This window comes from Dactylosporangium siamense (assembly GCF_016862795.1).
Classification (GTDB): Bacteria; Actinomycetota; Actinomycetes; order Mycobacteriales; family Micromonosporaceae; genus Dactylosporangium; species Dactylosporangium siamense.
On the sequence record NZ_BONQ01000103.1, the window covers coordinates 1 to 51,116 of the forward strand.

Annotated in this window: 43 protein-coding genes; 31 read left to right on the forward strand and 12 right to left on the reverse strand. The window is 73.1% G+C overall.

Translation table 11 applies throughout. The features are described 5' to 3' along the window. The 3 genes from Dsi01nite_RS32140 to Dsi01nite_RS32150 all read left to right on the forward strand — a co-directional run. Window positions 1-879, forward strand: an 879-nt coding sequence (locus tag Dsi01nite_RS32140) for a sugar phosphate isomerase/epimerase family protein (protein WP_239136326.1), incomplete at its 5' end; no start/stop codon positions are given. A 19-nt stretch (window positions 880-898) separates the two neighbouring features. Next, on the forward strand, window positions 899-2,836 hold the full coding sequence (locus Dsi01nite_RS32145; protein WP_203850072.1) for an ABC1 kinase family protein: 1,938 nt from the start codon (window positions 899-901) through the stop codon (window positions 2,834-2,836). 52 nt (window positions 2,837-2,888) lie between these two features. Further along, entirely contained in the window at window positions 2,889-4,280 is a 1,392-nt protein-coding gene (locus tag Dsi01nite_RS32150) for an outer membrane protein assembly factor BamB family protein (RefSeq protein WP_203850073.1), read from the forward strand. Here Dsi01nite_RS32150 and Dsi01nite_RS32155 read toward each other — a convergent pair. From Dsi01nite_RS32155 to Dsi01nite_RS32165, 3 genes are all read right to left on the reverse strand, one after another. After that, the gene (locus tag Dsi01nite_RS32155; RefSeq protein WP_203850074.1) at window positions 4,268-5,596 is read right to left on the reverse strand and encodes a gluzincin family metallopeptidase; all 1,329 of its coding nucleotides are present in this window, start codon (window positions 5,594-5,596) and stop codon (window positions 4,268-4,270) included. The genes Dsi01nite_RS32150 and Dsi01nite_RS32155 overlap by 13 nt on opposite strands. 73 nt (window positions 5,597-5,669) lie before the next feature. After that, window positions 5,670-6,119 carry a GNAT family N-acetyltransferase gene (locus tag Dsi01nite_RS32160; RefSeq protein WP_203850075.1) on the reverse strand — a complete coding sequence of 150 codons (450 nt, stop codon included), beginning with the start codon at window positions 6,117-6,119 and terminating at the stop codon, window positions 5,670-5,672. Between the two features lie 83 nt (window positions 6,120-6,202). Then, a complete protein-coding gene (locus Dsi01nite_RS32165; protein WP_203850076.1) occupies window positions 6,203-6,631 on the reverse strand; it encodes an SRPBCC family protein in 429 nt (142 codons plus the stop codon). Between the two features lie 106 nt (window positions 6,632-6,737). On the opposite strand from Dsi01nite_RS32165, the gene Dsi01nite_RS32170 reads away from it, so the two are divergent. Both Dsi01nite_RS32170 and Dsi01nite_RS32175 read left to right on the forward strand, forming a co-directional pair. Further along, on the forward strand, window positions 6,738-7,202 hold the full coding sequence (locus tag Dsi01nite_RS32170; RefSeq protein WP_203850077.1) for a peroxiredoxin: 465 nt from the start codon (window positions 6,738-6,740) through the stop codon (window positions 7,200-7,202). 42 nt (window positions 7,203-7,244) lie between these two features. After that, window positions 7,245-7,610 (forward strand): hypothetical protein, encoded by a 366-nt coding sequence (locus Dsi01nite_RS32175; RefSeq protein WP_203850078.1) that lies wholly within the window; start codon window positions 7,245-7,247, stop codon window positions 7,608-7,610. Here the strand turns inward: Dsi01nite_RS32175 and Dsi01nite_RS32180 are convergent. The 3 genes from Dsi01nite_RS32180 to Dsi01nite_RS32190 all read right to left on the reverse strand — a co-directional run bounded on the left by Dsi01nite_RS32180 (window position 7,564) and on the right by Dsi01nite_RS32190 (window position 12,187). After that, window positions 7,564-8,355, reverse strand: a complete 792-nt coding sequence (locus Dsi01nite_RS32180) for a TIM barrel protein (protein ID WP_203850079.1) — start codon at window positions 8,353-8,355, stop codon at window positions 7,564-7,566. The two genes, Dsi01nite_RS32175 and Dsi01nite_RS32180, sit on opposite strands and share 47 nt — an antisense overlap. A gap of 64 nt (window positions 8,356-8,419) precedes the next feature. After that, a complete protein-coding gene (locus Dsi01nite_RS32185) occupies window positions 8,420-9,850 on the reverse strand; it encodes a cellulose binding domain-containing protein (protein ID WP_203850080.1) in 1,431 nt (476 codons plus the stop codon). A 9-nt stretch (window positions 9,851-9,859) separates the two neighbouring features. Beyond that, window positions 9,860-12,187 carry a cellulose binding domain-containing protein gene (locus tag Dsi01nite_RS32190; protein WP_239136327.1) on the reverse strand — a complete coding sequence of 776 codons (2,328 nt, stop codon included), beginning with the start codon at window positions 12,185-12,187 and terminating at the stop codon, window positions 9,860-9,862. A 118-nt stretch (window positions 12,188-12,305) separates the two neighbouring features. Here Dsi01nite_RS32190 and Dsi01nite_RS32195 point away from each other — a divergent pair, with 118 nt between their 5' ends. Continuing rightward, window positions 12,306-13,112: an NAD-dependent epimerase/dehydratase family protein gene (locus Dsi01nite_RS32195; RefSeq protein WP_203850081.1), complete on the forward strand. Its 807-nt coding sequence runs from the start codon at window positions 12,306-12,308 to the stop codon at window positions 13,110-13,112. A gap of 52 nt (window positions 13,113-13,164) precedes the next feature. Here Dsi01nite_RS32195 and Dsi01nite_RS32200 read toward each other — a convergent pair whose 3' ends face one another. Further along, entirely contained in the window at window positions 13,165-13,971 is an 807-nt protein-coding gene (locus Dsi01nite_RS32200; protein ID WP_203850082.1) for an IclR family transcriptional regulator, read from the reverse strand. Window positions 13,972-14,089: 118 nt separating this feature from the next. Here Dsi01nite_RS32200 and Dsi01nite_RS32205 point away from each other — a divergent pair, with 118 nt between their 5' ends. The 7 genes from Dsi01nite_RS32205 to Dsi01nite_RS32235 are packed head-to-tail and all read left to right on the forward strand — an operon-like array spanning window position 14,090 to window position 21,984. Beyond that, window positions 14,090-15,433 carry a sugar ABC transporter substrate-binding protein gene (locus Dsi01nite_RS32205; protein WP_239136328.1) on the forward strand — a complete coding sequence of 448 codons (1,344 nt, stop codon included), beginning with the start codon at window positions 14,090-14,092 and terminating at the stop codon, window positions 15,431-15,433. Next, window positions 15,433-16,371 carry a carbohydrate ABC transporter permease gene (locus Dsi01nite_RS32210; RefSeq protein ID WP_203850083.1) on the forward strand — a complete coding sequence of 313 codons (939 nt, stop codon included), beginning with the start codon at window positions 15,433-15,435 and terminating at the stop codon, window positions 16,369-16,371. The genes Dsi01nite_RS32205 and Dsi01nite_RS32210 overlap by 1 nt, the downstream gene beginning before the upstream one ends. Continuing rightward, a complete protein-coding gene (locus Dsi01nite_RS32215) occupies window positions 16,368-17,228 on the forward strand; it encodes a carbohydrate ABC transporter permease (RefSeq protein WP_203850084.1) in 861 nt (286 codons plus the stop codon). Before Dsi01nite_RS32210 ends, Dsi01nite_RS32215 begins: the two co-directional genes overlap by 4 nt. Before the next feature lie 7 nt (window positions 17,229-17,235). Beyond that, the gene (locus Dsi01nite_RS32220; RefSeq protein WP_239136329.1) at window positions 17,236-18,186 is read left to right on the forward strand and encodes a 5-dehydro-4-deoxyglucarate dehydratase; all 951 of its coding nucleotides are present in this window, start codon (window positions 17,236-17,238) and stop codon (window positions 18,184-18,186) included. After that, on the forward strand, window positions 18,183-19,406 hold the full coding sequence (locus tag Dsi01nite_RS32225) for an enolase C-terminal domain-like protein (protein WP_239136330.1): 1,224 nt from the start codon (window positions 18,183-18,185) through the stop codon (window positions 19,404-19,406). Before Dsi01nite_RS32220 ends, Dsi01nite_RS32225 begins: the two co-directional genes overlap by 4 nt. Next, on the forward strand, window positions 19,400-20,701 hold the full coding sequence (locus Dsi01nite_RS32230; protein WP_203850085.1) for a hypothetical protein: 1,302 nt from the start codon (window positions 19,400-19,402) through the stop codon (window positions 20,699-20,701). The genes Dsi01nite_RS32225 and Dsi01nite_RS32230 overlap by 7 nt, the downstream gene beginning before the upstream one ends. Then, window positions 20,698-21,984: an aldehyde dehydrogenase family protein gene (locus tag Dsi01nite_RS32235; protein WP_203850086.1), complete on the forward strand. Its 1,287-nt coding sequence runs from the start codon at window positions 20,698-20,700 to the stop codon at window positions 21,982-21,984. The genes Dsi01nite_RS32230 and Dsi01nite_RS32235 overlap by 4 nt, the downstream gene beginning before the upstream one ends. An 84-nt stretch (window positions 21,985-22,068) precedes the next feature. Here Dsi01nite_RS32235 and Dsi01nite_RS32240 read toward each other — a convergent pair whose 3' ends face one another. Continuing rightward, window positions 22,069-23,046: an ankyrin repeat domain-containing protein gene (locus Dsi01nite_RS32240; RefSeq protein ID WP_203850087.1), complete on the reverse strand. Its 978-nt coding sequence runs from the start codon at window positions 23,044-23,046 to the stop codon at window positions 22,069-22,071. Between the two features lie 223 nt (window positions 23,047-23,269). Here Dsi01nite_RS32240 and Dsi01nite_RS32245 point away from each other — a divergent pair, with 223 nt between their 5' ends. Beyond that, window positions 23,270-24,094, forward strand: coding sequence for an RNA polymerase sigma factor (locus tag Dsi01nite_RS32245; protein WP_203850088.1), 825 nt, complete (start codon window positions 23,270-23,272; stop codon window positions 24,092-24,094). A gap of 2 nt (window positions 24,095-24,096) precedes the next feature. Here Dsi01nite_RS32245 and Dsi01nite_RS32250 read toward each other — a convergent pair whose 3' ends face one another. Further along, complete coding sequence (locus Dsi01nite_RS32250) at window positions 24,097-25,146, reverse strand: LacI family DNA-binding transcriptional regulator (protein ID WP_203850089.1); 1,050 nt, start codon at window positions 25,144-25,146, stop codon at window positions 24,097-24,099. A 143-nt stretch (window positions 25,147-25,289) separates the two neighbouring features. On the opposite strand from Dsi01nite_RS32250, the gene Dsi01nite_RS32255 reads away from it, so the two are divergent. The 4 genes from Dsi01nite_RS32255 to Dsi01nite_RS32270 are packed head-to-tail and all read left to right on the forward strand — an operon-like array spanning window position 25,290 to window position 30,086. After that, entirely contained in the window at window positions 25,290-26,201 is a 912-nt protein-coding gene (locus tag Dsi01nite_RS32255; protein ID WP_203850090.1) for a carbohydrate ABC transporter permease, read from the forward strand. 2 nt (window positions 26,202-26,203) lie between these two features. Next, window positions 26,204-27,103: a carbohydrate ABC transporter permease gene (locus Dsi01nite_RS32260; RefSeq protein ID WP_203850091.1), complete on the forward strand. Its 900-nt coding sequence runs from the start codon at window positions 26,204-26,206 to the stop codon at window positions 27,101-27,103. A gap of 37 nt (window positions 27,104-27,140) precedes the next feature. Further along, window positions 27,141-28,433 carry an ABC transporter substrate-binding protein gene (locus Dsi01nite_RS32265; RefSeq protein WP_203850092.1) on the forward strand — a complete coding sequence of 431 codons (1,293 nt, stop codon included), beginning with the start codon at window positions 27,141-27,143 and terminating at the stop codon, window positions 28,431-28,433. A 24-nt stretch (window positions 28,434-28,457) separates the two neighbouring features. Further along, window positions 28,458-30,086, forward strand: a complete 1,629-nt coding sequence (locus Dsi01nite_RS32270; protein ID WP_203850093.1) for an alpha-amylase family protein — start codon at window positions 28,458-28,460, stop codon at window positions 30,084-30,086. Here the strand turns inward: Dsi01nite_RS32270 and Dsi01nite_RS32275 are convergent. Continuing rightward, window positions 30,079-32,451, reverse strand: coding sequence for a transglutaminase TgpA family protein (locus tag Dsi01nite_RS32275; RefSeq protein WP_203850094.1), 2,373 nt, complete (start codon window positions 32,449-32,451; stop codon window positions 30,079-30,081). The two genes, Dsi01nite_RS32270 and Dsi01nite_RS32275, sit on opposite strands and share 8 nt — an antisense overlap. Before the next feature lie 140 nt (window positions 32,452-32,591). Between Dsi01nite_RS32275 and Dsi01nite_RS58445 the strand changes: the two genes are divergently transcribed. Genes Dsi01nite_RS58445 through Dsi01nite_RS32285 form a run of 3 tightly spaced genes read left to right on the forward strand, consistent with a single transcriptional unit; the run spans window position 32,592 to window position 34,286 of the window. Beyond that, window positions 32,592-32,723, forward strand: a complete 132-nt coding sequence (locus tag Dsi01nite_RS58445; RefSeq protein WP_275423433.1) for a hypothetical protein — start codon at window positions 32,592-32,594, stop codon at window positions 32,721-32,723. Then, complete coding sequence (locus tag Dsi01nite_RS32280; RefSeq protein WP_203850095.1) at window positions 32,720-33,046, forward strand: winged helix-turn-helix domain-containing protein; 327 nt, start codon at window positions 32,720-32,722, stop codon at window positions 33,044-33,046. The genes Dsi01nite_RS58445 and Dsi01nite_RS32280 overlap by 4 nt, the downstream gene beginning before the upstream one ends. Window positions 33,047-33,089: 43 nt before the next feature. Continuing rightward, a complete protein-coding gene (locus Dsi01nite_RS32285) occupies window positions 33,090-34,286 on the forward strand; it encodes an alpha/beta hydrolase family protein (protein WP_203850096.1) in 1,197 nt (398 codons plus the stop codon). A gap of 56 nt (window positions 34,287-34,342) precedes the next feature. Here the strand turns inward: Dsi01nite_RS32285 and Dsi01nite_RS32290 are convergent, their stop codons facing one another. Then, window positions 34,343-36,973 carry a winged helix-turn-helix domain-containing protein gene (locus tag Dsi01nite_RS32290; protein WP_203850097.1) on the reverse strand — a complete coding sequence of 877 codons (2,631 nt, stop codon included), beginning with the start codon at window positions 36,971-36,973 and terminating at the stop codon, window positions 34,343-34,345. A gap of 135 nt (window positions 36,974-37,108) precedes the next feature. Here Dsi01nite_RS32290 and Dsi01nite_RS32295 point away from each other — a divergent pair, with 135 nt between their 5' ends. Genes Dsi01nite_RS32295 through Dsi01nite_RS32315 form a run of 5 tightly spaced genes read left to right on the forward strand, consistent with a single transcriptional unit; the run spans window position 37,109 to window position 42,150 of the window. Continuing rightward, window positions 37,109-39,295 carry an MMPL family transporter gene (locus Dsi01nite_RS32295; RefSeq protein ID WP_203850098.1) on the forward strand — a complete coding sequence of 729 codons (2,187 nt, stop codon included), beginning with the start codon at window positions 37,109-37,111 and terminating at the stop codon, window positions 39,293-39,295. 40 nt (window positions 39,296-39,335) lie between these two features. Beyond that, the gene (locus tag Dsi01nite_RS32300; RefSeq protein WP_203850099.1) at window positions 39,336-40,154 is read left to right on the forward strand and encodes a MerR family transcriptional regulator; all 819 of its coding nucleotides are present in this window, start codon (window positions 39,336-39,338) and stop codon (window positions 40,152-40,154) included. Then, on the forward strand, window positions 40,151-40,504 hold the full coding sequence (locus Dsi01nite_RS32305; protein ID WP_203850100.1) for a VOC family protein: 354 nt from the start codon (window positions 40,151-40,153) through the stop codon (window positions 40,502-40,504). The genes Dsi01nite_RS32300 and Dsi01nite_RS32305 overlap by 4 nt, the downstream gene beginning before the upstream one ends. Before the next feature lie 21 nt (window positions 40,505-40,525). Continuing rightward, the gene (locus Dsi01nite_RS32310; RefSeq protein WP_203850101.1) at window positions 40,526-41,380 is read left to right on the forward strand and encodes an isocitrate lyase/PEP mutase family protein; all 855 of its coding nucleotides are present in this window, start codon (window positions 40,526-40,528) and stop codon (window positions 41,378-41,380) included. Window positions 41,381-41,397: 17 nt separating this feature from the next. Continuing rightward, complete coding sequence (locus Dsi01nite_RS32315) at window positions 41,398-42,150, forward strand: aminoglycoside phosphotransferase family protein (protein ID WP_203850102.1); 753 nt, start codon at window positions 41,398-41,400, stop codon at window positions 42,148-42,150. Here the strand turns inward: Dsi01nite_RS32315 and Dsi01nite_RS32320 are convergent. Continuing rightward, window positions 42,137-44,059, reverse strand: a complete 1,923-nt coding sequence (locus tag Dsi01nite_RS32320; protein ID WP_203850103.1) for a PAS domain S-box protein — start codon at window positions 44,057-44,059, stop codon at window positions 42,137-42,139. The two genes, Dsi01nite_RS32315 and Dsi01nite_RS32320, sit on opposite strands and share 14 nt — an antisense overlap. 238 nt (window positions 44,060-44,297) lie before the next feature. On the opposite strand from Dsi01nite_RS32320, the gene helR reads away from it, so the two are divergent. From helR to Dsi01nite_RS32345, 5 genes are all read left to right on the forward strand, one after another. After that, window positions 44,298-46,421 carry an RNA polymerase recycling motor ATPase HelR gene (helR, locus tag Dsi01nite_RS32325; RefSeq protein WP_203850112.1) on the forward strand — a complete coding sequence of 708 codons (2,124 nt, stop codon included), beginning with the start codon at window positions 44,298-44,300 and terminating at the stop codon, window positions 46,419-46,421. A 41-nt stretch (window positions 46,422-46,462) separates the two neighbouring features. Further along, complete coding sequence (locus Dsi01nite_RS32330; RefSeq protein ID WP_203850113.1) at window positions 46,463-48,340, forward strand: ABC transporter ATP-binding protein; 1,878 nt, start codon at window positions 46,463-46,465, stop codon at window positions 48,338-48,340. Window positions 48,341-48,389: 49 nt separating this feature from the next. Further along, the gene (locus Dsi01nite_RS32335; RefSeq protein WP_203850104.1) at window positions 48,390-49,874 is read left to right on the forward strand and encodes a TerD family protein; all 1,485 of its coding nucleotides are present in this window, start codon (window positions 48,390-48,392) and stop codon (window positions 49,872-49,874) included. Window positions 49,875-49,983: 109 nt separating this feature from the next. Beyond that, window positions 49,984-50,559 (forward strand): TerD family protein, encoded by a 576-nt coding sequence (locus Dsi01nite_RS32340; RefSeq protein ID WP_203850105.1) that lies wholly within the window; start codon window positions 49,984-49,986, stop codon window positions 50,557-50,559. A 134-nt stretch (window positions 50,560-50,693) separates the two neighbouring features. Next, window positions 50,694-51,065 carry a cupin domain-containing protein gene (locus Dsi01nite_RS32345; protein WP_203850106.1) on the forward strand — a complete coding sequence of 124 codons (372 nt, stop codon included), beginning with the start codon at window positions 50,694-50,696 and terminating at the stop codon, window positions 51,063-51,065. The last annotated feature ends 51 nt before the right edge of the window (window positions 51,066-51,116 follow it).

Below are 51,116 nucleotides of genomic sequence, written 5' to 3' on the forward strand. Positions count from 1 at the left end.
AGCGCTGGAAGTAGGTCACACGTGCACGCACTGGGTGCCAATCCCTGGATCTGGTCCTCGCCGGTCGACGACGCCGTGCTCGCCTGGCTCGTGCCGCGCCTCGCGGCCTGGGGCTTCGACGCGGTCGAGCTGCCGGTCGAACAGGTCGGTGACTGGGACCCGGTGCGCACGGCCGACCTCCTGGCCGGGCACGGCATCCAGGCGGCCGGGGTCTGCGCGGTCACCCCGCCGGGCCGCGACCTGGTGTGCACCGACGCGTCGACCGTCGCGTCGACCCAGGCCTATCTACGGGCCTGTGTCGACGCGGCGGCCGCCGTCGGCGCGCCGTGCGTCGGCGGCCCGGTCTACGCCGCCGTCGGACGGACCTGGCGGATGACCCCCGCCGAGCGGCTGGCCTGCTACGCGGACTTCCGGGCCGGGCTCGCCCCGGTCGCCGACTACGCGGGCGAGCGGGGCGTCAGCATCGGCGTCGAGGCGCTCAACCGGTATGAGACCAGCGTGGTGAACACGATGGCGCAGACCGTCGAGCTCATCGAGGGCCTGCCCGCGAACGTGGGGATCATGCTCGACACGTACCACATGAACATCGAGGAAAAAGATCCCTACGCGGCAGTGGCGGTGGCCGGCCCGCACATCAAGCATGTCCAGGTCAGCGGCACCGATCGCGGCGCGCCCGGCGCCGACCACCTGGACTGGCCGCGGTTCCTCGAGGCCGTCGGGAAGGCCGGGTACACGGGCGCGCTGTGCATCGAGTCGTTCACCGCGGAGAACGCGACGATCGCGACGGCCGCGTCGATCTGGCGGCCCCTGGCCGAGTCCCAGGACCGCCTGGCCCTGGACGGCCTCGCCCACCTGCGGGGGCTCCTAGCCGGGACGTGATCGACTACGGTCGTTGCCCATGGGGAACCTGTCGGTCTGGGCCGCGGTCGTCGTCACGGTGCTGGGGCTGGTGGCCGTCATTGCCGCCGCCGCGCGCCGCCTGCTGGGCGTGCGCTTCGGCCGGATCCGGCTCCTGCTCGCCGGCGTGCTCGCGCTGCTCGTGTCGGGTCCGATCTCGCGCGGCATGGCCGGCTCGGTGCCGCGCGACACCACGTCGACGGCGCCCGTGTGGCTGCTGATCCTGGCCGTCATCGCCTCGCTCCTCGTCGCCATGGTGTTCCTCGTCGTCGCCGAGGCGCTGGTGCCGACCGGCCGGTTCACGCCGCTGCTGTGGCTGCGCGGCCTGCGCGCCAGGTCGCGGCGGACCCGTCGGTACGCGCAGATCGTCGCCATCGCCGTGCGCCACGGCCTCGGCCCGCACCTGCGGGGACGCCGCAGCGCCGCGCCGGCCGCCCGGTCCCTGCGGCTGGCGCTCGAAGAGGGCGGGCTGACGTTCGTGAAGCTCGGCCAGGTCCTGTCCACCCGCCGCGACCTGGTGCCCGGCGAGTTCGTCGAGGAGCTCAGCACCCTGCGGGACCGCGCCACCCCCGTCGCCTGGACCGACGTGCAGGCGGTCCTCGAAGCGGAGTTCGGGGTGCCGCCGGGCGAGCTGTTCGCCTCGATCGAGCCGGAGCCCCTCGCCGCGGCCTCTGTCGCCCAGGTGCACGCCGCCACGCTGCGCTCCGGCGCCGCCGTGGTGGTGAAGGTGCAGCGCCCCGGCATCCGCTCCATTGTGGACCGTGACCTGGACATCGTCGGCCGGCTCGCGGAGACGCTCGAGACACGGACCCGCTGGGGGCGCACCGCCGGCGCGGTCGGTCTCGCCGACGGCTTCGCCCAGGCGGTGCGCGAGGAGCTGGACTTCCGGATCGAGGCGCGCAACCTGGCGGCGGTCGCCGCCGCCGACCCGGACGGCCCGGTGACGTTCCCGGTGCCGGTCCCGGCCCTGTGCACGCAGATGGTCCTGGTGATGAGCCGGCTGGACGGCGTGCCGCTCAGCGGCGCGGCGCCGGTCGTCGCGGCCCGCGGCCTGGACGCCGCCGACCTCGCCCGGACCCTGCTGTTCTGCGTGCTGCGGCAGATCCTGGTCGCCGGGGTCTTCCACGCCGACCCGCACCCCGGCAACGTCCTGCTGCTCACCGACGGCCGGCTCGGGCTGCTCGACTTCGGCTCCGTCGGCCGGCTCGACGGCGGCGTCCGCGAGGCGCTGCAACGGCTGCTGCTGGCCCTGGACCGCGGCGACCCGGCCGGCGCCACCGACGCGCTGCTCGGCGTCGTCGCCCGGCCCGACGAGGTCGACGAGGAACGCCTGGAGCGCTCGCTCGGGCAGTTCATGGCGCGGCACCTCAGCACCGGCGGCGGCACCGACCCGGCGCTGTTCCGCTCGCTGCTGCGCCTCATCGCCGACTACGAGCTGACCGTGCCGCCCGAGGTCGCCGCGGTGTTCCGGGCGCTCACCACGATCGAAGGCGGCCTGGCCGAGCTGGCGCCGGGCTTCGACGTGATGACCGAGGCGCGCGGGTTCGCCAACCGGTACTTCGCCGAACTGTGGCGGCCGGAGACGGTCCGCGAGGCGCTCACCGCGGAGCTCACCACGCTGGTGCCGGTGCTGCGCCGGCTGCCGCGCCGGGTCGACCGGATCGCCTCGGCGCTGGAGCGCGGCCGGCTCGGCGTCAACGTGCGGCTGTTCGCCGACGAACGCGACCGGCGGCACGTCAGCGGGCTGGTGCATCAGGTGCTGCTGACGGTGCTCGGCGGGGTGGCCGGCATCATGGCCGTGATGCTGCTCGGCACCGACGGCGGGCCGCAGGTCACCGCGAACCTGTCGCTGTTCGCGCTGTTCGGCTACAACCTGCTCGCGGTCGCGGCGATCCTCGCGCTGCGGGTCCTCGTCGTCATCTTCCGCACCGACCGCTGAGGCTTGCATAGGGTGGCTAGGGTCGATGGTTCGATCCGGTTTGGGGGAAACCATGGTTCGTCTCGCGCGTTTCCTGCTGTTCGTGGCGCTCATCGTGCCGCTGGTGGGCATCGGCCTGGTGTGGTGGGTCTTGCGCCCGGAGCGGCACGCGCCGTCCGAGCCCGAGGGTGCCAAGCGCGCGCCGAACTGGTCGCAGATGGTGACCGGGACCGGGCCGATCCGGGACGCGATGGCCGTCGGCGACGTGGTGTTGGTGCAGGGTGAGAACACGCTCGTCGCGCTGGACAAGGCGAACGGCCATGAGCGCTGGCAGCGGCCGCTGACCTCCCAGCGGCAGGTGACGGTGCTGGCCGGTGCCGGTGGCGTCGCCGCCTACCTGCGGGAGTCGGTCAAGCTGTATGACCTCGCCACCGGCGAGGAGCGCTTCTCGCAGTCCTTCAACGGCGGCGTGGCCGTCAGCACCTCGACGATGGTGGTCAACGACTGCCCCGCCACGACCACCCAGTGCACGATCACCGCCCGGGACATGACCACCGGCGGCCAGCGGTGGCAGCGCACGTATCCCCGGCCGGCCGGCTGGGGCCTGCCGATGGCCACCGTGGAGCTGCTCGGCACCCCGACGGACCTGGGCGGCAACCGGCGGGCCGAGTCGATGGCGACCAGGGCGGCGGACGTGGTGCTGGTGCGGGAGAGCCACGCCCAGGACGGCACCTGGAAGGTGACGGTCCGCGACATCACCACCGGCGAGCCCATCGGCGGCTTTGCCGTCCCGGACCTCACGACGAGGGTCGTCACCGCCCGCACGATGCTGGCCTGGGACCTGGACGCGGCCGGGTGCGAGGTGACCGTCACGGCATACGACGTGCGGGCCGGCAAGGTCGCCTGGACCGCCACCGCCGGGCAGTGGGACCTTCCGGAACGGCAATGGGGTGACCAGCTGCGGTGCGGGAAGACCGTGTGGACGCCGCCGGTGACGGGCACGACGATGGCGGTGACGACAGCCGGCGGACGACCTCAACTGGTGGATCTCGCCGACGGCGGCGTGCGATGGACCGGCGAGCCGGCCACCCACGTGCTCACCCTCACGGACCGGTGCGTCGTGGCCCGCGACCTCAGCGGCGACTTCGTCGGTCTCGACCCGGCCGACGGGCACCGCCGCTGGGTGTCGCCCGTGCCCACACTCGGTGCCGCCGGTCGGGCGGACGTGGACCGGGTCACCGCGACCGGCGACCGCATGCTGTATCAGTACTACTTCGTGCCCAGCGGCATCGGCGGCAAGGCCCGCAACGTGCTGCGGGCGGTCGACCTCGTCTCCGGCCGGCTGGACTGGATCGCCGACGACGCCGGATGGCTGCTCGGCGCCGGCCCCGGCTGGACGGTGACCGGCTCCGACTCGATCGAGGAACTCGACGGCCCGCGCGAGATCCGGCTCTACGCCGGCTGACCGGTCGCGGCGGCGCGGACCGAGGCGGCGGCGTCCTTCGCGACCGCCGGCCAGTCCGTGCCGAACACCGACCGCGCGGCGGCGTCCAGGGGCCGGTGCCGGCGGACCACCTCGGTGAAGAACGCGAGCAGCTTCGCCTCGCCGTAGCGCTGGACCAGGTAACGCACGGCGAGCAGCGAGATGCCGTAGCGGGCGATCGCGTCGTCGAGGGTGCCGTCCTTGGCCGGCCGGGCCTGGTTGACCGTGCCGTCCCAGCGGCCGCTCGCCACGTAGGTGCGCACCGACGGCAGGTCCTGGCGCAGGATCGCGCCGTCGCCGTCGGCGATGTACTCGGCGATGCCCTCGGTCAGCCAGAAGGTGCCGGCCGGCGGGGCGACGCCGTTGAGGGTCACCACGTGGGCGAACTCGTGGGTCAGCAGCAGCGTCGCGCCGCTGGCGGACCGGACGTCGTGGACGTCGAGGATCACGTCGGTCGCGCCCGGCTGCAGCGGCATGGCGTAGGCGGCGGCGTTGGTGGTGCCGGCGTGGTCGTACCAGCGCTGCCACTGCGCGTCGCCGGCGACGTAGACGAAGTACCGCTGCGGCGGGCCGTCGAACGAGGTGGCGAACCGGTCGTCGGTCGGGGCGGCCGCCTCCGCCGCGCCCAGCACCAGGTCCAGGGTCGCGGGGGAGACCTGGGTGTCGTCGGCCGGTCCGGCGACCGTGACCCGGGCGCCCCGCTTGGCCGTCAGCGTCGCGGTGTCCCAGGGTCGGGTCGTCTGCTCGTACCCGATGAGCTGCAGCCGGCCACGCGCCACCGACCATCGCGTGTCGATGCGCAACTCCACCGGCAGGCAGTCGGCCGCGGCGAAGCAGTAGCCGACGCCGACCACCTGCCGCCACCCGTCGCCGTCGGGTTCGGGGCTGGTGGTCGCGGTCAGGTCCCACCGCCGCACGTCCAGCGCGGTGAGCGAGTCGAACCGCCGGCCGGCCTCGCCCCGCAGGTCCTGCCGGTCCACGGGGATCGCCTGCAGGTAGCCGGCGCGGTCGCCGCGCAGCAGCGCCTCGGACTGCCGGCTGAGGACGGCCCGGATCGCCTCGAGCGGGTCATCGCCCGGCCGGACGAGTGGCCCGGTGAGCGCGATCTCCACCCCGGCGTACGCCGGGGTGGAGAGGAGGACCAGCTGCGACACGAGCACGGCGAAGGCCGTGACGGCGGTCAGCGCCAGCACCACCAGGGCGCCGAGGCGGGGATCGACCCGCCGCCGGCCCGGCGGCACCGGTCGCGACGGCCAGATCGGCGCGGCCGGAGGCGCCGGCAGCTGGGTTGCGGTCATGTCCGGGACGGTAGGCGCGAACCCGTCGCCGTTCCTTGCGGCGGCGGGCATCTGGCGCACTTCCGGGAGGCGGTCAGACCCGCAGCTCGTAGCGACTGACCAGGGTCCGGGTGGCGCCGGTGCGCTGGCCGGGCGCGCCACCGATCTCGACGTCGCCGCGGTGGTGGAAGCCGGCGGCCTCGTAGTAGGCCCGGAGCCGGGGGTTGCCGGCCACGCAGTCGAGCCGCAGCGCCGCGGCGTCCCGGGTCCGGGCCTGTCCGGCGGCCCAGGCCAGGATGGCGTGGCCGGTGCCGGCGGCCCACCGCCGCACCGCCATCCGGTGCACGTAACCCGCCCGGCCCGGCAGGTCGCTCCACAGCGGATCGGACCAGTCCAGGGTCACGGTGCCCGCCGTCCGCCCGCCGGAGCGGACCAGCCAGGTCTCGCCGCGCTCGACGGACGGGGTGACCCAGTCCGCGGCGAAGCGCTGCGGCCACTGCCGGACGCCGGCGGCGGTGAGCCAGGCCGCGGTCTCGTCGAGCACGGTCAGGACGTCCCCGACGTCGGCGGCCGTCGCCCGGACGAACTCGACGCCGCTCGACCTGTCCCGGTGATCCCGGACGGTGCTCAGGACGGGCGCCCCGAGACGCGGCGGTCGAGCTCGGCGAGGACGTCGGGCCAGGCGCCGGCGAACACGTCGCGGGTCTCCGGCGCCGGGAAGCCCTGCTGGGCCAGGCGGACGCGTCCGCCGTCGATCGTGACCTGCACCGTGGTGTCGAATGTGGGCACGCCGCCATACACCGCGGTCACGGCGTATTCGAGGAGGTGCGGGCGGTCCAGTGCCGTGATCGTGCGCTCCTCGCGGAACGCGGGGCCGTCCGGCACCTGGAACGCCACCGACCAGCGGCCACCGACCCGCAGGTCCAGCGAGGAGTCGACGACCCAGTCCGGCCGGTCGCTGTCGTACAGGGCGATGAACGCGTCGAAGACCGCCTCCGGCGCGGCGTCGATGGTCCGTTCGACGCTCAGCGCGTGCACCTCGTCATCATTCGGCATGCCCCCGATGATGGCAGATGTCGGAGTTGCGCTCGTCCCGCGCAGCGAACAGGATGGACCGGCCGGCCGCGGATCTTGGCCCGCGGCGACGGAAAGGGTGGTTGGCATGGACGTCGGCGACATCGTCGAGGACTTCGAGCTGGTGGACGACCAGGGCGTGACCCGGTCGCTGAGCGGGCTGCTCGCGGACGGGCCGGTGGTCCTGTTCTTCTACCCGGCGGCCCTCACCGCCGGCTGCACCGCCGAGGCCTGCCATTTCCGCGACGTGACCACCGAGCTCCGGGCGGTCGGCGGGCACCCGGTGGGCATCAGCGGCGACACCGTCGAGCGGCAGGCCGAGTTCGCCACCAAGCACCGGCTCGGCTACCCGCTGCTGTCCGACCCGGACGGTGTCGTGAAGGCCAAGTTCGGGGTCAAGCGGGGGCCGCTCGGGCTCACCCCGACGGCCCGGGTCACGTTTGTCATCGACACCGATCGCCGGATCCTGGCGGTTGTCAAGAGCGAGATCCGGATGGACGTGCACGCCGACAAGGCCGTCGAGGCGCTGCGAAAGCGGCAGGCCGCCGCCTGACGGACCATTGCGGTTCGCGGAGCGTCGCGCCAGGATCACCGCGTGACGCTGAACTGTTGGCGGTGCCACCGGGGCTCGGCCGCTGACGAGCCGGCGTGCGCGTGGTGCGGCGTCTGGCTCGTCGCCCTCGATCCCGCGCGGGTCCCGGCGCCGGTGCGGTCCCTCCTGGCACCGGCCCGGCGGTGGGGCATCTCCGACGACGTGGTCCGGGTGGACGCGGTCGACGACGCGTCGCCGTTCGAGCTCGACGGGCTCGTCGAGGCGGTCGACGGTGTCGACGTCGACCAGGTCGACGCCTGGCTGTGCGGCCCCGAGGGCGACGCGGCGGATCCGACCAACGAATACGTGGCGGTGAGCGCCCTCATGATGGCGGCGGAACTCGCCCGGTTGCGCCTCGATCCGTGCTGAACCCGGGCTGTGCATGCCCCAGGATCTGCCGCAGCGTGGCGGCCTCCGGCGCGATGAGTGCCGGGTCGTCGCCCGGGACGAACTCGAGCAGCACGTCGATGCCGCCGGGCAGCAGCGCCGCCGCGGCCCGCCAGAGGTCTCCCCGCTCGGCCAGCCGCAGGCGCCGCGTGCCCGGCCACCACGAGAACGCGTGCACCGCCACCACGTGCGGCAGCAGCGTCCCGAGCGTGGCGAGGGCCGCCGCGTCGGGCAGGTCGTTCGGGGGCTGCCAGTACATGGCGGCGTTGGGCCGGTCGACGGCGGCGAGCAGGGCCAGGGCCGACGCCGGGGTGTCGGTGAGGGTGTCGCGGTGGCACTCGAAGGCGACGGTGAGGCCGGGCCCGGCGGCCTCGTCGCAGATCCGCCGGGCCGCGGCGGCGACGGCGGCGCGCTGCCGCGGTGACGCGTCCGCGGAGCCGGTGGTGCCCGCCCAGACGCGGATGCGCGGCGCGCCGAGCGCCACGGCGGCCGCGACGGTGCCCGCCGCGTCCGCTGGGTCGGTGCAGCGGTAGTAGCTGCCGTACGCGGCGACCGCCAGCCCGGCGTCGCGGGTCCGGACCCCGACGGCCGCGGCGACGGCGGGTGCCGAGGGCGGGACGTGATGGTCGCCGGCCCACTCGATCGCGGTGAGGCCCGCCGCGGCGGCGACCGCGACGACGTCCGCCGCCGGGTGCCGGCGCATCGTCACCGAACACAGGCCGATCATGTTGGCTCCTCGTCATTCTGTGTGGAGGTGCCGGCCGGCCCGGCCGGCACCTCCTGACCGGCTGTTATGGGGTCACGGCGATGTTCGTCAGACCCCGCACGGCGTTGCTCACCGTGTTGGACGCGTAGACCACGTTCGGGTCGGCGGCGCACTTCGACGTCGACGTCACGTTGATCGCGTAGTCACCGGCGCCGCCGAGGTCGGAGCGGTTGCCGCGCCAGATGTTGCCGCAGCCGTTGGCGAACGACGGTGTGGTGCTCGGGTTGTGGGTCTCGTAGCCGTTGGCGAACGTGCCCGGCGAGCGGAACGTGCCGGTGTTGTTCTCGATGACGTAGCCGATGCCCTTCGCGTCGATCCACGAGTCGGCGGAGTTCTGGCCGGAGACGCCCTGCCCGTCGAAGGTGTTGCCGCGGATCACGCCGTTGAACGTGCCCTCCTTGACGTCGATGGCCTCCGCGGCGACGTTCGGGCCGATCCGGTTGTTCAGCACCTGGACCCGGTCGGACCGGTCGGCGCCGCCGCTGTTGCCGTGGCAGCCCCAGTTCGAGTTGGCCGAGCCGATGTACACACCCTCGCCGTATCCGGGCTGCACGAGGCCGGTCCGCTCGATGCGCGAGTTCTGGATGACGCTGTCGGCCGACGACCGGCGGAAGTGCACCGCCTCGTCCTCGACGTCGTGCACCCACACGCCGTCGATGGTGGTGTGGTGCGAGTTGTCGGCGACGATGCCCTTCTTGGACTCCGCGACGGTGAACCCGACGAGGTTCCAGTACGGGGCGTCGGCCAGCCACAGGCCGTAGCCGGAGTCCCAGCCCGGGGTCGGTGCCGGGCAGCTCGGCGCGGTCCCGGACGGTCCGTCGTTGATGAGGACGGCGCCGGCCGGGCCGGTGAGCGTGATGCGCTGGGCCGCGGTGCCGTCGGCGGTGGCGACGAACGACCCACGGTAGGTCCCGGCCGCCAGCCGGATCGTCTGCCCGGGCCGGGCGGCGGCGAGGGCCTGCTGCAGTTGCGCGGCGGTGGCGACGTCGACGACCGGCCCGGTGGGCGGCGGGGACGACGGTGGCGGCGAGGACGGTGGCGTCGACGAGGGCGGGGGCGAGGACGGCGGGATGCCGCCTCCACACGGCCGGCCGCCGATGGTGCAGTTGGTGGGGACACCGAGGCCGGACACGTTGAACCCGAACGTCTCCGTGGCGCCCGGCGCGATGTCGCCGTTGTAGCCGGCGTTGGTGAACCTGTGGTGCTGCCCGGTGCTGGTGCGCACCGAGCTCCACGAGCTGCTCACGGTCGAGCCGGCCGGCAGGTCGAACTCGACGGTCCACGCCGTGGACGCGGCGTCGCCGGTGTTGCGGATGGCGTACTGGGCGCCGTACCCGGAGCTCCAGGTCGACGTCTGGCTGAACGTGGCGGTGAGTTGTGGTGCGGCGGCGTAGGCGACACCGCCGAGGGCCACCACGGTGGCGGCGCTCAGGGCCGCGATGACGAGTCTTCGCATGGGGGCCTCCTAGCAGGTCGAGCCGTTGACGCGGCAGTTGATGGGCAGCCCCGTGCCGGCCGCGTTGAAGCCGAACGTGGCGGACTTGCCGGGTTTGATCGCGCCGTTGTAGGTGGCGTTGGTGAACGTGTGGTGCTGGCCGCTGCTGGTGCGCACGGAGCTCCACGAGTTCGACACGGTCGTGCCCGACGGCAGGTCGAACTCGACCTTCCAGCCGGTGGTGGCGGTCGTGCAGCGGTTGGTGAGGGTGTACTCGGCGCCGTAGCCGCTCGACCAGGTCGACGTCCGCGCGAACGTGACCGCCAGACAGCCGGCGGCCGGCGCGCTGGACGACGTGGACGGCGACACCGACGTGGAAGGCGACGCCGATGCGGAGGTTGACGGCGACGCGGACCTCGACGTCGATGGCGACGGCGTCACCGGTGTCGTGGTCAGGGAGCGCAGGAACAGCGACGCGGCGGCGTCCGTGCGCGACGCGTCCACGCCGTGCCCGCCGGTGTAGTCCCGCTGCTCGTTGCCGGCCCAGTCGGCGATCGGTACCCCGCCCGCGTCGAGGTGCTGCCAGCCGCTGCCGTTCCAGCCGAACTGGTACACCCGCTGCGCGTCGGCGTAGAACGGGGTGAACGCGGCGCCGGCGGTGACCTGCTTGCGCATCGTGTTGTGGAAGAAGACGTTGCGCGGCCCGGACGAGCCGGACCACTTGACGGCCTTCTTGCCGGCGGCCCACCAGATCGGGAACCACGTCGAGGCGTCGACCCCGCCGCCGCCCTCCTCGCCGCAGTTGGTGGTGCAGTTGGCGGAGCGGTGCTCGAACGGCACGGTGACGGTGTTGTTCTCGAAGAGGTTGTTGCGCTCCCAGCCGCCGTGCAGGTTGAGGTCGGAGTCGAAGTCGTTGCCGATGACGACGTTGCCGGACGCGGACCACTGGAAGGTGAAGTGGCGCAGGTTGCGTGAGGTGTTGCCGGCGTACAGGGAGTCCCAGACGCGGGAGCCGCGGAAGTAGCCGTTGCCGCCCTTGCCCTTGTTCCAGGCGCCGTCCAGGGTGTTGCCGACGATCTGCAGGTGGTAGGCCTCCTCGGTGACGATCGGGTGGGAGCCGGTCAGCTCCGCGCGCACGCCGCTGACCCAGGAGTCCGCCGCCCACTTGAACACGATGCCGTGCATTTCCTGGGCCGGTGCCATGTTGCCGTAGTTGTGCACCGTGGCCGCCCGGTCCAGCCCCGGGACGTCCTGGGTGAAGGCGAGGTTCTCGAAGCCGACGCCGACGACGGGGTCGACGATCGGGGAGACCTTCGAGGCGTAGGCGGCCGACCCGATCGGCGCCGAACCGTCCGATGTGGAGTCGACCGGCACGTCGAACTCCAGGGGCTTGTTGAGCGTCACCGTCCGGTTGGTGGAGTCGACGGCGGTGACGGTGAAGATCTGCTGCCGCATGTGCTGGTCCAGCAGGGTGCCGTCGGCCGGGGTGATGTTCTGCTGGGCGTAGAACGCGACGGTGTTGGCGGCCCGGACGTTGACCAGGCCGCCGACCGTCAGGTTGGCGAGGGAGCCGGAGCTGGCCAGATAGACGGTGGTGTCGCCGGTGCGGCCCGCGAACCCCGCGTCGCCGGGCTTGGCGCGCAGCGCGACCCCGACCTTCCAATGGACGTTGACGGTGCCCTCGAAGATGTCCTTGCGGTTGGCGGGTGCGGCGGCGTAGTCGGCGGTGTAGGCGGAGTGCACGCCGCGGGACTGCACCCGGAACAGGCCGCGGCCGGGCCACAGCCACCCGCCCTTGCCCTGCCCCGAGGTCATCCCGTCCTCGTCCCAGTCCGAGCCGTCCTCGGTCAGGGTGTCGTAGGCGGTGTTCGCGTCCGGCCGGTAGACGAACTGAGTGCCGCCGGGGGCCGAGCCGGCGCCGCGCAGCACGAGGTAGTCGGCGTCGACGTGGATCTCGCGGGAGACGTTGAGCGTGCCGGCCGGCAGTGCCAGCAGGCTGAGCTTCGCGTACGACGCGGACGGGCTGCAGGCCGCCTTCAGCGCGTCGATCGCGGCCTGGACGCCCGCGGTGTCGTCGGCGCCGTCGCCGGGCCGCACGCCGTACTGGCTGTCGAGCTCGGCGGGGGTGACCTGGCAGTTCGGGTCCGGGTTGACCTGGCCGGCGCCGGGCAGGTCGGCGCCGCCGCGGTATCCGGCCCGGCTCCAGTCGTAGAGCCCGGAGACGGCCGGCCGCCGGTTCGCGGCGGACAGGTCCAGACCGGTGTTCACCTCGGCGTTCGAGGTCTGTGCGAGGTACACGACGCCCGCCGACGCGAGCATGACGGCTGCTGCGGGCAGCACCACGGATCTTCGGAACATTGCTACCTCCCGGGCTTAACAGCTTGGCAATGCGCTAGTAAACTGAACTCGGTCCAGCAGGTCAATAGATGTCTGTCATTTAGGTAGCTGTCCACGTATGTAGACGGAGGCGACGCGGGTGCGGCGCATACTCATCACGGGTGGATCGGGCAAGGTGGCGGCGCTGCTGCGGCCCCGTCTGGCCCGCCCCGGCAGGACCCTGCGGCTGCTCGACCTCCGCCCACCCGACCCGGTCGCCGGCGGGGAGTTCGTCGTCGCGGGTGTCGAGGACCTAGACGCGCTGACCCTGGCGTGCAAGGACGTCGACGCCGTCGTACACCTCGGCGGGCTGGCGAAGGAGGACGCTCAGGACAACGTGCTGCGGGTCAACGTCGCCGGCACGCTCAACGTCCTGGAGGCGGCCAGGCTGGCGGGGGTGCGCCGGGTCGTGCTCGCGTCGTCCAGTCACGCGGCTGGGTTCACCGAGGTGGTGGGCCGCACCGAGGTGCCCGCGGACGTGCCCGGCCGGCCCGACACGCTGTACGGCTGGAGCAAGGTCGCCGGCGAGGCCGCCGGGCGGCTCTACGCGGACCGGTTCGGCATGGACGTGCTCTGTCCGCGGATCGGCATGTGGACCGCGGTGCCGCCGTCGCCGCGGGGGCTCGCCATGTGGCTGTCGCCGGACGACGGCGCGCGGCTGGTCGAGGCGTGCCTGACCGCGCCGGCGCCGGGATTCCGGCTGCTGTGGGGGATCAGCCGCAACACCCGGCGGTGGGCCTCGCTGGCCGAGGGCGAGGCGATCGGCTATGACCCGCGGGACGACGCGGAGGTGTTCGTGGACGACCTCGGGGCGCGCGAGCTGGATCTGGACCTGGACCCCGCGATGCGCCGGGCCGGCGGTGCCTGGTGCGAGATCCCGCTCGGGGTGGCGTCGAACCAGCGGTAGTTGACCTTGGAGACTTTGGCACGCCCTGACGTGTCAAAGTCTCCAAGGTCAATCAGCGGATGCCCTCGCGGCGCAGGGTCGCCACCAGGATGGCGGTGTGGCGGAGCAGAGCGGCCGCGACCCGCTCGACCTCGTCGTCGTCGGCCAGCTTCGCCGGCATCGAGCAGCTGATCGCGTCGGTCGCCGGGATCCGGTAGTCCAGCGGCACGGCCACGCAGGCCACGCCCTCGGTGCCCTGCTCGTGCTCGACCGCCCAGCCGCGGGCCCGGGTCCGGTCCAGCTCGGCGAAGAGCTCGTCCCGGTCGGTGATCGTGCGCCCGGTCAGCGCCTCCAGCTGCGCGGGCAGCACCGCGTCGACCTCGTCGCGGGTCAGGCAGGACAGCAGGCACTGGCCGAGCGCGGTCACGTGGGCCGGCAGGCGGCGCCCGACCCGCGGCACGACGCTGGCGCCACCACGGGACTCGCGGCTGGCGAGATACAGCACGTGCGCGTCGTTGCGGCGGGCGTAGTGCATCGTGAAGCCGAGCTCGGCGCGCAGGTCTTCCAGGGTCTCGTAGGCGAACGGCAGGGCCGGGTCGCGATCGAGATACGCGGTGCCGGACAGCAGGGCGTGCGGGCCGACCCCGAATGCCGAGCCGGTCGCGTCGGCCTCGACCCACTTCATCTCGCGCAGCGTGCGGATCAGCGCGTGCAGGCTGGAGCGCGGGTAGCCCATCTTCTCCTGCAGCTCGGCCAGGGTGAGCCGGGTCGGCGAGGCGGCCAGGACCTCCAGGATCCGCACGGTGCGCTCGGCCGACTTGACCGTCGCCGTCTCGGCCGAGCCCTGATCCTCGCTCGCAGAGCGCCGCTTGCCCGCCATGACGATCACCGTTTCCCTCGGCCGACGTGTTGACGGTCATGATACAGGACGTTAACTTGTCCCTGCACGCCTTCACATGAACGGACAGCGTCCATATATGTAGACAGGAGGCAAGGCAGTGTCTGGACGGAACCCCACGGTCAGACGTGTTGCCACACTCGCGCTCACCGGCCTGCTCATGGGTTCGGTCGCCGCCTGCGGTGGCGACGCGGCACCCGCCGCCAAGCAGGATCCGGGCTCCCAGCTTGAGATCTGGATCCGCAAGCCACCAGGCTCCAACACCGAGAAGACCGCCAAGGAACTCGCCGCCAAATTCACCGAGCGCTCCGGTGTCCCCACCCACGTCACCGCGCTCTTCGACGACTTCGAGACCAAGCTGCAGCAGGCCGCCGCGCAGAAGCAGCTCCCCGACATCGTCATCAACGACAGCGCCCAGCTCGGCACGCTCGTCAAGCAGGGCATCGTGCGGGAGGTCGACCGCGCCGCCATCGACGGTCAGGACAAGCTCACCCCCGCGTCCTGGGACGCCGCGAAGGGCGCGGACGGCAAGTTCTACGGCGTGCCCAACAGCGCGCAGTCCTTCGCCCTGTTCATCCGCAAGGACTGGCGGGAGAAGGTCGGCCTGCCCGTGCCGAAGACCTGGGCCGAGCTCGACGCCCTCGCCGGCGCGTTCACCACCAAGGACCCCGACGGCAACGGCAAGGCCGACACCTACGGCTACACCGTGCCCGGCTCGACCAAGCGCGGCTACATGTCGTGGTACTTCACCAGTTTCCTGTGGGCCGCCGGCGGCGACTACTTCACCGGGCCGGCCGGAAAGCTCAAGCCGGCCATCGCCGGCGAGAAGTCCGTCGCCGCGGTCGAGTGGTTCAAGGCCCAGTTCTGCACGGCGAAGACCGTGGCGCCCGGCGCGGTGACGATGGAGACCACCCAGGCGCACCCCGTGTTCGAGACGGGCAAGGCCGGCATCTACTTCACCGGGCCCTACAACATGGGCCGCTTCGACAAGAACCTCGGCGCCGACAAGTACGAGGTGGTGCCCGCCCCCGCCGGACCCGGCGGCACGGCCGCGTCCCTGGCCGAGGGGGAGAACGTCTACCTGATGGCCGGTTCGAAGAACCAGGCCGGGCAGGAGAAGTTCGCCGAGTTCGCCATCTCGGTCGACGGCCAGACCATCGGCATGGCCGGCGACACCGACGGCAACATCGTCCGGCTTCCCGTCAACTCGCAGGTGACGCTGTCCTCGGTGCGCAAGGACACCCGCTGGGACGTGTTCGACAAGGTCTACAAGGAGTCCGGCCGATACACCCCGGTCGTGCCCGACTGGAACCCGTTCCGCCAGGCGTCCGCCGAGACCATCAACGCCGTCGTCGCCAACTGCGGCTCCGACCCCAAGCAGGAGCTGACGAAGCTCGCCGCGACGTTCCAGCAGGAACTCACCAAGCAGGGCGTGGCGGGCTGATGACGCTCGTCGCTTCACCCAGGGTGGGTGCGCGCGGCGCACCCACCCCCGCGCCGTCCAGCAAACGGCGCCGCCGCCGCGGAAGCCTCGTCGCGTGGGCGTTCCTCGCCCCTGCCCTGATCCTGTTCACCCTGTTCAAGTTCGTGCCGATGGCCCGCGCGATCGGGATGAGCTTCCACGAGGTCCGGCCGTATCTCGGCGACCGGTGGGTCGGCACCGACAACTACCGCGAGGTCGTCACCAACGACGCGTTCCTGTCCGCGATCGGGCACACCGTCGTGCTCGCCATCGGCCAGACCGCCGGCTCGATCATCCTCGGCCTGATCCTCGCCCTGCTCGTCGAGGGGCAGGCCAAGAGCCTCTGGTTCGTGCGGACCGCGGTGTTCCTGCCGACCGTCGCCGCGATGGCCGTCGTCGCCGAGGTGTGGCGGATCCTGTACTACCCGGCTCCGGACGGCGCGATCAACAGCGTCCTGGGCTGGGTGGGTGTCGGCCCGTCGCAGTTCCTCAACTCGCAGGACACGTCGCTGTGGTCGGTCATGGCCGTCGGCATCTGGCGGGGCGCGCCCTACGACATGATGATCTTCATTGCCGGCCTGGCCGGTGTCGACCGGACCCTGTACGAGGCGTCCTCAGTGGACGGTGCGAGCGCCTGGCGCCGGCTGTGGCACGTCACCCTGCCGTCGCTGCGGGCCGTCTTCGCGATCCTGTTCACCCTCGCCGCCATCCGCGGGATGCGGGTCTTCACCGAGATCTTCCTGCTCACCAACGGCGGCCCCAACGGATCCACCGAGGTGCTCATGACCCTCATCTACAAGCTCGGCCTGGAGCGCAACGAGCTCGGCGTCGCCGCCGCCGGCTCCGTGGTGCTGCTGCTGTCCACCGTGGTCCTCACCCTCGCGGTGCAGTCCGCCCGGGCCCGCAGGGGGCGGCGATGAGACACGACACCGCCCTCGGGTTCACCGAGCTCAAAGGCCCGCTCGCACGCACGGTGCGGTTCGTGGTGTACACCGCGCTGGTCCTCGTGTTCGCCGGGCCGCTGCTCGCCCTGCTCGTCAGCGCGTTCAGCCCCGTGCACGACCCGACCAGCCTCACCCTGCTGCCGAGCCGGCTGACCCTGGACAACTTCCGCGCCGCGATCCGCCGCGACGTGCTCACGTATCTGCTCAACTCGTTCATCGTCGTCGGCGGTGGCCTGCTGCTGCAGGTGCTGGTCAGCGTGTCCGCCGCCTACGCCCTGGCCCGCAAGCAGTTCCCCGGCGCCCGGCTGGTGTTCCTGCTGATCCTGTCCACGATGATGCTGCCCGAGGAGATCCTCGCGATCCCGCTGTCGCTGGTCCTGGCCGACGTCCCGGTCGTCCACGTCAACCTCGTCGGCTCGCTCGTCGGCATGATCGTCCCGGTCGGCGCCTGGGCGTTCTCGATCCTGGTCATGTCGGAGTTCATGCGCGAGATCCCGATGGAGCTGGAGGAGGCCGCCCGCCTCGACGGCGCCGGCGACCTGCGCATCTTCTGGTCCGTGGTGCTGCCGCTGTGCCGGCCGGCGCTCGGCGTCATCGGCATCTTCGGCTTCACGATGATCTGGGACCAGTACATGCTGCCGCTGCTCGTCGCGCAGGACGCCGCCCAGTTCACCCTCCCGCTCGCGCTCCGCAGCCTGCGCAGCGACGAGCAGGTCGGCGTCGGGGTCCTGCTCGCCGCGTCGCTGCTGGCCCTGCTGCCGTCGGTGCTCGCGTTCCTGGCGTTCCAGCGCCAGTTCATGCGCGGACTCACGTCGGGCGCCGTCAAAGGATGAGTCGTCAATGTCGAAAGGACCCGTGCTGATGCACCTCCAAGGCCTGCTGTCGTTTCCGCTGACCCCGTTCACCGAGGACGGCAAGGTGAACCTCGCCGTGTTCGCCGAGCACGTCGAGCAGCAGGTGGCCGCCGGCCCGAGCGCCCTCTTCGTCGCCTGCGGCACCGGCGAGTTCACCAGCCTGTCCCCGCAGGAGTACCGCGACGTCGTGACCACCGCCGCGCAGGTCGCCGCCGGCCGGGTGCCGGTGTTCGCCGGCACCGGCGGCGGCGCGCAGATGGCCCGCGACTTCGCCGCCGCGGCCGCCGAGTCCGGCGCCGACGGGCTGCTGCTCCTGCCGCCGTACCTGGTGAGCTCCACGCCGGCGGGGCTGGTGGAGCACGTCCGGTTCGTGGCCGAGAGCACCCCGCTGCCGATCACCGTCTACCAGCGGGCCAACGCGGTGCTCGACCAGGCCGCCGCGGTCGCGCTGCTCGACCTGCCGACGGTCGCCGGGATCAAGGACGGCCGGGGCGACGTCAGCGCGATGCTCGGCCTGGTCACCGCGATCCGGACCAGCGGCCACCCGCGGGCCGCCTCGTTCGGGTTCCTCAACGGGCTGCCGACCGCGGAGCTGTCCGTGCAGGCGTACCGCTCGATCGGCGTGGAGAGCTACTCCTCGGCCGTGCTGTGCTTCGCCCCGGACATCGCCACCGCCTTCTACGAGGCGGTCCGCGCCGGCGACGCGAACGCCGTGCAGACTCTGCTCGCCGCGTTCTACCTGCCGTTCGTGGCGCTGCGCGACCAGGTGCCCGGCTACGCCGTGGCGCTGGTCAAGGCCGGCGCGCGGCTCGCAGGCCTGGACATGGGTCCGGTCCGGCCGCCGCTGGTGGACGCCAGCGCGGCCCACGTGGAGCGGCTCGCCGAGATCCTCGCCGCGGGCCGGTCGGCGCTGCGGGACCTGCGGGCGGCGGCGTGAGGATCGTCGCGGCGGTGGTGACGCCGGTCGCGTTCCCGGATCCGCCGCTGCTCAACTCCGCCGGCGTGCACGAGCCGTGGGCGCTGCGCACGATCGTCGAGCTCGACTGCGGCGACGGGCTCGTCGGCCTGGGGGAGACGTTCGGCGACGCGCCGCACCTGGACCGGGTCCGCCGGGCCGCGGCCGCCCTGGTCGGCACCGACCCGTTCGACCTCGCCGCGGTGCGCCGCGCGGTCGCGGGCGATCACACCCCACGCGCCGACGGCCAGGACCCGGTGGCGAGGGTGTTCGCGCCGTTCGAGGTCGCGTGCCTGGACGTCCAGGCCCGCGCCGCCGGGCAGCCGGTGCACGCCCTGCTCGGCGGGAAGGTCCGCGACCGGGTCGCGTTCTGCGCCTACCTGTTCTACAAGTGGGCCGCGCATCCCGGCGGCGACCCGGACGGCTTCGGGGCGGCGCTCGACCCGGACGGGCTCGTCGCGCAGGCGCGGCTGCTCGTGGACCGGCACGGCTTCGGCTCCATCAAGCTCAAGGGCGGCGTGTTCGAGCCCGCCGCCGAGGTCGAGGCGATCCAGGCGCTGCGGGCCGCGTTCCCCGACCACCCGCTGCGCCTCGACCCGAACTGCGCCTGGACCACCGGCACGTCGGCGAAGGTCGCCGCGGCCACCGCGGAGCTCCTGGAGTATCTGGAGGACCCGACGCCCGGCATCGAGGGCATGGCCGAGGTCGCCCGCGCCGCACGGATGCCCCTCGCCACCAACATGTGCGTCGTGCGGACCGGGCACCTGCGGCCGGCGTTCACGCAGGGCGCGGTCGGCGTGGTCCTCGCCGACCACCACTACTGGGGCGGGCTGCGCGCCTGCGCCGACCTGGCCGCGGTGTGCCGGGCCTGGGGCGTCGGCGTGTCCATGCACTCCAACAGCCACCTCGGCATCAGCCTCGCCGCCATGGCCCAGCTCGGCGCGGCCCTGCCGGAGCTCACCTACGCCGCCGACACCCACACCCCGTGGCAGGACGGCGTCGACGTGGTCACCGAACCACTGTCCATCGTGGACGGCGCGGTCACGGTGCCGGACACGCCGGGGCTGGGCGTGACCCTCGACCGGGACCGGCTCGGGCGGCTGCACGAGCAGTACGAGCGCTGCGGGATCCGGGTCCGCGACGACACCGCCTACATGCGCACCGTCGATCCGTCGTTCCGGAAGCTGCGGCCGCGATGGTGACCCTGACCGGCCACGCCTACTGCTGGGACGTGCTCGGCGACCCGGCCTTTCCCGACCGGGCCGCCGGACTCGGCCTCGACACCGTCGCCCTCGCCGCGGCCTATCACAGTGTCCGCGCCGCCACCCCGCTGCACCCGCGGCACCGGATCGTCGAGGCGGCGCACTCGGCGCTGTACCGGCCGGTGCGGGACGCCGCATGGCGCGGCCGGCGGCTCACTCCGCTCGCACCCGGCTTCCTCGACGCGCCGGATCCGGTGGGCGCCGCCGCCGCGGCCCTGCGCTCCCGTGGCCTCGGGGTGACGGCATGGGTGGTCCTGACGCACAACACCCGGCTCGGCAGCGCGTTTCCGGACGTGGCGGTCGTCAACTGCTTCGGCGACCGGTACCCGTATGCGCTGTGTCCATCGTGGACGGAGGTGCGCGACTACGCGGCGCTGCTCACCGCAGAGGCGGTCCGGGACGTCGCGCTGGACGGGGTGTCGCTCGAGTCGTGCGGGCAGATGGGGGTCGCGCACGCGGGCCACCACGACAAGACCGCCGGCACCTGGGATCCGGATGAACAGCGGCGGCTGTCGGTCTGCTGCTGTCCCGCGTGCCGGCGCGCGTGGGCGGCCGAGGGCGCCGACCCTGACCGGATCGCCGACCAGCTCCGGCATGGGCCGTTGCGGCCCGACGACGCGGCGGTCGTCCTCGGCGTCCGGCTGCGGGCCGCCGCCGCGATGCGGGAGCAGTGCACCGCCGCCGCGGGCGGCCTCCCGGTGCTGCTGCACGCCTCGCCGGACCCGTGGGCCACCGGTCCTTCCCCCGGACACGCCGTCACGGGCCGGCTGCTGCTGAACGCCTGGGCCGGCCTGCCCGCCAGGTTCGCGGACACCGCGGCGACCGCGACGGTCCACGCCTACGTGACCGCGCTGGCCGACCTCGACCTGCCGGCGCACGTCCGGGCCCTGGTCGCGGCCGGCGCGGCCGGCATCAACCTGTATCACCTCGGGCTCGCCTCCGAGACCGTCTGGCGGACCCTGCACACCACCGCCGAGACGCTGGTCTCCCGCGACGCATCTCGGAGCCCGCATGCCTCTGCCGAGACGCTTGCCTCCCGCGACGCGCCTGGGAGCCCGCACGTTACCGCCGAGACGCTTGCCTCCCGCGACGCGCCTGGGAGCCCGCACGCCTCTGCCGAGACGCCGGTTTCTCGCGACGCGCCTCGGAGCCCGCACGCCTCTGCCGAGACGCCGGCCTCTCGCGACGCGCCTCGGAGCCCGTACACCTTTGCCGAGACGCTGGAGAAGCCGTGAGCAACACCTGGGACGCTGACCGCCGCCGCGCCGCGCTGCACGCCCTCGCCGACGCCCTGACCGGCGCCCGCGACCGGATCCTGCCGGTCGCCGCCGCCGAGACCGGCCTCGCCGAGGCGCGGCTCACCGCCGAACTGGAGCGGACCACCGGCCAGCTCCGGCTGCTCGCCGACCGCATCGCCACCGCCGGCGCCGCGGTCGTCGCGCCCGCCGCCGCGGCCGGCGGCGCCGACGTCGTGCTGGTCCGCGTGCCGATCGGGCCGGTCGCGGTGTTCGCCGCGTCGAACTTCCCCCTCGCCTTCGGGGTGCTCGGCGGCGACACCGCCGCCGCCCTCGCGGCCGGCTGCCCCGTCGTCGTCAAGGCACACCCGGCCCAGCCGCGCACCGCCGACCTGCTCGCCGGCCTCGCCGCCGCGGTCCTGCCCGAGGGCGTGTTCCGGCTCGTCCACGGCGGCGTCGACGCCTCCCTCGCGCTGGTGCGCGATCCGGCGATCCGTGCGGTCGCCTTCACCGGCTCGCCGACCGGCGGGCGGGCGCTCATGGACGCCGCCGCCGCCCGCCCCGACCCGATCCCCGTGTTCGCGGAGATGGGCTCGCTGAACCCGGTCTTCGTCCTGCCGTCGGCGCTGCCGGACCCCAGATGGCCGGACGCGCTCGCCGCCGCGGTCACCGGCTCGGCCGGGCAGCTGTGCACCAAACCCGGGCTCGTCGTCGTGCCGCCCACCGCCGACGGCTTCGTCGCGGCGTTCGGCGCCTCGGTCGCCGCGGCCGGCCCGTTCGACCGGATGCTGACCGCCGCGATGGCCGACGCCCACGCGCGGTGGCTGACCCGCGCGGCCGGCCTCGGCGTGGTGACCGGCGGGGCGTCACCCCGGCACGCGTTCACCGTCGAGGTCGGCGCGCTCGCCGGTGAACTGCTCGAAGAGCACTTCGGTCCGGCGGCCGTCGTCGTGCGTACCCCCGCGGAACGCTATGGCGAGATCGCCGCCGCCCTGCCCGGTTCGCTCACCGCGACCGTCCTCGCCGCACCCGATGACGAGCTGCTGCCCGGGTTGCTGGCCGACCTGGTGCCGCTCGCCGGCCGGATCGTCCTCAACGGCGTGCCGACCGGCGTGGCCGTCTGCGACGCGACGCACCACGGCGGGCCGTGGCCGGCGACCTCGAACCCGCTGCACACCTCGGTCGGCACCCGCGCCGTCGACCGCTTCCTGCGCCCCGTCGCCCTGCAGGGCTTCCCACCCGAACTGGCGGCCGCCGGTCAGGTATCCAGGACGTTCATGTAGACCGCGTTCAGGATCTTCCATCCGTCCGCGGTCCTGATGAGGTGCAGCTACACGGCGGCCGTGTCGTCCATGCCCGTTCGTCCTTCAGGGTTTCGTCGTCACCGTGGGTTTCACGGATCGCACCGGCACGGTGCCGGCGCACAGCGCGCGGATCCGGGCGAGCAGGGCGACGACCAGCGGTGCCGTCCCGAAGTCCCACGATCCGCCGTCCCAGTAGTGGGAGCGCTGCTGGAAGAACAGGCACGCCCGCAGCACGTCGACGTCGCCGGGGAGCTCGCCGGTGCGCTCCCAGTGGCGCTGGACCGGGACCGCCAGCTCGGACAGTCCCGCCGACCCGCCGTGCAGGTCGTAGCCGTTGTACGTGTGCGCGAACGTCACCAGTTCCGGGAAGCCGGCGTGCTCGTCGGGGACGCGTACCGCCGCCGCATCGGCAACCGCGTGCAACCGCACCTCCCGCGCGGTGACCTCGTGTCGCTCGGCGAACACGTCGACGAACAGCCTGGTGCCGGGCCCGTCGGGTTCGAGCCGGAGCTCGAAGCGGCCGTGCAGCCCCGGCACCGGGAACACCATCCGCGGCTCGTCGAGCTCCAGCAGCACGTCGAGCTCCGGCAGCCGCAGCGCGTGCTCGTCGACCAGGTGTCCCGCCCGGGCCCGGATGACGGCGTGGAGATACACCTGGATGCGGCGCAGCGTCTCGGCCGGCACGTCGGCCCGCCGGGGTGGCTCGAGAGCGCCGAGCAGGTGCGCGTGGTTGCCGCGCCGGGCCAGGTCGACGGGGCGCTCACCGGCGGCGGTGCGCAACCCGAGCCAGGCGCCGAGCCCGACGAGCCGCTCGACGACCTCCAGGGCCGCGCCCGCGTGCGCCGCCTGGTGCAGCGGCGCGAACCACGAGGTGCCACCGGGACGGACCGAGTTGACCAGGCCCGGCTCGGCGTCGAGGACCGCGAACACCGCTGGCCAGTCGTACCGTTTCGCGCAGTCGGCCAGCCGCTGCCGCACCAGCACCTGCGGCGACGTCGGCGACGTCACCCGGGTCGTGCCGTCCCACCTCTGCTCGGCCATTGACGCATCATGCCGCACCCGCCGGCTCCGGTCGCCCGTCGCTGGCCCGCTCGCCGACACCGGCACGACCATCAACGACGACCCCACCGCCGGTTCCTGCTCGTGGCGGTGCTTCCGGGAGCGCCCTGAAAAGTGTTATCCGGCCGGTGGGTTCCCGGTCTGTAGCACCCGAAGGGCCGCCCGGTGGGCGGCCGTGCCGAGGTGCGAGCGCGGGGAGCGGGCAGTGAGTGCACCGGAACGACGGGATGACGAGCTCGTGGCGGCGGTCCGCGCCGGCGAGCGGGGCGCGATGCGTGCGCTGGCCGCGCGCTATCTGCCGCTGGTGTACACGGTGGTGGGCCGGGCCGCGGAGCCTGGCCTGGACGTCGACGGCATCGTCCGGGAGACCATGGCCGGACTGGTGGCCGGGGTTCCGACGCTGCGTGAGCCGACGCGGCTGCGCGCCTGGGTGGTCACGATCGCCGTGCGGCACCTCGCCGACGCCCGCCGGCAGCGGCCGACCCCGGGGGACCGGCGCACCGACCCGGCCGCCGTCGGTGGGCTCGTCCTGCTGCGGCAGGCGCTGACCCGCGAGCAGCGGGAGGTGGCGGAGGCGACCCGGTGGCTGGATCCGCCGTACCGGGACCTGTTGTCGCTGTGGTGGCTGGAGGTCGGCGGGCACCTGAGCCGGTTCGACGTGGCCGCCGCGGTCGCGCTGCCGGTGCCGCACGTGGCGGTCCGCGTGCAGCGCATGCGCGAACAGCTGGACACGGCCCGGCGGGTGGTCGGTGTGCTGCGCGGCCGCCCGGCCTGCGACGACCTGCCGGCACTGGTGGCGGGCTGGGATGGGCAGCCGGATCCGTTGTGGCGCAAGCGGATCGGCCGGCACCTGCGCGGCTGCCACGGCTGCGCGGAGCGGGTCGGCGGCCGGCTGGTCCCACCGGAGCGCCTGCTCGCGGGCCTGCCGCCGCTCGTCCCGCCGGACCTGGCCGCGGCGCACGGCGCGCCGGGCGCCACCACCGCTGTTCCCCAGGCGCCGGCCACCTCGAGGTGGCCGGCGACCGGGTGAGATCAGGGCCGTCTGAAGGCCGCGGCGCCGACGGTGGAGGCACGGACCCGCAGCTGGCACTCGATCCGGATCAGCTCGTGCTGCTGGGCCTCGCCGTCGATCGCGGCCAGGAGCCGTTGACCGGCGACCAGGCCCATCTCCAGCAGCGGCAGCGCGACCGTGGTCAGCGGGGGTCGCTGGTGCACGGCGAGGGACCGGTCGTCGAATCCGACCACCGCGACGTCGCCGGGGATGCTCAGGCCGCGTTCGTGGATCGCGGCCAGCGCGCCGGTGGCCAGGTCGTCGCTGGCGCAGAAGATCGCGTCGGGGGGCTGGGCCGCGGCGAGCATGGCGTCGGCGAGCGCGAAGCCGTCCTCCGGGGCCCAGGACGGCGCGTGCCGGACGAACGCCGGGTCGAGCGGGACACCGGCGGCGCGCATGGCGTCGGTGAGACCTTCGAGGCGGTCGGCGGTCACCTCCCAGGACGCGGGCCCGTTGATGAAGCCGATCCGGCGCCGGCCGATCTCGATGAGGTGCTCGGCGGCGAGGACGGCGCCGCCGCGGTCGTCGGGCAGGATGCTGGGCACGGCCTGGCCGACGCCGTACTCGTACAGGAAGACGTAGGGCGTGTCCGGCAGCGGCAGGGCCGGTCCGGTCCGTGGGCGGACCCGGTTGCCGGACATGATGATCAGCCCGTCCACCTGGCGGTCGAGCAGCCGGCGCAGGTGTTTGCGCTCCCGTTCCGGGTCGCCGTAGCTGTTGGCCAACAGCACCGAGACGTCGTAGGTCGAGGCGGCGTCCTCTACCCCGCGCATCAGGGCGTTGGTGAAGATACCCTCGAGGTCGTCGGTCAGAATGGCGATGGTGCCGGTGTGCCGGGAGCGCAGCCCGCGGGCGACGGTGTTGGGCCGGTAGCCGAGCCGGGTGATCGTGTCGAGCACCCGCTGGCGGACCTCGGCGCCGACGTCCGGGCGGTCGTTGAGCACCTTCGACACGGTGGCGGTCGAGACCTTGGCCACGGAAGCGACGTCACGCATGGTGACGCGGGCGGCCGCGCTGCGCGGGCTGCTCACGAGGGGCGCTCCTAATCGATTACGTGAATGTTGGCGTACGGGACACTAGCAGAAAGTCCTGCTGACACTATTGACACGGATCGGACGCGCGGTTGTAACGTGCACTCCACGAAATCGATTACGTAACTCGCGAAGGAGTGGCGATGGCGGTACCCGTCCTGACCGGGCGCAGGCGGCGCGGCTCTATGGCGCGCCGTCAACGCATGGGCCTGCTGTTCGTGGCACCGGCCGTGCTGCTCGTGCTCGGCATGTTCGTCCTGCCGATCATCGTGACGGCTGTGATGTCGTTCTACGACTGGTCGCTGCTCGGCGAGCGGCGGTTCGTCGGCCTGGCCAACTACCGCCGGCTCACCGGCGACGACTCCTTCTGGCACAGCCTCGGCTTCACCACCGTGTACACGGTGATCGTCACCGCGGCGCTGCTCGTGGTCGGCTTCGCCCTCGCCTCGGCGGTTCGCCACCGCAGGCGCGGCGTGGGGCTGCTGCGCACCGCGTTCGTCATGCCGGTCGTCATCGGGTTCGCCACCGCCAGCTACCTGACGCTGTGGCTGCTGGACGACCGCATCGGCATCGTGCCCGACCTGCTGCGCCGGACCGGCCTGGCCGACGGCAACGTGTCGGTCTTCAGCTCCTACCCGTCGGCGCTGACCGTGGTCGTGCTGCTGGTCGTGTGGAAGACCGTCGGGCTGACGATGCTGCTGCTGATGACCGGCATGCAGGCGATCTCGAAGGACTTCTACGAGGCCGCGCAGGTCGACGGTGCCCGCCGGATCCGGGTGTTCTTCTCCATCACGCTGCCGCTGCTGCGGCCCACGGTCGGGCTGGTGCTGATCCTGACCGTGATCGGCAGCTACCTGGCGTTCGACCAGTTCTTCATCCTGACCCAGGGCGGCCCGGACAACAGCACGATCCCGGTGGTGTACCTGATCTACCGGGCCGGGTTCATCGACTTCAACCTCGGCTACTCCGCCGCGATGTCGATCGCGCTCATGGTCATCCTGCTCATCCTCACGAGCATCCAGCTGCTGCTCGTGCGCACCCGGGAGGACTCGTGACCATGACGTCGCTCGAGCCCGCGACGACCGCGGCCGCCGAGTCCGCCACCCCGCCGAGGCGGCGGACCGGGCGCCCGGAGTGGCTGCCGGCGGTGCCGTTCTACGCCGTGTGCGGGCTGCTCGCCCTGCTGTTCGTCGCGCCCGTCGCCTGGCTGGTGGTGTCGTCGTTCAAGAGCAGCGCCGAGTTCGCGCAGAGCCCGCCCACGCTGCTGCCGACGACCTGGAGCCTGGAGAACTACCGCAGGCTGCTCGACGCCGGGCTCTGGCAGAACGTGACCAACAGCCTGATCGTCACCGCCGGCACGGTCGTCGCGGCGAGCACGCTGTCGGTCCTCGCGGGCTACGGCTTCGCCCGGTTCCGGTTCCCCGGCAAAGGGGTGCTGTTCCTGATCGTCCTGTCCACGCTCATGATCCCGTTCCAGTCGATCGTGCCGTCCCTGTACGTCATCCTCGACGCGCTCCAGCTGACCAACTCCCGGCTCGGGCTGGTGCTGGTCTACACCGTGTTCGCGCTGCCGTTCGGCATCTTCACCATGCGGGCTGCCTTCGCCGCCGTGCCACCGGCGATCGAGGAGGCCGCGATCGTCGACGGCGCCGGCTCGCTCTCGGCGCTGCGGCGGGTGCTGCTGCCGATCGTCACGCCGGGCGTGGCCACCGTCGCGCTCTACGCGTTCTTCACCGCGTGGAACGAGTTCCTCGCCGCGCTCATCTTCACCACCCGGCAGCAGCAGTACACGCTGCCGGTCGTCCTGGCCAACCTGCAGACCGGTGCCGGCGGGACGCTCAACTGGGGCGTGCTGGAGACCGGAGCCGTGTTCGCCGCCCTGCCCTGCATCGCCATCTTCCTGATCCTGCAGCGCTACTACGTCGCCGGGCTGACCGGCGGCGCCGTCAAGGGATAGCCCCCACTCCGCACACACCCCCAACAGGAGTCCCGCAATGTCTTCAACGCCCCGGCTGCGCCGGCTGGCGCCGGTCCTGGCCGCCCTCATCACGGTCACCCTCGGCGCCTGCAGCAACACCGACGACGCCACCACGTCCGCGGCCCCGGCCGAACTCACCGGTGATGGCCCGGCCAACCTCTGGGTCCGCGCCGGCGACGAGCCGATGGACAAGGCGCTCGTCGCCGCCTGGAACGACGCCAACCCCAACCGCAAGATCACGATGCTGACGGTCCCGGACGCGCAGTACGTGCAGAAGTACGTCCAGGCGGTCCGCAGCGGCGACGCGCCCGACCTCGTCGCGGTCGACATCGCCAACGTCAAGTCGCTGACCAGCCAGAAACTGCTGACCGACATCACCGCGCAGGTGGACGCGCTGCCCTACAAGAAGGCGCTCGCGCCGGCCGCCGTGGAGGTCAGCACCGTCGACGGCAAGATCTTCGCGCTGCCGCACCAGCTCGACGTGTCGATGCTCTACTACAACAAGACGCTGTTCACGAAGGCCGGACTCGACCCGGCCAAGCCGCCGGCCACGCTGGACGAGGTGGTCGGGGCGGCCCGTAAGATCACCGCCCTCGGCGACGGAAACTACGGCTTCGCCTTCGCCGGCAACTGCGCCGGCTGCAACGCGTACACGCTGCTGCCGTACATCTGGGCCAGCGGCGGCGACATCATGAACGCCGACGGCACCCAGGCGACCCTCGACGACCCGGCGGTCGCGGCCGCGCTCAACGCCCACAAGACGATGTGGGACGAGAAGCTCATGCCGGCCGCGGTCAAGGACGACAACGGCGCGACCTGGCTCACCGGCTTCCAGTCCGGCAAGATCGGCATGGTCGCGCTGGGCAGCTTCGCCGTCAGCGTCTACAAGGCGCAGGCCGGCCTCGACTTCGGCGTCACCACGATCCCGGGCAGCTCGGGCACGTCGGCCTTCCTCGGCGGCGACGTCATCGGCATCGCCAAGGGCGCCAAGAACGCCAAGACGGCCTGGGACTTCATCGCCTGGAGCATGTCCGAGGACGTGCAGAAGACCGTCGTGGCCAAGACCGGCCAGCTCACCGTCCGCTCCGACGCCGCGGACAACAGCTTCACCCAGGCAGAGCCGCGGCTGCTCGCGGCCAACAAGCTCATCGCGCAGGCCAAGGTGCCGGTGACCGCCAAGTACAACTCCCTGTTCATCGACCCGACCGGGCCGTACCTGCAGTTCGTCCGGGACTGGGTGTTCACCGGCGACACCGCGAAGGCCATCTCCACGGGCAAGTCCGGCTTCAGCAGCCGGCTCGCGTCCTGACCCCTTTCCTCAAGGAGTAGCACCATGCACGACCTGAGCTTCCGGTGGCCGCACCCCCGGATCACCACGTCGCTGGGCCCGATCACCGTCCGGATCCACACCGGCGAGAACGTGTACGGGCTCGACCCGGACACCCTGCGGGTGGACACCGACGGTGCCACGACCACCGTCGTCGCCGACGGCCTGACCTGGGCCGGCGGTCAGGAACGCGGCCCCGGGAGCGCGGTCGTGCGCATCGAGGACGAACCCGGCGCGGTCCGGGTGTCGGTCCGCGCCACCCACCGCGACGGCATCCGCTGCGTCGCCGTCGTCCTGCACGACCAGCCGACCGGCGACGTCACCGCCCTGCGCGAGGGCGACCTGCCGGTGCCGGCCACCGGGCGGGTCGTGCAGTACCCGAACGGCTGGTTCGACCTCGCCACCCCGCTGCTCGGGCTCAGGCGGCCCGACGGCACGGTCACCGTCGCCCGCAGCCTCGACGGGGAGGTGCGCAGCAAGCGGTTCGCCGTCGTCCCGCACTTCGACGCGCCGGACACCTGCGACCTCGAACTCATCGCCGACGCCGCCGCGACCCGGCCGTCCGCCGAGTTCGACGTGCCGGTCTGGGAGCTGCGCCGCACCGCGGACCTGGCCCCCGTCCTGGCCGAACACACCGCGCACGTCCGCGCCGCCTACGCGCTGCCCACCTGGGAGGAGCGCACCGACGTGCCCGCCTGGCTGCGCCGGACCTCCCTCGTCGTCTCCCTCAACGGCATGCACTTCACCGGCCGGGTGTTCCTGGACTACGACGGCATGCTCGACGCGCTGCGACAGCTCGGCGAGCAGATCGACCCGGCCCACATCCTCGCCTACCTGCCGGGCTGGGAGGGGCGGTACTACCGCTGGTACGGCCGCTTCGACGTCGACGAGCGGCTCGGCGGCGCCGAGGGCTTCCGCCGGCTGATCGACGGCGCGCACCAGCTCGGTGCCCGCATCATGCCGATGTTCGGCGCCAATGTGGCCGCCCGCGACCTGCCCGGCTTCGAGACCTGGGCGGCGCCCGGGCAGCTGCTCAACCCCAGCGGGCACACCCCGATCGGCTCGGTCGACTGGGACGCGTCCCGGCACTTCGACCACAGCTGGGGCGCCCTGATCAACCCGTCCTACGAGCCGTGGCGCCGGCACCTCGCGGAGCAGATCGTGCGGCTGCACCACGAGTACGGCTTCGACGCGGCGTTCCTGGACATCTCCGCGATGTACAACAACGACCCGCGCGGCAGCACCACGGCCGGCCTGCAGGCCCTCGTCGACCTGCTCCGCGACGGCAGCCCCGACCTGCTCATCGCCGGTGAGGCCTGGTTCGACGGGATCGGCGGCATCATCCCGCTCGTGCAGGCGGGCCACCGCGACACCGTGCCGACCCATCACGACCAGCCGGATCAGGCCCTGTTCACCGGCACCAACCGGTCGTTCGGCCACATCTGCCTCGGCGACCCCGCGCACGGCTCGACCGGCGTGCACGAGGCCGGCTACAACGCGCACTGGCGGCTGCCGGTCCGCGAGGGTGTCATCCCGACGCTCACCGTCGTCGACGACACCCTCACCGCCGCGCCCGACCGGGTCGCCCTGATCGTCCAGGACGCCCAGGAGTACGCGGCCAAGTACCTCAGCTGACCGCCCGGTAATCGTGACGGCCGCCGTGGGCTTGAGCAACCCGCGGCGGGCGTCCGCCATGACGGCCGCCGTGGGCCTGAGCAACCCGCGGCGGCCGTCCGCCGTGCAGGGCGGCCCGCCACCGGCGCAGCACCGACGGGGGCAGCAGGACCGCCCTGATCCGGATGGCGGCGGACGCGTGCCCGGCGAGGTCCTCGCGGACCGCCCCCAGCGCGCTGCGCAGCTCCCGTGCCTCCAGGGGGCGGCGGGCGTACCGGGCGTGCTCCTCGACCTCGTTGAGCTGCCGGACGCCGGCGCGGGCCCGCTCGTGCAGGCGTCCCTCGACGACGAGCCGCTCGACGGTCGCCCGGGGCGTCTCGGTGTCGCGGACGGGCAGCCGGTAGTCGAGCATGGTGTCGATCAGCTCGTCCCAGGCGTGGTGCGCGTGCGATCTCGCGGCGTCCTCGGTGCTCCCGCTGGAGGCGCGGGCCAGCCGGTTCCCGCGGGCCCGGCGGCGGGCCGCCGCGGGGGAGAGCAGGAGCAGCAGGACGAGCGCCCACGGACCGGCCGTCACCAACAGCTCCACTATGGACGGTCCAGCCGCGTCGCCGGGGCCACCGGGGTCGGTCACCACCGGGGCCGTGGGTCCCGGCGTCGGCTCGTTGCCCGTCGCGGTCGGGCCGGGCGCGGGACCGCCCCGCCGCTGGTCCTCCGGCTCCCCGGTCGCGGCGGCGCCCGGCACGTAACTGGTGTCCGCCGAGCCACTGATCGCCGATGGTGGGGTCGCGTCGAACGGCAGCCAGCCGAACCCGGGGAAGTACACCTCGGTCCAGGCGTGCAGCTCCCGGTTGGTCAGGACCGTGCCGCCGTTGCGCTTGACGCCGCGGGCGAAGCCGATCGCGACCCGGGACGGGATCCCCGCCTCGCGCAACAGCCAGCCGAACGCCGCGGCGTACTGGACGCAGAACCCGTGTCTGGTGCGCAGGAAGCCGTCGATGTCGATGTCGGGGCCGACGCCGGTGTCGTAGCGGAAGTCGTTCGCCGTCGAGAAGAACTCGCGGATCGCCGTGACCTTGTCCAGCTGAGTCGCCTTGCCCCGCACCAGGTGCGCGACGGTCGACCGGGCCGTCGCGTTCGCCGGCACGGCGAGCATGTCCTTGACCGCCGGGTCGGTGGGGTCCAGCGGGGCCGCGCCGCGCAGGTCCTCGGGCGTGATGTCGGGCCGGGCGTAGGTCAGCGAGTAGCGCCGCCCCGCCGCGGTCTGCTGCCGTGAGGACACGACCGTGGTCCGGGGGTCGAACGTCCAGCTGCGATCGACGCCGTCGATCCGGGACGGCCACGCGTAGATCGGCAGGTAGCCGTCGCCGAGCCCGGCGGACACCACGATGTCGGCCCGGTGCTCGGTGCTCGTGACCGCGCCGTCCCACGCCGGCCGGTCGAAGCCGTCGAGCACCGGCCTGCCGGTGCCGGCAGGCCGCTCGGCGAAGCCCCGCTCGGTCAGCCGGTCGAGGGTGTTGAGGCGCAGGTAGTACGGGTCGGGTTCGGTCGTGTTCGTGACCGTGACCATGGTGACCGTCGGGCCCTGGCGCAGCCGGCCGGCGAACTCGGCGAGCATGCTCACCGACCGGCTCTCGTCCGGCGCGCCCCAGCCGTCGAGCCGGTCCAGGGCGCCGCCCGGCATGGCGAACGGCACGAGCGGCACGAGGACCGCCAGGCCGACGCCGACGGCGCCGAGCCGCTGGCCGGCGGCGGCGAGCGGCGACGGCTGCCACGGGTCGAGGTCGTGCCCGTCGCCGCTGAACCGCCGGCCGAATCGGCGGACCCGGTCGACGTTGTCGGCCACCAGCAGCCACAGGAAGCCCACCGCGCCCAGGACGAACGGCCACCAGCTGGTGCTGCCGTCGGTCACGGCGACCGGCACCGAATACACCGCGAGCATCGGCAACCCGGCGAGCGCGGGCCGGCGCAGCACGACCGCGAAGAGGTCGACGAGCCAGGCGACGACGGCGACGCCGAGGACGGCGACGAACAGGAGGCTCTCCCGGTCGCTGACGGGTGCCGCGAACCTGCGCATCTCGTCGCCGGCGGTGCGCAGCAGGGCACCGAAGTGGGCGAAGGTGCCCGGTGCGGGGATGACGCCGCCGTATTCGCGGCCGCTGGGGAACAGCCAGGTCAGGACCAGCAGTCCGGCGAGCGCCATGGCCGCGCCCGGCGCCCAGCGCGGTGCGCGCCCACCGTGCGCCAGCAGGGCCGCGCCGCACATGGCCGCCACCACCAGCGCCGCCCGCACCGCCCAGGTCGCGTGGTCGAACACGGTGGTCACCGGCAGCGCGGCCAGCAGCGCCGCCCCGGCGGCCACCAGCGTGAGACGCCTGTCCTGGCTCATCCGGCCCCCGTTGCTCGGCGCTGTCACGATGTTGGACTCCTCAACCCAACGCCCGGTTGCCCGCCCGGGGTTGCGCGACATCGACAACTCTTCGCGAAGTAGCAGTGGCGCCAATCGGTTTGTTGTGCAAACCTATTGGCATGACTTCCGATGCGGCGCCTGCCGGCGATCCCCGCCGGCTCCTCGCCGACGTGCGTGGCCTCATCGGCGGCGGCGTCCTGCTGCTGGGCAGCGCCGGGTTCGCGCCGGCGCAACGACCGCGGTCCCGGTGAACGACGACACCGGGGGCCCGCACCCGGTCACCGGGCTCGACGACGTCGTGCACCAGCGGGTCAGGCTCGGCATCCTCACCATCGCGCACGAGGCCCGCCGGGTGGAGTTCGGCTTCCTGCGCACCCAGCTGGAACTGACCGCCGGCAACCTCTCCCAGCACCTCGGCGTGCTGGAGACCGCGGGCCTGGTCGAGGTCGAGAAGGGGTACGCCGGCAAGCGCGGCCGGACCTGGATCACCCTCACCCCGGCGGGCACCACCGCGCTCGCCGAGGAGATCGCGCGCCTCAAGCAACTCATCGCCCGCGTCGAATCGCCCCAATGACACCCGCCCAATGACACCCGCCCCAAAGACACCAGGAGGCACCATGTCCGCACCGCAGATCGACCGTGCCCGCCTGTCCCGCCGTGGCGTCCTCACCGCGGCCCTCGCGGCGGGGCTCACCGTGCCGTTCGGTGTGCCCGGCCGGGCCGCGGCCGGGGCCGCCGCCGGGCCGCCGCGGCTCGTCCTGCCCGCGCCGACCGGACCGTTCCCGGTCGGCACGGTCCCGCTGCACCTCGTCGACCGGTCCCGCCCGGATCCCCTGACCGGTCCGCCACACCACCGCGAGCTGATGGCCAGTGTCTGGTACCCGGCCCGCGACGTGGCCCGGTACCCGCGGGCGGAATGGCTGCCCGACGCGTCGCTGAACGCGCTGCTGACGCAGAACGAGTTCCCGCCCGACGTGGTGTCGACCCCGTTCACGGCCGGCCGCTCGGGCGCCCCGGTGCGCCGGTCGGGCGAGCGGCTGCCGGTCGTGGTGTTCTCGCACGGCGCGCACGGCCACCGCTTCGAGTACACGACCGTGGTGCAGGAGCTGGCCAGCCACGGATACGTGGTGGTGACCGTGGACCACACCTATGACGCGTTCACCGGGTTCCCCGACGGCCGGATCCTCGAACCGCTGCGGGACGGGGACTTCTTCCTCGGCGCCCGCGACTTCGCCGACGACATCCCGTTCGTCCTGGACTGCATCGAGGACCTCGCCGCCGGGCGGAACCCCGACGCCGATCACCGGCCGCTGCCCGCCGGGCTGCGCGGCGCCCTCGACCCGCGTCGCATCGGCATGTTCGGCTGGTCGAAGGGTGCGACGGCCACCGCCTGGACCATGCTGGCGGACCGGCGGGTGCGCGCCGGGCTGGCCATCGACGCCCCGATGGAGCCGCTCGTCGAGACCGATCTCGACCGGCCCTTCATGCTGATGACCGCCGAGTTCACCCGCGCCGAGGAGCCGGTCGCCCAATGCTGGTCGCACCTGAAGGGATGGCGGCTCAACATCCAGGCCGACGGCGCGAGCCACCGCTCGTACTGCGACTACGAGGTGCTGGTGCCGCAGCTGGCGGCCGTGGTCGGAATGAGCGACGAGGAACTGCTGGGCTGGATCGGCCCCCTCGAGCCGTCCCGGGGGCTGCGCATCCAGCAGGCGTACCCCCTCGCGTTCTTCGACCAGCACCTGCGCCACCGCCGCCAGCGCCTCCTCGAAGGCCCGTCCCGGGCGTTCCCCGAGGTGCGTTTCATCCCGTAGGCGCAGCGTCGCGCTTCCCGACCCACGCCGGTCGGGGAGCGCGGCGCGATCGCCGGTCAGACCAGGCCGAGCTCGCGGGCCCGGCGCACGGCCTCGCTGCGACTCGTCACCTGCAGCTTGCGCAGCACGTCGCGGATGTGGGTGCGCACCGTGCCCACCGACACGTGCATCATCGCCGCGACCTCCTCCGCCGGCGTCAGCGCCGCCAGGTGCCGCAGGACCTCCGCCTGCCGGGCGCTGAGCACGGGCACCGGCCCGGCCACCAGCGGCCGGCCCGGATCCGCCGGCGCGACACCCGGCAGCCGCAACAGCCGGCGCAGGACGGCGTCCGACTCGTAGACCGCGCGCGTGCCGCCGTCGTCGACCGTGAACTCGACCGCCGTCTGCAGCGCCTCCGCGGCCCGTTCCTGGTCGCCCTGGCGGGCCGTGGCCGCGGCGACCAGCAGCCAGGCGTCGACCAGGACCCCCACCGGCAGGCCGAACTGCCGCAGCACCCGGTGCGCGCACTCGACCGCGTGCTGCGGGTCGCCGGCGGCGAGGAAGGCGGCGCCGCGGACCACGTCGACCTCCGGCCGGTCCAGACCGAGGAGGGCCAGTCCCCGGAACGCCTCCTCGTGCCGGCCCATCGCGACCAGGACCCGCAGCTCGGCGAGGTCCAGCTCGTGCCGCACCCATCTGCGGGCCGGTGCCGCGACCGGCGTGCCGCGCAGCACCGACAGCGCGGCGGGCAGCTCACCGCGGGCCCGCAGCAGCCTGGACCGCACGATGGCCAGGCTGGCCGCGTAGACGCTCTCCCGCGGCCCGCTGCCGGCCTCCAGCCCGGCCTCGGCGGTGCGCAGGTAGTGCCAGGCGGCGGCGGTGTCGTACCGTTCGACCGCCACCCAGGCGAGGGCGGCGTCGGCGACGTGCCGCGGCCCCCGGTTCAGCTCCTGGGTGCGCGCCACGACGTCGGACGCCCGCTGCGCCGCGTCGTACGCCGCCCGCAGCCGGCCCAGCAGCGCCTCGGTGAAGGCCAGGTGCTGCGTGCAGTACGCGAGCAGCCCGCCGCACCGTTCGCTGACCGCCGCCCGGACCGCCGCGGCGTACCCGTCGGCGGCCTGGGCGAGCCGTCCCGCCCGCAGGTGCGCGGTCGCGACGCCGGACAGCACGAACACCGACAGCTCGGGCCGGGCCGCGACCCGGCCGTGGTCGACCTGGGGCAGCAGCTGCATCGCCGTCTGCGTGACCGCCTGGAGCAGCTCGGCGTCGCCCGTCTCGTAGGCGACCGACTGCCGCACGATGCAGGCCGCGAGCCGGCTCGGCAGTGCCGCGTCCGGGCCGGGCAGCCACGCGTCACCGGCCAGCAGCCGCTCGGCGCGGGTGATGTCGTCGTGGCTGAGCGCGAGCGCGGCGGCGACCATCACGCCCTCCGGGGTCCCCGGTGTCGCGGGCATGCCGGCGAGCAGGCCGGTGAGCCGCCCGGTCGGCCCGTCCATGATGACCTCGGCGACGGCCAGGTCGTCGACGACGAACCGGGCCGCCGCGTCCCAGGCGCCCACCGCGGCGGCGTGCCCGACCGCCCCGGGCAGCTCGCCGTGGCGGGCGCACCACCGGGCCGCGACGAGCCGGGCGGAGCGCTCCTCCTCGGCCGGCAGCGGCAGCCGGTCGCGCAGCACCGCGCGGAACAGCGGGTGGAACCGGCGGGTGCCCCGCATCCCCGGCACGTCCTCCAGGAACGCGCCGGCCTCCTCGAGGTCGGCGAGCACATCCCAGGTGGCGCCGGTGCCGTGCGGGCCGCCGACGAGCGCCGCGAGCTCGGCGGTGAACGCGTCGAGCCGCCCGACCCCGGCCAGGAGCCGCCGTTGCGGCGGGGTCAGCCGGTCGAGGATCTCCCCGGCGAAGTAGTCGACGATGTAGTCGTGGCCGGCCAGCGCGGGCACGGTCACGCCGTCTTCGTCCCGCATCGCCATCGCGCACAGCCGCACCCCGGCGAGCCAGCCCCGGGTCTGCCGGGTGACCTCGTCGAGGGCGGCGTCGGTCAGGTCGATGCCGTACAGGGCGAACATCGCCCGCACCTCGGCGGGGTGCAGCGCGAGGTCGGCCGCGGGCACCTCGCTGAGCTGGTCGGTCAGCCGGTAGCGGTGCAGCGGGAACTGCGGCCGGTGCCGGCCGATCAGCACGAGCCGGAGCCGGCCCTGCGCGTGCCGCAGCAGGAACTCGACCTCGTGCAGCTGCTCCGCGTCGAGCCAGCCGACGTCGTCCAGGACCAGCACGATCGGGTCATGATGCCGGGCCAGCACCGCCGCCACCTCGATCACGGCCCGGTGATCGGGCCCATCGGTCCAGTCCAGCAGCGCCGCGGGCAGCAGCGCGCCGGCCCGCCGCAGGGCGGCCAGCAGGTGCCGCCACATGCGCGCCGGCTGTCGCCGGTCGTCCTGGTCGAGGGTGAGCCAGGCGATCGTGTCCCAGCCGGGACTGTCGTCGGCCCACGCCGCGATCAGCTGGCTCTTCCCGGACCCGGCCGGGCCGGTGACGACGGTGACCGGCCGGTCGGTCAGGCTCCACAGCGCGTCGATGAGCCGCTCCCGCCGCAGCCACCGCTCCACCGGCTCGGGCCGGGCCAGCTTCGCGGGCAGCAGCGCGGACGCGTCCGCCCGTGCCGGCGCGTCGCCAGTGACGCCTCCACTCGTTTCGATGGGGTCCAGCATGGCAGCGCGGCACCACCGGGCGCCACGCGTGCCGTGGCGGGGGCCCGGCCGGGGGGCGTTTTCCCTGTTCCGGCCCGGTATGGCAACGCAGCGGCCATATGCTCGGTGGGCCGGCCGGTCGAAGGGAGCAGTCTCATGGCGACCTTGCTGCACCGTCTCGGTGCCTTCGCGGCCCGCCGCCGCTGGACCGTGCTCGGCGTGTGGGCGGCGGTCCTCGTCGCCGTCGGCGTGTCCGCGGCGGCGTTCGCGCAGCCGACCACGTCGGCGATCACGATCCCCGGGACCGAGTCGCAACGCGCCATCGAACTGCTGGCGACGAAGTTCCCCGGCACCGGCGGCGCCAGCGCCCGGATCGTCGTCGCCGCGCCGAAGGGGCACACCCTCGACGAGGCCGACTACACCGCGCGGGCCGCCGAGGCGCTCACCGCGCTGGCCAAGGCGCCGCAGGTCATCGCGGTCACCGGGTTCACCGAGGCGACGCTCAGCGCGGACAGGCGCATCGCGTTCGCCGACGTGCAGTACGCGGTGCCGGTCGCCGACGTCACCCAGGAGGCCAAGGACGCCCTCGAGGCGCTCGCCGGGCCGGCCCGCGCCGCCGGGCTACAGGTCGAGTTCTCCGGCGGGGTGGTGTCGACCACCGAGGCGCACGGCGCGAGCAGCGAGCTGTCCGGCATGATCGTCGCGTACCTGGTGCTGGCGCTCACGCTCGGCGGCCTGGTGATCGCCGGCATGCCGCTGCTCAACGCGCTCGTCGGGGTCGGTGTCGGGATGCTGGGCATCCAGGTGGTGACCGGGTTCGTCACGCTCAACTCGACCGCGCCGGCGCTCGCCACGATGCTGGGCCTCGCGGTCGGCATCGACTACGCGCTGTTCATCGTGGCCCGGCACCGCCAGCAGGTCCGCGACGGCATGGCCGTCGACGAGTCGATCGCGGTGGCCACCGGCACCGCCGGCAGCGCCGTGGTCTTCGCCGGCGTCACCGTGATCATCGCCCTGTGCGGCCTGGCGGTGGCCCGCATCCCGTTCCTGACCGTGATGGGCCTGTGCGCCGCGGCCACCGTCGCGGTCACCGTCGTGCTGGCGGTCACGCTCACCCCGGCGGTCCTCGGCGTCGCCGGGCACCGCATCGCCCGGAGCCGCGTCGCGTTCCTGAACCGGCGCGCCGAGCCGAAGGCCAGGCCGTTCGGGCAGCGCTGGGCGCGCGTCGTGACCGCCCGGCCGTGGCTGACGGTGCTGGCCTGCCTGGCCGTCGTCGGCGTCATGGCGCTGCCGGTGCTGGACATGCGCCTGGGCCTGCCGTCGGACGGCACCAAGTCGACCGGCACGACCGAACGCCGCGCCTACGACCTGCTCGCCAAGGGCTTCGGCGCGGGCTTCAACGCCCCGCTCACGCTCGTGCTGTACGGTCCCGGCCGCACCGACATGAAGACCGTCGGCGAGCAGGCCGCGCCGCTGGTGCAGGCCGACCCGGACGTCGCGGTGGCCGTCCCCGCGGCCACCAACCAGGCGGGCGACGTGGTGATCCTGTCGGTCATCCCGAAGTCCGGCCCCGACTCGCCGCAGACCAAGGACCTCGTCAAGCGGATCCGCGCGGCCGGCGAGGAGGCGAAGCGGCAGGCCGGGATCACCGCGTACGTCACCGGCACCACCGCGTTCAACAACGACGTGTCGGACAAGCTCGGCAGCGCCCTCACCCCGTTCCTGACGCTCATCGTCGTGCTCGCCCTGCTCCTGTTGTTGCTGGTGTTCCGTTCGGTGCTGGTGCCGGTGAAGGCCGTCGCCGGGTTCCTGCTGTCCCTCGGTGCCTCGATGGGCATGGTCACCTTCGTGTTCCAGCAGGGCCATCTCGGCGGCGTGTTCGGCGTGCAGGCCCCGGGCCCGATCATGAGCTTCCTGCCGGTGCTGGTCATCGGCATCCTGTTCGGCCTGGCGATGGACTACGAGGTGTTCCTGGTCTCCCGGGTCAAGGAGGCCTTCACCCATCACGGCGACGCCCGCCGCGCGATCGTCGACGGGATGCGCGACAGCGCCCGGGTCGTCACCGCCGCCGGTCTGATCATGGCGGCCGTGTTCACCGCGTTCATCTTCGGCGGCGACGTCATCATCAAGGCGATCGGCTTCTCCCTGGCCGTCGGCGTCGCCGTGGACGCCTTCATCGTCCGCATGACCCTCGTCCCGGCGGTGCTGCACATCCTCGGGCGCAGCGCCTGGTGGCTCCCGCGCCGGTTGCAGCGGCTGCTGCCGGACGTGGACATCGAGGGCACCCGGCTGGCGGCGGAGGCGAGCCACCACCCCGAACCCGAACTGGTGTCACACCGCTGAGGGTTGACCTTCCAGCTACTGGAACGGGTTGACTGGACGCATGACACCGGGCGTCACCATCGGGGAGTTCTCACGGCTGTGCCACCTCAGCGCCAAGACGCTGCGGTATTACCACGACATCGAGCTGCTGGTGCCGGCCAGCGTCGACGGCACCGGATACCGGCGGTACGCACCCGGTCAGGTCGACGACGCGCACCTCATCCGGCGCCTGCGCGACCTCGACATGCCGATCGCCGAGATCCGGGGCGTGCTCGCCGAGCCGGACCCGGCCGCGCGGCAGGACGCGCTGGCGCGGCACCTGGACCGGATGGAGGCCGAGCTCACCCGCACCCGGGACGTCGTGGCCTCGCTGCGGCGGCTGCTGGGGTCCGAGCCCGACCTGCCGGTGCGGCACCGCCGGGCGCCGGGGTCGCCGGTGCTGCGGATGTCGGCGCGGCTGGCCCGCACCGAGGTGACGGACTTCTGCCGGCGGGTCTACCCCGAGATGTACGCGGTCCTCGGCGCGCTCGGCACCGACCCGGCGGGACCCGCGGGGGCGACCTACTCGGCGGAGTTCTTCGAGGGCGAGACCGGTGACGTCGTCGCCTTCGTGCCGGTGGCGGCGTCAGCGGTACCACCCGGCGACGACCGTTTCGGCATCCTCCCGCCCGCCCGGTACGCCGTCGCCGTCCACAGCGGACCGTTCAGCGACTGTGACATCACCTACGGCCGGCTCGGCCGGCACGTGGCCGAGCACGACATCGCACTGCCCGACCCGATCGTCGAGCTCTACCTCGTCGGCCCCGACGAGACCGGCGACCCGGAACAGTTCCGCACCGAGATCTGCTGGCCCATCCAACCTGAGGAGCGCTTCGCATGACCGACCTCGCCATCGCCCACGTCACCGTCGACTGCACGGACGCGGCCGCCCTCGCCGCGTTCTACGCGGCGCTGCTGGACCGCGCGGTGGACCCCTCGCCGACCGAGTTCTTCGCCACCGTCGGCCGCTCGGCCGGCGCCCACCCGGTGCTCATGTTCATCCAGGTGCCCGACCGCACCCCGGGCAAGAACAGCATCCACCTGGACCTGCACACGGCCGACCTGCCCGGTGAGGTCGCCCGCGCGGTCGGCCTCGGCGCCAAGCACGTCGCGGACTTCGCCGAGTACGGCGTGGTTTGGACGACGCTCGCCGACCCGGAGGGTAACGTCTTCGACATCGGCGCGAGCTGATCTTCACCAGGGAGGCGTGGCTTGGACGGCGACCGGCGGAAACGCTTCGTCGAACTCCACCGGGAGGGCTGCTTCCTGCTGCCCAACGCGTGGGACATCGGCAGCGCCCGGATGCTCGAGGCGGCCGGTTTCCCGGCCGTGGCGACCACCAGCGCCGGGATCGCGTTCTCCCTGGGCCGCCCCGACCACGACTTCTTCGCCGAGCACGGACCCGCCGGCCGCATCGACCGCGACACGATGCTCCGGCGGGTCCGTGAGATCACCGCCGCGGTCGCGGTGCCGGTGAGCGCCGACCTCGAGGAGGGGTTCGGCGAGGCTCCGGAGACGGTCGCGACCACGATCAGGATGGCCCTGGCCGCCGGGGCCGCCGGCGGCAACATCGAGGACTTCACCGGCGAGCGGGCCCGCCCGCTGCACGACCCGGCGCTCGCGGTGGACCGCATCCGGGCCGCCCGGGCCACCGTGGACGCCGCCGGCGAGCCGTTCGTCCTCGTCGGCCGCACCGACACGCTGCTGGTCGGCGGCTCCGTCGCCGAGTCCGTCGAGCGGGCCAACGCCTACCTGGCGGCCGGCGCGGACTGCGCGTTCGTGCCGGGCGCCGCCGACGCCGCCACCATCGCCACCCTGGTCCGCGAGCTGGACGGCCCGCTCAACGTCGTCATGGGCCTCACCGGCAACGCGCTCTCCCTCGACGACCTGCGCGACCTCGGCGTGCGCCGGGTCACCGTCGGTGGCAGCATCGCCCGCGCCATGTATCGCCACCTGCAGCGCGCCGCCCAGGAACTGGCGCAGGGCACCTTCACCTACGCCCAGGACCAGCTCTCCCAGGCCGACCTCAACGACCTGTTCCGCCCGCACCAACCCGACGTCGGCTGACGGACCGGAGTCGGCGGGTGGTGCAGACGCACGAACTGCTCGTCGACGGCGGTCGGCTGACCAAGCGGTACGTGTCGTGGTCGCGCGGGGAACACCGCCGGGAGTGGGCCGTGCTGTGCCGGGTGTACGCCCGGTATCCCGACCTGGTGCCCGAGCCGATCGCCGCCGACCTGGATGCCGACCCGCCCACCGTCAGCATGAGCCTGCTGCCGGGCACGCCGCTGACCGACGGCCTGGACACCGGTCAGCAGGCCGCGCTGGCCGCGTCGCTGCGCCGGCTGTGGTCGGTGCCGTGCGCTGACCTCCCTGCCCGCCGGGACCACCCCGCCGAGCTGCACGCGCAGATGACGCAGTGGCTGGCGGGGCTGGACCTGCCCGGCGCGGCGGGCGAGGCCGCCCGCGCCGCCCGGTCCTTCCTGGCCGGGCTGCGCGTCGGCCCCGCCGGCAACACCGTGCTGGGCCACACCGACCCGAACCTCGCCAACTACCTGTGGGACGGGCAGCGGATCCGGATCGTCGACTTCGAGGACGCCGGCCGGTCCGACCGCGAGTTCGAACTGGCTGACCTGGTCGAACACCTCTCCGCCCGGCGCGCCGACTGGACCGGGTTCCTCGCCATGTTCGACCTCGACGGCGACCGGCTGCTCGACGCGCGCCGGCTCTACGCCATCTTCTGGCTGCACCTGCTCCGCCCCGACGGGCCCGCCGAACGCCGGAACCCACCCGGCACCCTGGACCAGCAGGCCGAGCGGCTCCTCAACCTGCTCTGATCATCGAGGGTCCGGCGAACCTGGTCAGCACCTCCCGCACGGTGTCGTCGAGCTGGCGGGCCTGCCGCGCGATCGTGTCGACGGCGAGGAGCCGCCGGTGCTCGTCGAGCTCCGGCCAGTGGCCGATGAGCAGGTCGGCGTGGTCGCGGATGGTAGTGGCCGGTGTGCCGATCCGGTCGCCGAAGATGCCCATCAGATCGAGCTTGAGCCGGTCCGCGGACTCGAGGTCGCGGTTGCGGGCGGCGAGCTCGGCCGCCGCGGTGTCGCGGGCGTGCTCGGCGGCGCGGCGGGCGGTGGTGTCGGTGACGACGGCGATGACGTGGCTGGGCCGGCCGGCCGGGTCGCGGATGAGGGTGACGGTGGCCTCGATATCGACCCAGTGACCGCCGGTGTGGCGGAGCCGTCCCTGGTGGATGTACGCGTCGAGCTCGCCGGTGAAGAGGTCGGCGATGCGGCGGCGGCTCTCGGCGAGGTCGTCCGGGTGCAGCATGTCGCGGTCGGTGCGGCCGGCGACCTGGTCGTGCGGGCAGCCGATCATGGCGGCGTAGGCGGGGTTGGCGTCGATGATCGTGCCGTCGAGGGACGTGATCACCTGGCCCGCGGCGCTGTTGGTGAACAGCGCCCGGAAGCGCTGCTCGCTGTCGGCGAGGGCCTGCTCGGCGGTGCGGGCGGCGGTGATGTCGGTGTTGACCTCGAGCACCTGGGCGGTGTCGTCGTGGTCGGTGCGGTGCAGCACCTGCCGGCTGAGCGTGGTGATGCCGGCGCCGGTGGCACTGATCTGCTCGACCTGACCCTCCCAGCGCCCGTCGCGCAGCAGCGCCGCCAGTTGCGCCTCGGCGTCGCTGCCGCGGTACGTGGTGCACAGCAGCCGTTGGGCCCGCCGGCCGGCCGCGGCGGGCAGGGGCCAGCCGTAGAGGCGTTCGGCGCCGTTGTTCCACCAGCGGATGGTGCCGTCGAGGTCGCGGACGATGATCGCGGCCGGGGCGAGGTCCAGCAGCTGCGCCTGCCGCCGCAGCTGCGCGTCGGCGGTCCGGCGGGCGGTGATGTCCTCGACCTGGTTGACGAAGTAGCGGGGCTGCCCGTCGGCGGCACGCACCACGGCGACCCGGACCGACACCCAGATGGTGTGGCCGTCCTTGTGCACGTATCGGCGTTCGGCGGTGAGGGTGTCCCGCTCGCCGCTGATGAGCTGCCGGGTGTAGGCCGTGGTGGAGCCGACGTCGTCGGGGTGCTGCAGGTCGCGGAAGGTCATCGCGGTGAGTTCGGCGGTGGCGTACCCGGTGATCGCCGTCATCGCCGGGTTGGCGCGCAGGTAGCGGCCGAAGGTGTCGGGCTCGGTGCTGACCAGGGTGAGGCCGAGCGGTGAGTTGTCGAACGTGAGCCGGAACTGGTCCTCGCTGCGCTGCCGCTCGGTCTCGGCGGCGAGCCCGGCGTTGACCCGGGACTGCCGGCGCCGCTCGAACACCGCGACGACGACCGAGGCGGCGTCCTCCAGCAGCCGCACCTGCTCGCGGGACAGGTGCCGGGGCACGGCGTCGAACACGCACAGGGTGCCCAGCACGGCGCCGCCCGGCGTGATCAGCGGCACCGAGGCGTAGAAGCGGATCGTGCCGGCGGCCGGCTTGTCGCGGTAGTCCGGGTGCAGGCTCGCGTCCCGGGTCCAGACGGTCCGGCCCTCCAGGAACCGCACCGCGCACATCGAGTCCGCCCGCGGCGAGTCGCCGCCGACGAACCCGACCGTGGTCAGCTGGTGCTGGCGGCGCTCGTCGATGAGGTTCAGGGTCGCGGTCGGCACCCCGGCGACCGCCGCCGCGAGCCGCACCAGGGCCGGCAGCTCGGCCCCGGCCGGCACGTCCAGCAGCCGGTACTCGTGCAGTTCGGCGATGCGGGCCTGCTCGGATGCGTCCATCGCTCCTCGGATTCAGCCGGGCTGAGCCGGCCCCACAGTCCGACGCCCACCTCAACCCGATCGGCGCCCTCGGCGCGGACCTGAGCGGATTGCGGGGCGGATCTGGATTCCAGGAATGGAAAGAGGAGCACCCACTCCTTCCATTCTTAACGTATACCGTGTCCCGGGGCTTGTGGCAAGACCCGGGTCGTGGCGCAGAATCGCTCCTCGAACGATCGGAGCTGATGACGTGAATTCGCTGACCACCAGTGCGTTCGACCTTCCCGACCACCTGACCCCGAAAGCGGACCCGGCGCTGATCGCCGGTGACGAGCGGCATTTCGCGGCCATCGCGGAGAGCCTCGAGCAGTCGATCGCCGAGCTGTCCGACCGCCTCGACGCCGAACGGATGGCGCCCGGCGGCATCGGTGAGGCGGCGATGAACCGGGACCAGGAGATTCACCGGCTCACCGCCCGCCTGCGGGCGCTGCGCCGCTTCGGGCTGGACCTGTGCCTCGGGCGCATCGTCGGCGCGGACGGCGAACCCGTCTACGTCGGCCGGCTCGGGCTCACCGACGGTTCCGGTCGCCGGCTGCTGCTGGACTGGCGCTCGCCCGCCGCTGAGCCGTTCTTCGGCGCGACCCACGCCAACCCGATGGGTCTGGCCAGCCGCCGCCGGTACCGGTGGACCCGCGGCCGGATCAGTGACTACTGGGACGAGGTGTTCACCGCCGACGGCCTGGAGGGGCACGCCGCGCTGGACGACCAGTCCGCGTTCATCGCCAGCCTGGGCGGCAACCGGTCGGCCCGGATGCGCGACGTGCTCGGCACCATCCAGGCCGACCAGGACGCGATCATCCGCGCCGGATCCGCCGGCGCGCTCGTCGTCGACGGCGGTCCGGGCACCGGCAAGACCGTCGTCGCGCTGCACCGCACCGCGTACCTGCTGTACGCCGACCCTCGCCTCGGGCACCGCCGGGGCGGTGTGCTGTTCGTCGGGCCGCACCAGCCGTACCTGGCCTACGTCGCCGACGTCCTGCCCAGCCTCGGCGAGGAGGGGGTGCAGACCTGCACGGTGCGGGACCTCGTCGCCGAGGGCGCGACGGCGGTGCCGGAGACCGACCCGGAGGTGGCCCGCTTGAAGTCGTCGGCGGACCTGGTGGGCGCGGTCGAGGCGGCCGTCCGGTTCTACGAGCGGCCGCCGGCGAAGGGGATGGCGGTCGAGACGGACCAGGACGAGCTGTGGCTGAGCGCCGAGGACTGGGCCGAGGCGTTCGAGGCGGTGGACCCCGGCACGCCGCACAACGAGGCGCGCGACCAGATCCTTTCGGAACTGCTCGAGATCCTGGCGGCCAAGCACGACGGCGACGTGCCGGACGAGCGGCTGCGCACGTCGCTGCTGCGCAACCGGGAGCTGACCGCGGCGCTGCACCGGGCCTGGCCGCTGATCGAGGCGGCCGACCTCGTCGGTGACCTGTGGTCGGTCCCCGCCTATCTGCGCCGGTGCGCGCCCTGGCTCGGGCCCGACGAGGTGCTGCAGCTGCAGCGGCTCGACGCGCAAGCCTGGACGGTGTCGGACCTTCCGTGGCTGGACGCGGCCCGGCAGCGGCTCGGCGACCCGGAGGCGTCCCGGCGGCAGCACCAGCGCGACGCCGCCCTCGCCGCCGAGCGCGAGCAGCGGGCCAGGGTCGTGGACGACCTCAGCGCGGTCCTCGACGACGACTACGGGGTCGGCCTGGTGACGATGCTGCGACACGAGGGCTGGAACGACACCCTCGTCGACCAGGCGGCCCAGCCCGGCACCACGCCGGACCTGCTGGCCGGCCCGTTCGCGCACATCGTCGTGGACGAGGCACAGGAGCTGACCGACGCGGAGTGGCAGATGCTGCTGCTGCGCTGCCCGTCGCGGAGCTTCACGATCGTGGGGGACCGGGCCCAGGCCAGGCACGGCTTCACCGAGTCGTGGCGGGAGCGGCTCGAGCGGATCGGCCTCAACCGGATCGACCTGGCGGCGCTGACCGTCAACTACCGCACGCCGGCGGAGGTCATGGCGGAGGCGGAGCCGGTCATCCGGGCCGCGATCCCCGACGCCAACGTGCCGACCTCCATCCGCAGCAGCGGCATCCCCGTCACGCACGGATCCGTGTCTGAGCTCGGCGCGATCCTGGACACCTGGCTCGCCGCACACGCCGAGGGGATCGCATGCGTGATCGGCGACCCCACGTTCCAGGCCACGGACCGGGTGCGGTCGTTGACCCCCGAACTGTCGAAGGGTCTCGAGTTCGACCTGGTCGTCTTCATCGACGGTCCCTGGAGCGCCGTCGACCGGTACGTCGCCATGACCCGCGCCACACAACACCTGGTGATTCTCACGCGCGGGTAGACCTCAACCAATGTCGAGGTCGTACGGTGTCCGGTGTGAGCATGGAGAGCACCGCCTGGAGCCAGATGTACCAAGCGATCCACGCGCAGCAGGAGAAACGGCCGTTCTCGGTCGCCACCCTGCGGCGCATCGGAGCGTTCGCCCGTCCGCACCGGGCCCGGCTCGCCGGGTTCCTGTCGCTGAGCGTCGTCACGGCGCTCCTGGCCGTCGCCACGCCGGTGCTCGCCGGCCGGGTCGTCGACGCGATCGTCGGCGGCGGCTCCCGCGACACCGTGGTGACCCTCGCGGTGCTCATCGCGGTCATCGCGCTCGTCGAGGCAGGGGTCGGGCTGCTCGCCCGGCTCCTGTCGGCGAAGATCGGCGAGGGGCTGATCCTCGACCTGCGGACCGCGGTCTTCGACCACGTGCAGCGCATGCCGGTGGCATTCTTCACCCGGACCCGCACCGGCGCGCTCGTCAGCCGCCTCAACAACGACGTCATCGGCGCGCAGCGCGCGTTCAGCGGCACGCTGTCCGGGGTCGTCAGCAACCTGGTCACGCTGTCGCTGACGTTCGCGGTGATGGTGAGCCTGTCCTGGCAGATCACGCTGCTCGCGTTGCTGCTGCTGCCGGTGTTCGTGCTGCCGGCGCGGCGGATGGGGACCCGTCTCGCCCGCCTCCAGCGGGAGGCCGCCATGCACAACTCGGCGATGAGCACGCAGATGACGGAACGGTTCTCCGCGCCGGGCGCGACCCTGGTGAAGCTGTTCGGCCGGCCGGCGGACGAGTCGACGGAGTTCGCCGAGCGGGCCGGCCGGGTCCGCGACATCGGCGTCCGCACGGCGATGAACCAGACCGTCTTCATCACCGCCCTGACGCTGGTCTCCTCGCTCGCCCTGGCCCTGGTGTACGGCGTCGGCGGCGTCGCCGCGCTGCGCGGCAGCCTGGACGCGGGCGCGGTGGTGGCGCTGGCGCTGCTGCTGACCCGCCTGTACGCCCCGCTGACCGCCCTCGCGAGCGCCCGGGTCGAGGTGATGAGCGCCCTGGTCAGCTTCGAACGGGTCTTCGAGATCCTCGACCTGCGCCCGCTCGTCGCGGAGAAGCCCGACGCCCGCACGGTCCCCGCCGGCCCCGTCTCGGTGGAGTTCGACTCGGTCCGCTTCGGCTACCCGGCCGCGGACAAGGTGTCCCTCGCCTCCCTCGAGGAGGTCGCGACCCTCGACACCCGGGGCGGCGTCGAAGTCCTCCACGACGTCTCGTTCACCGCCGCGCCGGGCCAGATGATCGCCCTGGTCGGCTCGTCCGGCGCGGGCAAGTCGACGATCGCGCAGCTGCTGCCCCGCCTGTACGACGTCGACAGCGGCGCCGTCCGCCTCGCCGGTGTCGACGTGCGGGACCTGTCCGCCGACTCGATCCGGGCCACCCTCGGCATGGTCACCCAGGACGGGCACCTGTTCCACGAGTCCGTCCGCGCCAACCTGCTGCTCGCCCGCCCCTCGGCGAGCGAGGAGGAGCTGTGGACGGTGCTGCGCCGGGCCCGCCTCGAAGACCTGGTCGCCGCGCTGCCCGACGGCCTCGACACCGTCGTCGGTGAGCGCGGCTACCGCCTCTCCGGCGGGGAGCGGCAGCGCCTCACGATCGCCCGGCTGCTCCTGGCCGGCCAGCAGGTCGTCGTGCTGGACGAGGCCACCGCACATCTGGACTCGACGTCGGAGGCGGCGGTGCAGGCGGCGCTGGCCGAGGCGCTCGCCGGCCGGACCGCGGTCGTCATCGCGCACCGCCTGTCCACGGTCCGCGCCGCCGATCTCATCCTCGTGGTCGAGGCGGGCCGGATCGTGGAACGCGGCACCCACACCGAGCTGCTCGCCGTCGGCGGCCGGTACGCCGAGCTGTACCACACCCAGTTCGCCCCGGCCGACGAACCGGTCCAGGTGTCCTGACGGAGGTTCAGAGATCGCCCACGTGGAACGGTCCGGATATGTTGGGGGCGTGTCGCAGGCATTCACTCGGGGGCAGAAGAGCCCGCTGTCGGCCCTCACCACGGCCGACGACCTCTACGTGGGCATCTTCCTGGACGCGCCGGGGCTGACCTGGGACGTGTCGTGCTTCGGGCTGGACGCCGGCAACAAGCTGTCCGACGACGCGTACTTCGTCTTCTTCAACCAGCCGGCGTCGCCGGAGGGCGCGATCCGGCAGCTCGGCCCGCAGCAGGGCGACACCGACTCGTTCCGGGCCGTGCTGAGCAAGGTGCCGGAGAAGATCGCCAAGCTGTCGTTCTGCGCGGCGATCGAGGGTGCGGGCACCGCGAGCCGGCTGCGGTCCGGCTACGTGCGGCTGGTCGCGGGCGGGCAGGAGGTGATGCGGTACAGCTTCACCGGCGCCGACTTCGGCGCGGAGCGGGCGATCATCATCTGCGACCTGTACCGCAAGGGTGTGTGGCGGGCGGGTGCGGTCGGGCAGGGGTTCGCCGGTGGTCTGGCCGACCTGATCCGCTCCTACGGCGGCACCGTCGACGACGAGCCGGCACCGGCCGCGCCGGCTCCGGCCGCGCCGGTGGGTGCGGCGCCGGGCTTCGCGCCGCCGCCAGGACCTCCGGCCGCGCCGCCGCCAGGACCTCGGCCCGGACCGCCGCAGCCGGGCTTCGGCCCGCCGCCGCAGTCCGGATACCCGCCGCAGCAACCGGGGTACCCACCGGCGCAGCCTGGCTTTGCGCCGCAGCCCGCGTACCCGCCGCAGCCGGGGTATCCGCAGCAGCCGGGGTATCCGCAGCAGCCGCCGGTGCAGGGTGCGCCGCCACCCGGGCAGGGTGAGCGGGTCCAGCCGGGTGCCATGGTCAGCCTGCAGAAGTACCGGGAGGTGCCGGCGACCGGGCGGTGGACGAAGCAGAGCAGCAAGATGGTGAAGGTGACGCTCGGCCCGGAGTTCCACGCCCGCCGCGGGTCGATGGTCGCCTACCAGGGTGACGTCGAGTTCATCTACAAGGGCTCCGGCGGTCTGCGGGCGATGTTCGAGGGCTCCGTCACCGGGCAGGGCCTCAAGCTCATGACGTGCAAGGGCCAGGGCGAGGTGTTCATCGCGGAGAACGCCACCGACCTGCACATCGTCGAGCTGCAGGGCAACTCGCTGTGCATCAACGCCAACAACGTCCTCGCCTTCGACGCCACCCTGCGGACGGAGATCCAACGCATCGAGAGCCCGGGCATCCCCGGCGGCGGCGTGTTCCATCTCGTCGTGTCCGGCCAGGGGTCGGTCGTGGTCATGACGCGGGGCACGCCGGTGACGCTGCTGTGCCAGGGGCCGACGTTCGCCGACATCGCCGCCGTGGTCGCCTGGACCACGGGAATGCGGGTCTCGGTGTCGACCCAGGTCAGGGTCTCCCGGCAGGTGTACACGGGCGGCCCGGCCGAAGGCCTCGCCCTGCAGTTCATGGGGTTGCAGGGCCATTTCGTCGTGGTCCAACCCTACGAGGTCTGAAATTCATGCGGCGCGTCTGCCAACCCTCCCAGCGGACGTTCAGGGTGGCGGAGCATGATGGCTTACTGAGAGCGGGCTGTGCCCGTGCCCGGCAATACCTGGAGGATTCATGGGAGTCAGCCTCACCAAGGGCGGCAACGTCAGTCTGACCAAGGCCGCGCCTGGCCTGACCAACGTCAACGTCGGTCTCGGCTGGGATGTCCGCACCACCACTGGTGCGGACTTTGACCTCGACGCCAGCGCACTGCTGCTCGGCGCCGATGGCAAGGTCCTCAGCGACCAGCACTTCGTGTTCTTCAACAACCTCAAGTCGCCCGACGGCTCGGTCGAGCACACCGGTGACAACCTCACCGGTGAGGGTGAAGGCGACGACGAGATGATCAAGGTCAACCTCGGCGCGCTCGGCCCCGAGGTCGACAAGATCGTGTTCCCGGTCTCGATCCACGACGCCGACGCCCGTGGCCAGTCGTTCGGGCAGATCACCAACGCCTTCATCCGGGTGGTCAACGCGGCCGACAACAACGAGCTGACCCGCTACGACCTGACCGAGGACTACTCGACGGAGACCGCGCTGGTCTTCGGCGAGCTGTACCGCAACGGCGCCGAGTGGAAGTTCCGCGCCGTCGGCCAGGGCTACGCCTCGGGCCTGGCCGGCATCGCCAAGGACTACGGCGTCAACGTGTAGCAACCGGTGGACGACGACGGCGGGCCCGCGCACGCGAGAGCCGGGCCCGCCGGCGATCTGGTCAACTTGGTTGACGGTTTCCTCGGGAACGTGTTTCGATGTAGTCAACCAAGTTGACCGCATCGGAGGTTCTCGTGCCCGTGCTCAGCCCCGCACCCGCGATCACCCCGTTCCCCGGTGCCACCTTCCACCCGCTCGTCGCCCCGAGCCGCGGCGCCGAGCGCACCAGCGTCTGGCAGGCCACGATCGAGCCCGGCCCGCTGCCCGACCCGCACCAGCTCACTGCGGAAGAGGTATTCGTCGTCCTCGACGGCACGGCCACCGTCAGGCTCGCCGGCGAGACCCTCACCGCCGGGCCGGGCGACGCGATCGTGGTGCCGCCGGACACCGATTTCGCCCTGCACAACACCGGCGCCGGACCGTTGCGCCTGCTGTGCGCCCTGCCCGTCGGCGGTCAGGTCCGCCTGCCCGACGGCGCCGTGTTCACCCCGCCGTGGACCGCATGACCCCCGGACCCGGCGAGCCGCCATCGGTGCCGCCGCCATCGGTGCCGCCGC

Bases quoted from the DNA above. Each gene is read 5' to 3' on its own strand.
- Dsi01nite_RS32145 (WP_203850072.1), top strand. From the start codon at position 899: ATGGGGAACCTGTCGGTCTGGGCCGCGGTCGTCGTCACGGTGCTGGGG.
- Dsi01nite_RS32150 (WP_203850073.1), top strand. From the start codon at position 2,889: ATGGTTCGTCTCGCGCGTTTCCTGCTGTTCGTGGCGCTCATCGTGCCG.
- Dsi01nite_RS32155 (WP_203850074.1), bottom strand. From the start codon at position 5,596: ATGACCGCAACCCAGCTGCCGGCGCCTCCGGCCGCGCCGATCTGGCCG.
- Dsi01nite_RS32165 (WP_203850076.1), bottom strand. From the start codon at position 6,631: ATGCCGAATGATGACGAGGTGCACGCGCTGAGCGTCGAACGGACCATC.
- Dsi01nite_RS32170 (WP_203850077.1), top strand. From the start codon at position 6,738: ATGGACGTCGGCGACATCGTCGAGGACTTCGAGCTGGTGGACGACCAG.
- Dsi01nite_RS32180 (WP_203850079.1), bottom strand. From the start codon at position 8,355: ATGATCGGCCTGTGTTCGGTGACGATGCGCCGGCACCCGGCGGCGGAC.
- Dsi01nite_RS32185 (WP_203850080.1), bottom strand. From the start codon at position 9,850: ATGCGAAGACTCGTCATCGCGGCCCTGAGCGCCGCCACCGTGGTGGCC.
- Dsi01nite_RS32190 (WP_239136327.1), bottom strand. From the start codon at position 12,187: ATGTTCCGAAGATCCGTGGTGCTGCCCGCAGCAGCCGTCATGCTCGCG.
- Dsi01nite_RS32200 (WP_203850082.1), bottom strand. From the start codon at position 13,971: ATGGCGGGCAAGCGGCGCTCTGCGAGCGAGGATCAGGGCTCGGCCGAG.
- Dsi01nite_RS32210 (WP_203850083.1), top strand. From the start codon at position 15,433: ATGACGCTCGTCGCTTCACCCAGGGTGGGTGCGCGCGGCGCACCCACC.
- Dsi01nite_RS32215 (WP_203850084.1), top strand. From the start codon at position 16,368: ATGAGACACGACACCGCCCTCGGGTTCACCGAGCTCAAAGGCCCGCTC.
- Dsi01nite_RS32220 (WP_239136329.1), top strand. From the start codon at position 17,236: ATGTCGAAAGGACCCGTGCTGATGCACCTCCAAGGCCTGCTGTCGTTT.
- Dsi01nite_RS32230 (WP_203850085.1), top strand. From the start codon at position 19,400: ATGGTGACCCTGACCGGCCACGCCTACTGCTGGGACGTGCTCGGCGAC.
- Dsi01nite_RS32240 (WP_203850087.1), bottom strand. From the start codon at position 23,046: ATGGCCGAGCAGAGGTGGGACGGCACGACCCGGGTGACGTCGCCGACG.
- Dsi01nite_RS32255 (WP_203850090.1), top strand. From the start codon at position 25,290: ATGGCGGTACCCGTCCTGACCGGGCGCAGGCGGCGCGGCTCTATGGCG.
- Dsi01nite_RS32260 (WP_203850091.1), top strand. From the start codon at position 26,204: ATGACGTCGCTCGAGCCCGCGACGACCGCGGCCGCCGAGTCCGCCACC.
- Dsi01nite_RS32265 (WP_203850092.1), top strand. From the start codon at position 27,141: ATGTCTTCAACGCCCCGGCTGCGCCGGCTGGCGCCGGTCCTGGCCGCC.
- Dsi01nite_RS32270 (WP_203850093.1), top strand. From the start codon at position 28,458: ATGCACGACCTGAGCTTCCGGTGGCCGCACCCCCGGATCACCACGTCG.
- Dsi01nite_RS32275 (WP_203850094.1), bottom strand. From the start codon at position 32,451: ATGAGCCAGGACAGGCGTCTCACGCTGGTGGCCGCCGGGGCGGCGCTG.
- Dsi01nite_RS58445 (WP_275423433.1), top strand. From the start codon at position 32,592: ATGACTTCCGATGCGGCGCCTGCCGGCGATCCCCGCCGGCTCCTCGCC.
- Dsi01nite_RS32285 (WP_203850096.1), top strand. From the start codon at position 33,090: ATGTCCGCACCGCAGATCGACCGTGCCCGCCTGTCCCGCCGTGGCGTC.
- Dsi01nite_RS32290 (WP_203850097.1), bottom strand. From the start codon at position 36,973: ATGCTGGACCCCATCGAAACGAGTGGAGGCGTCACTGGCGACGCGCCG.
- Dsi01nite_RS32295 (WP_203850098.1), top strand. From the start codon at position 37,109: ATGGCGACCTTGCTGCACCGTCTCGGTGCCTTCGCGGCCCGCCGCCGC.
- Dsi01nite_RS32300 (WP_203850099.1), top strand. From the start codon at position 39,336: ATGACACCGGGCGTCACCATCGGGGAGTTCTCACGGCTGTGCCACCTC.
- Dsi01nite_RS32305 (WP_203850100.1), top strand. From the start codon at position 40,151: ATGACCGACCTCGCCATCGCCCACGTCACCGTCGACTGCACGGACGCG.
- Dsi01nite_RS32320 (WP_203850103.1), bottom strand. From the start codon at position 44,059: ATGGACGCATCCGAGCAGGCCCGCATCGCCGAACTGCACGAGTACCGG.
- Dsi01nite_RS32330 (WP_203850113.1), top strand. From the start codon at position 46,463: ATGGAGAGCACCGCCTGGAGCCAGATGTACCAAGCGATCCACGCGCAG.
- Dsi01nite_RS32340 (WP_203850105.1), top strand. From the start codon at position 49,984: ATGGGAGTCAGCCTCACCAAGGGCGGCAACGTCAGTCTGACCAAGGCC.